The organism is Rhizobium sp. SRDI943, from assembly GCF_057653695.1.
In genome coordinates, this window is the sequence record NZ_CM172787.1 from 450,321 (window position 1) to 507,991 (window position 57,671).

The following is a 57,671-nucleotide window of genomic DNA, read 5'->3' on the forward strand; positions in this document are numbered from 1 at the left end:
CGACGGTAAGGACCTTCGCGACATCTCCGCCCGCCAGCGCCGCAGGATCGTCGGCAAGGATATGGCGATGATCTTCCAGGAGCCGATGTCGAGCCTCAATCCGTGCTTCACGGTCGGCTTCCAGCTCGGCGAGACCCTGCGCTTCCATATGGGTCTCAACCGCAAGGAGCGCCGCCAACGCTCGATCGAGCTCTTGAACCTCGTCGGCATTCCGGCGCCGGAAGAGCGGCTGTCGAACTTCCCGCATCAGATGTCGGGCGGCATGAGCCAGCGCGTCATGATCGCCATGGCGCTCGCCTGCAATCCGAAGCTCCTGATCGCCGACGAGCCGACCACCGCGCTCGACGTGACGATCCAGGCACAGATCCTCGATCTGCTCGTTCGCTTGCAGAAGGAGCAGGGCATGGCGCTGGTGCTGATCACCCACGATATGGGTGTCGTCGCCGAAACCGCTGAACGCGTGCAGGTGCAATATGCCGGCCAGAAGGTCGAGGAACAGCCGGTGAGGGCACTGTTCCGCGATCCGCATCATCCCTATACCGCAGCTCTGCTCGCAGCCCTCCCCGAACGCGCCAAAGTCGGCCAGCGTCTTCCCTCGATCGCCGGTGTCGTTCCCGGCCAGCATGGTCGCCCGACAGGCTGTCTTTTCGCGCCGCGCTGCGGCTTCGCCACGGTCGAATGCGATCGCGGTGTCGTCCGCCAGGGACCGGAGCTCGGACTGGCGCTCTGCAACTATCCTTTGAAGGACGGCAAGCCGCTCGGACATCCCGGCATCATGGCCGTTGAAACTGCAGGAGATCTCGTATGACGGGCGCCGTTCTGGAGGGCAGGGATCTCGCCCGCTTCTACACCGTCAATCGCGGGCTCTTCAAAGCCGATGCCACCGTCAAGGCGCTGAACGGCGTCAGCTTCAGCCTGCATTCCGGCAAGACGCTCGCCGTCGTCGGCGAATCCGGCTGTGGCAAGTCGACGCTCGCCCGCCTGGTCACGATGATCGAGAACCCGACATCGGGGCAATTGCTGATCGACGGCAAGCCCGCCCATGTCGGCGATCGCAGCCTGCGCAGCCAGGTGCAGATCGTCTTCCAGAACCCTTATGGCTCGCTCAACCCGCGCCAGAAGGTCGGCTCGATCCTCGAAGAGCCGCTGAAGATCAACACCAATCTCGACGCCGCCGCCCGCCGCCGCAAGGTGGAGGAGATGATGGCGCGCGTCGGCCTGCGTCCGGAGCATTATGGCCGTTACCCCCATATGTTCTCCGGCGGCCAGCGCCAGCGCATCGCCATTGCCCGCGCCCTGATGCTGCGGCCGAAGGTGCTGGTGCTCGACGAACCGGTCTCGGCGCTTGATCTCTCGATCCAGGCGCAGGTGCTGAACCTGTTGATGGACCTGCAGAAGGAGATGGGGCTTGCCTATCTCTTCATCTCGCACGGCCTGTCCGTCGTCCATCACATCGCCGACGAGGTGATGGTGATGTATCTCGGCCGTCCCGTGGAAACCGGTCCCGCCGCCGAGGTCTTCGCCAGGCCGCGCCACCCCTATACGGCAGCCTTGCTGTCGGCGACGCCGATCGCCGATCCCGATCGCGAAAAGACCCGCATCCGCCTGCAGGGCGAACTGCCTTCGCCGCTGAAGCCGCCGTCGGGCTGCCACTTCAATCCGCGCTGCTGGAAGGCGCAGGACCATTGTCGCCAGGTTTCTCCCGAACTAACTGGGGAAGGCGCACATCAATATGCCTGTCATTTCCCGCTCGATTGAGCGGGAACGCAGGTTTGAGGAGGAAATCATGTCGGAGCAGATGAACAGACCTCATGCGATCATTGTCATGGGGGTCAGCGGCTGCGGCAAATCCTCTGTCGGCGAGAAACTCACTGAGGCCCTGCACTTGGCCTTCGTCGAAGGTGATGCGCTTCATCCGGCCGCCAATGTCGAGAAGATGTCGAAGGGCATTCCGCTGACCGATGAGGACCGGATGCCCTGGCTCGACCGCATCGGCGAAGACATCAAGGCCTCGCTGGAGAAGAGCAAGGGCATCATCGTTTCCTGCTCGGCGCTGAAGCGCCTCTATCGTGACAGGCTGAGGGCCGCTGCCGGCGGCAAACTGTTCTTCGTCTATCTCGAAGGTTCCAGGGCGCTGCTGATGAAGCGTATGGGCGAGCGCAAGGGACATTTCATGCCGGCCTCGCTGCTCGACAGCCAGCTGGCGACACTTGAGGTACCCACAGGCGAGCCGGGCGTCGTCACCGTCGATATCGACGATACGATCGATGGCATCGCGGCGACTGCTCTCAAAGGTCTCGCTTCTCTCGGCATCACGGGTTGAAACGCTGCGGCGAATAGGCCGCAATATCGATGAACGGCGTCTCGCCGGTGATGAGTTCGGCAAGCACGCGGCCGGTCACCGGCCCGAGCGTCAGCCCGTGATGGGCATGGCCGAAGGCAAACCACAGGCCCTGATGGCGCGGCGCCTTGCCGATAACAGGCATCATATCCGGCGTGCAGGGGCGCGCCCCCATCCAGGGTTCGGGATCGAGCCTGCCTCCGAGCGGGAAGATGGTACGCGCCACGGCTTCGGCGCGGTCGAGCTGGACCGGCGTCTTCGGCGCGTCGAGCGTTGCAAACTCCGCCCCTGTCGTCAGGCGGATGCCTCGGCGCATCGGCGCAAGGAGATAGCCGCGTTCGGCATCCAATGTCCAGTTGTTGAGCACGGCACTGCCCTCGGCGGCATAGTGCATGTGATAGCCGCGCTTGACGCCGAGCGGGAAGGAGTAGCCGAGCCGGCGCGTCGCAACGGCCGCCCAGGGGCCGAGCGCCATTACAGCATCGTCGGCTTCGAGCGGACCTTCCGCAGTCATGATTTTCCACCCGGAGCCGAACGGACCGAGCGAGGCGGCGTCACTCGTCAGGAAGCGGCCGCCGATACTTTCAAAATAGCGGCGATAGGCCGATGTCAGCGCATGCGGGTCGAGCACCGACCAGGGATCGCGCCAGCGGATACCGCCGGCGAAATCGCCGGTCATATGAGGTTCCATGCGGGCGATATCGGCCGGAGTCAGGCTGTCATACTCCACGCCGAATTCATTCTGCCAAAGTGCTGCCTCCGCAAAAGCCCCGTCGCGCTTGGCTTCAGTGCGGAAAATTTTTATCCAGCCGTCCTTGCGGATCAGCCCTTCGGCCTGCGACGCCTCGATCAGATCCTTGTGTTCGACAACCGAATTTTCGATCAGCGGTGCATAGGCCCGGGTGATGAGCGCGTGGCGACGCGCATTGGAATTCCTCCAGTAGCGAGCGAGAAAGGCGATCTGGCTCGGCAGTGTGCGCAGATGATAATGCGCGTCGATGCGATTATTCAGAGCATAACGCAGTAAAAGCCCGAGCTGCTGGGGAAAGCCGTAGGGTGCCACACCTTCGCGCTGGATCAGGCCGGCATTGCCGAACGAGGTTTCGTTGCCTGGATCCTTGCGGTCGATCAGCGTCACCTGCCGGCCGCGCCGCTGAAGATGGATGGCCGTGGAAACCCCGACGATGCCGGCGCCGAGCACGATTGCGTTCTTCGTCATTTCCGCTTGCATTCCGCTTTGTTTATCGGCGTGAAAATGCCCGTGCCGATACCGCGACGCAAACGGAAAATCGCATTCATTTCAAAATCATTGCGCTTTTCAGTGCGGCATTTTCAGCCTTTACGCGGACATAGAGGATAAGCGCGTTGAGAAGGGAAAAGACGATCGCGTAAAGCGGCAGGCCGAAGGCGAGGGGAAGGGCGGCGATCTCGCCGACGACGATCGCATAGTTCGGATGCCGGAGGAAGCGATAGGGCCCGGATCTGACGAGCGGCGCACCGGGCAGGATGATGATGCGCGTCGTCCAGCGGTCTTTCAGCGTCACCAGCACCCAGAGCCGCAGCGCCTGCAGCCCCATGAACACCAGAAACCAGAAGAGCGCGACCGGCCTGCCTGGTGCAGTGAGCCAGAGGCCGATGATCCAGCTCGCATGCAGCGCCACCATGACGGGATAATGCTCGGGTGCCACCTCCCTGGCACCTCTGGCAAGAAGTGCTGCCGTATTGCGCCGGGCGAGCACGAGCTCTCCCAGCCGCTGCAGCGTCACGAAGGCAAGGAGCGCGATCGACGGCCACATCACGCGACCCTCCTGAGCGTCACGCAGCTCGCCGAAAAGCCCGGCCCCATGGCGATCATCGCGGCGCGCGCCGGCAATCCGGCACGGATCGCCCGCTCCAGCACGAACAGGATGGTCGGCGAGGACATGTTGCCGTATTCGGCAAGCACGGCGCGTTCGTGATCCAGCGTGCCCGGCGCCATCGAAAGCGCACTCTCCATCGCGGTCAGCACCTTCATGCCGCCGGGATGGCAGATGAAGCGGTCGATATCCTGCACCCTCAGCCCGTTTCGGGCCAGAATGGCCGTTACCGCCGGGCCGAGTTCCCTTTCGGCAAAGGGCGGCAGCGATTGCGCCAGCACGATGCCGAAGCCGCCGTCATCGATCTTCCAGCCCATGATATCGAGCGTGTCGGGAAAAAGATGTTCACCGGTCGATTCCACTTCCGCCAGCCCGTTCTCGCCTGATCGCAGCACGCAGGCGGCCGCGCCGTCGCCGAAAAGCGCCGTCGCAATGATGTTCGGCCGCGTCAGTTCGTCCAGCCGGAAGGCGAGCGTGCAAAGCTCGATCGAGACGAAAAGCACAACAGCGCCCGGCCGGCTCCGCGCCAGCCTTGAGGCGATCGCAAAGCCCGACACGCCGGCGGCACAGCCGAGCCCGAAGACCGGCACGCGCTCGATATCGGATCTGAAACCCATCCGGCCGGCAAGCTGTGCATCGAGGCTCGGTGTCGTAAAACCGGTGGAGGAGACCGTCACGACACAGTCGACATCGCCGGCCTCAAGCCCTGCCTGGCGAAGGGCCGAGCTGGCAGCCTCGACGAAAAGCCCGCCTGCCACCTCTGCAAAGGCCTGCATCCGGTCCCGCCAGCCATGCGGCTCGTCGAACCAGGCAAGCGGCCGCGCCGCATGGCGCTTGTCGATGCCGGCGCTATCGAAGACGCGGGCAAGATGGCGGAAATCCTCGAAGCGGTCGGCAAATAGCCGGGCCGAGGCTTCGACCGCCTGCTTTTGGAAAATGACATGTTCGGGCGTGGCAACGGCGAGGCTGACGAGTTTGACGGTATCGGTCACAGAATTCTCCTTGTCCCTCCGGCGGAACGAAGGAAAACACGCGGACGCCCAAATTATTCAGCTTTGAAGCTTCACGAAAGGGTGAAGAAAGAAATGCAAGCAGCAGCCGAATAAAGCTGGATGCAGCGGTGTTCTCTCCCCGCAACGTCACTTTCGAGGAGTTTCCCCATGACGATCATGACAGCCCGCATCGCTTCCATCATTCTCGGCGGCTGCCTTGCCGCTTCTGTTGTCTCCGGCCCGGTTTTTGCGATCGGCGATGATAGCAGCACGACACCGGTCTGCAAAAAGGGCGAGATCTACGACCAGAAGACCAAGAAATGCGTCAAGCAGCAGAGCGCCAACGTCTCCGACGAGAACCGCGCCGACTATGCCTATTCGCTGGCCAAGGCCGGCCGCTATGAGGAGGCGCTTGCCGTGCTCGACACGGTCAAGGACCAGAACACCGCCGAAGTGCTGAATTATCGCGGTTATGCCACCCGCAAGCTCGGCCGTACCGACGAGGGCATCTCCTATTATCTGCAGTCGGTGAAAATGGACCCGCAATACGCCAAGGTCCGCGAATACCTCGGCGAAGCCTATGTCATCAAGGGTCAGCTCGATCTCGCCAAGGACCAGCTGAAGTCAATCAAGGCGATCTGCGGTACGGCTTGCGAGGAATATCAGGATCTGAACGCTGCAATCCTCGATCCCTCGAAGATCTGATCAGCAGGCCACGGGGCGGGAAAACGGAAGCACGAAAGGGATGTAAGAATGTCGGTCGCGCGCACCCATTTTCCTGCCTATAGTCGCGCGAGAATGGAATCGCCGGTTCATCCGGCGGTTTCGAGGGATGCAGGATTGGCGGAGGCGGCCATCGCGAGCGAAGCGGATATCAGGAGCGGCCTGACGGAAAATCTGCCAAGGCTCTGGCGTTATGGTCTCGTTCTCTCGCATCAGCGCGATGTCGCCGACGACCTGGTGCAGGCGACCTGCCTTCGCGCGCTCGAGCGCGCCGATCAGTTCATCCCCGGCACCCGGCTCGACCGCTGGCTGTTTTCGATCCTGCACTCGATCTGGCTGAACGAGATCCGCTCGCGCCGGGTGCGCCAGGGCCAGGGTTTCGTCGATGCCGGGGAGACGCTGACCTTCGACGGCGCGCACGACACCGAAACCCATGTGATGGCGGGTCAGGTGCTGAAACAGGTGAACGCGCTGCCCGAGGCGCAAAGGACGGTGGTTTTCCTCGCCTATGTGGAAGGACTTTCCTATCGCGAGGTTGCAGGCATATTGGATATCCCGATCGGAACTGTGATGAGCCGGCTGGCTGCGGCCCGCGCCAAGCTCTCCGACGCCGGACCGGAAGGGGGACGGCCATGACGACGAAACACACCATTCCCTCCGACGAGGACCTGACCGCCTTCATCGACGGCGAGCTGACGGCTGAAGAGGCTGCGCGCATTGAAGCCATTGTGAACGAAGACGAGAGCACCGCCGAGCGGCTGGAATTCCTGGCGCGCGCCAGCCTGCCCTTCAAGCAAGCCTTCGCCCCGCTCCTATCGGAAGCGCCGCGCGAGAAGCTGCAGGCGATGCTCGCCGCCATCCCGGCGCAGCAGAGCGCAAAATCCGGCCTCGCGCCCGCATTCGCCAGCCGCCGCCGCTTCCTCGGCGCGCTCGCCGCCTCGCTGGTCGCCGGCATCGCCATCGATCGCGCCGTCATCGGCATCGGAGCACGCTTTTCGGCAAAGGACGAAAACAGCGAATGGCGCGCCGTGGTCGCCGACTATATTTCGCTCTATACCGCCGAAACCCTGGCCGGCCCCGCCCCCGGCAGGGAGGACCAGGCCGCCCAGCTCGGCCCGCTCGACGAAAAACTCGGCCTGTCGCTCTCCCCCGAAGCCGTGTCGCTCCCGGGCATCGAATTCAAACGCGCGCTGCTGCTGCAATATGACGGTAAGGCGCTCGCCCAGATCGCCTATCTCGACCCCCAGACCGGGCCGATGGCGCTTTGCATCGTCAAGTCTGACAAGGGGTCGACGGCGCCGGACCTCGAAAGCCGCAAAGGTATGAATGTCGTCTATTGGTCGAACGCGACGCACGCTTTCATGCTGATCGGCCGCATCCCCGTAGATCGGGTGCAGGAATTGGCGGAGAACGCCCGGAGCAGGCTTTCAAGCTGACCAGCTCAGCGGGACTTCAGCTTCGCCGGTTTTTCTTGGGAGCGCGTTTGAGCTCCAAATTGATTCTTTGAACAAGGACATCGGCTTCATCACGGTCGGACAGACGCTGTCGTCAAGCTCGAAGCCTTTCCCTTCACTCGCTATGGAACGATCACAGCCGACGTCACCGAATTGCAGCAGGTGCGATCTTGAACCCGACGCGGCACGCCGTGAGGGCGAACCCCACGGCACAACAGGCGGAGACAACGTTCGGCAGCGCCGAAACAATGCGGATCTCTCGCTTTCCCGATATCATCGAGCCTGAGACTTATTAAATTTCAGCAGATGACCGTAACGTCAATTTAAGTGCCGCCGTGGCAGCAATTGCGATGGTTCGGACGGGCGAGCACAGAATCCTGGAATATGTCTTCTGGCCTTCGATAGAGGTTGCGGAGAAAGCGCTTCAGGAGCGTTAGTTACTTAGGGTCAAAAAACTTTCCTGAAGCGAAATAAAGCTTTTAGTTGAATTTTCCCCTGATTTGCGGCAGAGGGAAACTGGCATTAGGCGCGGCCGACTGGAATAGGCAAACGGGTATTTTATGACGAATCTTATTACTTCGACGAAGGACGTCAGCTTAACTGGGGATCAGAAAGTTGACGGGCTCTTCAGCGGCACTGCCTGGGACGGAACGATAACCTATGCGTTTCCCACCACCGCGACATCTTATGCTTATAGCGGCGAGAAAGACTATGCTTTCTCTTCAATTTCGTCGCAGCAGCAGTCTCTCGCCTTGTTCTTTATGGAGGAGTCCTATGGGAATGCGGCAAATGACGGCTTCTCCGTCGAGGGGTTCACGAACGCCAACTTTGTGGCCGGAAGCGCGGGTACCGCAACGGTGCGGTTCGCTCAATCGTCCCTACCTCCGACGGCATGGGCCTATACCCCAATTATCGGCGGCCACGGCGGCGATGTCTGGTTCGGAACGGAATATGCTGGCACCGAAGATGATCTTCGCTTTCCGAGGTTCGGCAACTATGCAAGCCATACCTTGGCGCATGAGCTGGGTCACGCTCTCGGACTGAAACATGCTCAGGAAGGGTATAATCTCAATCTGACAGTCGTTCCGGGTGCCTACGACTCGCTCGAATATACCATCATGACCTACCGCACATTTGTCGGAGATAACTTATATGGCTATAAGTATGAGCATGATGGCGCGCCACAAACCTTCATGATGCTCGACATCGCCGCCCTGCAGGAAATGTATGGTGCGGACTACACGACGAACAGCGGCGATACCGTCTACAAGTGGAATCCGAACCAGGGCATCACTTATGTCAACGGCGTTGCGGCCATCACGCCCGCTGCCAACCGCATCTTCGCGACAATCTGGGACGGCGGCGGTATCGATACCTATGATTTGAGCGCTTATACCACCGCCCTCAAGATCGACTTGCGAGCAGGGGGCTACTCGGTCTTTTCCCAGAGCCAGTTGGCCGACCTGGGCGGAGGTCCGAATAATGGCTATGCCCGCGGTAACATTTTCAACGCCCTTCTTTATCATGACAATGTCGCGTCGTTGATCGAGAACGTTCGGGCCGGCTCCGGCAACGATACGCTTGTCGGCAACGAGGCGGACAATGCGCTCTGGGGCAATGCCGGAAACGATACCCTTACTGGCGATTCCGGCAATGACACACTCGATGGCGGTGCCGGAATCGACAAGATGTCGGGCGGGATGGGTAACGACGTCTACATCGTCGACGATGCCAACGATGCTGTAATTGAGAATGTCGATGAGGGGACGGACACGGTCCGGACGACGGGTTCTTATACACTCAGCACCAACGTAGAAAACCTGGTCTACATTGGCACCTTTGGGTTCTCCGGTACTGGCAATACGGCGGCCAATGTGATCACTGGCGGGACAGGTATTGATTGGCTTGATGGGAAGGCCGGCGCCGACACGCTGATCGGCGGTGCGGGCAACGATACCTATATTGTCGATGATCTCGGCGATGTCGTGGTCGAGGCGGCCGACAGCGGCGCTGACACGATCCGGACCGATCTTGCGGCTTATTCGCTGGCGGACAATGCTAATGTCGAGGACCTATACTTCACAGGTAGTGGCAATTCTACCGGTGTCGGGAATAGCCTCGACAATATAATCACTGGCGGGACAGGCGACGATACTCTCTCTGGTGGGGCAGGAAACGATACCCTGAGTGGTGGCTGGGGAGATGACTCGCTCGCTGGGGGGGGCGGCTACGATATTTACGTCGTTTACGGTGACGGCGACACCGTTATTGAAAACGCCGACGAGGGCATAGATACGGTGAAGACGTACCTGGCGAGCTACACATTGAGCGCCAACGTCGAGAACCTCATTAACTTCGGACGGATTGCCTTTATCGGCACTGGCAACAACCTCAACAATACGATCACCGGTGGCGCGGTCATCGATATTTTGTCGGGCGGTGCCGGTGATGACACGCTGGACGGCGGGGCTGGCGCCGACAGGCTGATCGGCGGGACGGGTAATGACACATACATCGTCGACAACGCTTCCGACGTCGTCACCGAAAACGCCAATGAGGGGATCGATACGGTTCGCACGACACTGGCAAGCTATATGCTTGGTAGCAATGTCGAGAACCTCACCTACATGGGCGCAGTTGCCTTTACCGGGACAGGCAATGACCTTGCCAACACGATCCGGGGTGCGGCAAGTGCCGACACGCTGGACGGAAAGGCTGGAGCAGACATACTGATCGGCGGAGCGGGCGATGACACTTATATTGTCGATAACCTTGCCGACGTCGTCACTGAGAGGCCGAATGAAGGAGCCGATCTGGTCAAGACGACGCTTTCTTCCTATGCTTTGACCAATAATGTTGAAAAGCTGACCTTCATCGGCACCGGCGATTTCGCTGGAACTGGAAATGGTCTCGCGAATACGATCAACGGCGGCGCTGGCAACGACACGCTTGACGGCGGCGCCGGCAATGACGCGCTTGACGGCGGTGCCGGCAACGACATCTATGTGCTCGACAGTGCGAGCGACGTGATCAAGGACAGCGCCGGCACCGACGAAATCCGCACGGTGCTTGCAGCCTTCTCGATCGCCGCATTGGTCAATGTCGAGAACCTGACCTACACCCGGTCCGCCAACTTCACCGGCACCGGCAATGCGTTCGCCAACACGATCACTGGTGGCGCCGGCAATGACACGCTGGATGGCGGAGCCGGTGCGGATAGCTTGATCGGCGGTGAGGGCGACGACACCTATATCGTCGACAATATCGGCGACCTCGTCACCGAAGCTGCCGACGCCGGGACCGACACGGTTCGCACGACATTGGCAAGCTATACGCTTGGCAGCGATCTCGAGAACCTCGCCTATATCGGAACAGCAGCCTTCGCCGGGACGGGCAATAGCCTCGACAACACGATCAGGGGCGCGGCAGTTGCCGATATCCTGGACGGGGGGGCCGGTGCGGACAGCTTGATCGGTGGTGCGGGCAACGACACCTATATCGTCGACAATGCCGGCGACCTCGTCACCGAAGCGGCCGAGGTGGGTATTGACACGGTTCGCACGACGCTGGCCGCCTACACACTGGGGGCGAATGTCGAGAACCTGCTCTATACGGGATCGGCCAACTTCACCGGCACCGGCAATGCGCTTGCCAACACGATCACCGGCGGCGTCGGCAATGACACGCTGGATGGCGGCACCGGCAATGACACGCTGATCGGCGGCGCCGGCAACGACACATTGATCGGCGGGGGCGGTTCCGACACGATGTCGGGCGGGACGGGCGACGACATCTATGTGGTCGACAGTGCGACCGACGTAATCAACGAGGCAGTCAGCGCCGGCACCGACGAAATCCGCACGGCGCTCGCAGCCTACTCGATCGCCGCACTGATCAATGTCGAGAACCTGACCTACACGGGATCCGCCAGCTTCATCGGCACGGGCAATGCGCTGGCCAACATCATCACCGGCGGTATCGGCAACGACACGCTGAATGGCGGGGGCGGTGCGGATACCTTGATCGGTGGTGCTGGCGACGACACCTATATAGTCGACAATATCGGCGACCTCGTCACCGAAGCTGCCGACGCCGGGACCGACACGGTTCGCACGACATTGGCAAGCTATACGCTTGGCAGCGATGTCGAGAACCTCACCAATATCGGCACGGCAGCCTTTACCGGAACAGGCAATGATCTTGACAACGTGATCACCGGTGGCGCTGCGATCGATACGCTGTCCGGCGGTGTCGGCAACGATACGCTGAATGGCGGGGCAGGGGCCGATCGTTTGATCGGCGGTGAGGGCAATGACATCTATATCGTCGACAATGCCGGCGACGTCGTCACTGAGGCCGCCAATGAAGGGATCGACACGGTTCGGACGAACCTGAGTGCCCACACATTGGCGGCCAATGTCGAGAACCTCACCTACATCGGAACGGCAGCCTTTACCGGGGCGGGCAATCTGCTCGACAACATTATCATAGGTGGTGTTGCTGCCGACAAGCTCATGGGGGCTGCGGGCAACGACACTTTGATCGGCGGGGCTGGTGCCGACACGATGTTGGGTGGGACGGGTGACGACATCTATGTGGTCGATATTGCGACTGACATCGTGTTTGAGAACGCGAACGAAGGGACGGACACGGTCCGGACGGCGCTTGTCAGCTATACGCTCGGCAACAATGTCGAGAACCTGACCTATACGGGATCCGCCAGCTTCACTGGCGCCGGCAATGCGCTCGCCAACACGATCACCGGCGGCGCCGGCAATGATGTGCTGAATGGCGGGACAGGCGCGGATAGCTTGATCGGCGGTGCGGGCAACGACACTTATATCGTCGACAATGCCGGCGACATCGTCACCGAAGTTGCGAATGAGGGGACCGACACGGTTCGCGCGAACCTGGCGAGCTATACGCTTGCCGCCAATGTCGAGAACCTGAGCTTTGCCGGCACAGGAACTTTCGCTGGTACCGGTAACAATCTCGACAACACGATCACGGGTGGCGCTGCCGCCGATGCGCTTTCCGGTGGCGCCGGCAATGACACGCTGGATGGCGGAGCCGGTGCGGATAGCTTGATCGGCGGTGAGGGCGACGACACCTATATCGTCGACAATATCGGCGACCTCGTCACCGAAGCTGCCGACGCCGGGACCGACACGGTTCGCACGACATTGGCAAGCTATACGCTTGGCAGCGATCTCGAGAACCTCGCCTATATCGGAACAGCAGCCTTCGCCGGGACGGGCAATAGCCTCGACAACACGATCAGGGGCGCGGCAGTTGCCGATATCCTGGACGGGGGGGCCGGTGCGGACAGCTTGATCGGTGGTGCGGGCAACGACACCTATATCGTCGACAATGCCGGCGACCTCGTCACCGAAGCGGCCGAGGTGGGTATTGACACGGTTCGCACGACGCTGGCCGCCTACACACTGGGGGCGAATGTCGAGAACCTGCTCTATACGGGATCGGCCAACTTCACCGGCACCGGCAATGCGCTTGCCAACACGATCACCGGCGGCGTCGGCAATGACACGCTGGATGGCGGCACCGGCAATGACACGCTGATCGGCGGCGCCGGCAACGACACATTGATCGGCGGGGGCGGTTCCGACACGATGTCGGGCGGGACGGGCGACGACATCTATGTGGTCGACAGTGCGACCGACGTAATCAACGAGGCAGTCAGCGCCGGCACCGACGAAATCCGCACGGCGCTCGCAGCCTACTCGATCGCCGCACTGATCAATGTCGAGAACCTGACCTACACGGGATCCGCCAGCTTCATCGGCACGGGCAATGCGCTGGCCAACATCATCACCGGCGGTATCGGCAACGACACGCTGAATGGCGGGGGCGGTGCGGATACCTTGATCGGTGGTGCTGGCGACGACACCTATATAGTCGACAATATCGGCGACCTCGTCACCGAAGCTGCCGACGCCGGGACCGACACGGTTCGCACGACATTGGCAAGCTATACGCTTGGCAGCGATGTCGAGAACCTCACCAATATCGGCACGGCAGCCTTTACCGGAACAGGCAATGATCTTGACAACGTGATCACCGGTGGCGCTGCGATCGATACGCTGTCCGGCGGTGTCGGCAACGATACGCTGAATGGCGGGGCAGGGGCCGATCGTTTGATCGGCGGTGAGGGCAATGACATCTATATCGTCGACAATGCCGGCGACGTCGTCACTGAGGCCGCCAATGAAGGGATCGACACGGTTCGGACGAACCTGAGTGCCCACACATTGGCGGCCAATGTCGAGAACCTCACCTACATCGGAACGGCAGCCTTTACCGGGGCGGGCAATCTGCTCGACAACATTATCATAGGTGGTGTTGCTGCCGACAAGCTCATGGGGGCTGCGGGCAACGACACTTTGATCGGCGGGGCTGGTGCCGACACGATGTTGGGTGGGACGGGTGACGACATCTATGTGGTCGATATTGCGACTGACATCGTGTTTGAGAACGCGAACGAAGGGACGGACACGGTCCGGACGGCGCTTGTCAGCTATACGCTCGGCAACAATGTCGAGAACCTGACCTATACGGGATCCGCCAGCTTCACTGGCGCCGGCAATGCGCTCGCCAACACGATCACCGGCGGCGCCGGCAATGATGTGCTGAATGGCGGGACAGGCGCGGATAGCTTGATCGGCGGTGCGGGCAACGACACTTATATCGTCGACAATGCCGGCGACATCGTCACCGAAGTTGCGAATGAGGGGACCGACACGGTTCGCGCGAACCTGGCGAGCTATACGCTTGCCGCCAATGTCGAGAACCTCACCTATATCGGAACTGGGCCGTTTGCCGGAGAAGGGAATGCGCTTAACAACGTGATCGTCGGCGGCAGTGGTTTTAATGCGCTGACGGGTGGCGCCGGCAACGATACCCTCACTGGTGGAGCGGCAGCCGACGTCTTCATTTATTCGCTGAACTGGGGCCACGATACGATCACAAACTTCGTGGCAACCGGCTCCGCACATGACACGATCAGGATCGACCACAGCATTTTCGCCGACTGGGAATCGCTTTTTGCCGCATCCAGTCAGTATGGCAACGATACAGTCGTTACAGCCGATATCGACAACACCATAGTGTTGAGGAACGTAGCCTTGACGAGCCTAGACTCGGGGGATTTCTTTTTTGCGTGAACCCAATCGGACCTCCTGGTAAACCCTGCGGGGGAGATCGAGCATGCTTCGGCGGAGCGGATGACGGCGATTTGTGGAGGAGATGAGGGAAGGGGATTGAACGACACCATTTTTTCCGGCAATTGAGGTCATCAGAATTTAGCTCGGCTCTTCGTCGCCGTGGGGATTTAGGCCGGTGATGAAACTCAAAGTGGCTGATCCACAGAAACAACCATTAACACAAGAGCGTCGCATTGGTCCGCCCCGTTGTTGGCGGCCTTGAAGTTGTGACGATCGGCGATTGTGCGAATGAAGGTACTTGTGCGGTCATAAACGCCTGCTCTCCACGAGTGGTTCTGGATGAAATCATGAATTTAAACGTCAACCGGCTTTTGTTTTTCCGCGTATTTCCGCTGGTCGTTCTTTGTCTTATTCTCGGGTGGATTTATAGCGGGGCACCGGGGTTCCCGGCACCGAGTCTGAAGCTGATAGCCGTCGCTGGTTGGCAACCGCGCGATTCGGCTGGAGAATTCGTGTATCATGACAAGCTTTGGCTTCTGGGCGGCTGGAAATGTCTGGAACTCGACGGATGGCATCAAGTGGGATCTAGTCCAGTCGGAGCTACCTTTCCATTATACCGACCTGCCGATGACGATCGTGTTCAAAAGGACCGAATGTGGGTACTCGGTGGACCACACTTTCGGACCCGGAGCATCCTGCCACCAATGCCGTGTGGAACTCCGATGACGGAATTCGCTGGAACAAGGTCCAAGTAGCGGCTTCCTGGAGCCCAAGAACAGCCACGCCGATTGTGATGCTAAATGGTAAGCTGTGGATTCTCGGGGGGCTTGAGTGGGTTGATGGCAAGCAGACACTTAAGAACGACGTGTGGAGCTCCAGCGATGGCATCAATTGGACCAAGGTGACAGAACACGCGGCATGGCAGCCGCGTGCATATCACACGGCCGTCGCTTATCACGGAAAACTATGGGTTCTTGGCGGCGGGTCATATCACCCAGACTACATTGCCTTGAACGACGTCTGGAACTCTGAAGATGGTATCAATTAGAAAAAAGTTTCCAACGCACCGTGGAGCGGACGGATCTGGTTCTCGGGCGCAGAATATCGAGATCGCATGTGGGTGATTGGTGGCTGGAGTAAAGAAGCCCTTAACGTCGGCGGAATTTGGTTCACGGACGATGGCATTGATTGGACGCGATTGCGTTTATCTGACAGCTGGCGACCAAGACATGAACAATCGATTTATGTTGTGGGCGATAGAATAATCATCGCTGGCGGGCATGCCGATCCAATCACCAATGAGTGTGGGAGCTGAAAGTTCCTCGGCTATGGCTAGAATTCGATCGCCTCTGACCTGCCACTGAACTTTTCATCCGGCGACGATTAGAGCCTCGGCACAACAACCTTGGAAATTCAGCGGATGGCAGCTTGCGTATCCAGCCTCTATAAGGAACAGCCGCTCGTTCGCGGAATTTTGGGCTGAGGTTAGGCGCGGATGACAAACTACGCCGCCCATCCTTCCAGCGCGTCAGCCAGAACTGCCGCAACGCGGTTCTGCTGCTCGAACGTCAGGCCTACCCACAAGGGCAAGCGTATCAGACGCTCTGACTGCGAAGTCGTTACCGGCAACTCGCCTGACATCCGCGCATATCGTCTTCCTGCGGGCGAGGAATGAAGAGGGACGTAATGGAAGACTGACGAAATGCCGTTGCTTTTCAGCTCACCTAGTACCTTTTGACGGTCTCTCTCTTCCGGCAGCAGTACATAGTACATGTGGGCATTATGCTGGCAATCATCAGGCACGATAGGGCGACGGAGCAGCCCCTCCGTTTCGAGCGGCTCAAGGATCGCGTGATAATAATGCCAGATCGCCAGACGGTCTTTTGTAATGCGCTCTGACTCTTCGAGTTGCGCCCACAAGAAGGCCGCGATCAACTCCCCCGGCAGGAAGGACGAGCCCACTTCCTGCCAAGTGTACTTGTCAACTTCACCCCGGAAGAAACGACTGCGATCAGTGCCTTTTTCACGGATGACTTCGGCCCGCAGAGCCAGCGCAGGATCATTGACCAATAGCGCTCCGCCTTCGCCAGAAATGACATTCTTGGTCTCGTGAAAACTGTATGCCGCGAGATCGCCGATGCTGCCGATCGGGCGCCCCTTATATGCGGCCATCACGCCCTGTGCCGCGTCCTCTACGACCTTGAGACCGTGTTGTCTGGCGATGCGCATAATGGTGTCCATTTCGCATGCAACGCCCGCGTAGTGAACTGGGACTATAGCGCGAGTGCGCGGGGTGATCGCCGCTTCAATCAAGCTTTCATCTAGATTCAGAGTGTCTTCACGGATGTCGACGAATACCGGGACTCCGCCGCGCAGGACGAAGGCGTTTGCAGTCGAGACGAAAGTGTATGATGGCATTATGATCTCGTCACCCGGCTGAATGTCGAGAAGCAGAGCCGCCATTTCGAGCGCCGCAGTGCATGAGTGAGTTAGTAGCGACTTGTTGCAGCCGCTTGTTTGCTCAAGCCACTCATGACATCTTTTGGTAAATGGGCCGTCTCCGGCAAGCATGTTTCCAAACTTTGCTTCAGCAATGTAATAGAGTTCCTTCCCTGTCATGAAAGGACGGTTGAATTCTATTTTATTGCTCACTGCTTCCCCCTTGAAGTCTGTGCCATTCCTCGGAGACACTGTGCAGGTATTCGCTGTATTCGCATTTTGGCATGCGAGTTATCAGGCCTTCGAATTGCTCAATACTGAGGAAGCCTCTTACGAGGGCAGCCTCTTCCGGGCAACCAATTTTTACGCCCTGTCTTCGTTCGATCGCTTCGATATAGCTAGACGCCTCGTGCAGCGCAGTACTGGTACCGGCGTCAAGCCAGGCAAAGCCGCGGCTCAAGCGCCGCACCTGCAGCTTGCCCAGCCTCAGGTATTCCAGATTGATGTCCGTGATTTCCAGTTCCCCCCGGATGGACGGCTTCACTGCCTTTGCAATGCCCAACACGCTGTTGTCGTAGACATACACCCCAGGCACGGCGTAGTTGCTTTTGGGGTGCTGGGGCTTTTCTTCAATGGAGATTGCCTTTCCTTTCCGGTCGAACTCCACCACGCCATAGCGCTCTGGGTCCTTGACATGGTAAGCGAAAATTGTTGCGCCACCCGTAAAGCTGGAGACTGCCCGGGGGAAATCGTCCCCACCGGAAAAGATATTGTCGCCCAGCATCAGGATCACGTCATCGGAGCCAACAAAATCCGCCGCAATCAAAAATGCCTGTGCAATCCCTTCGGGTCTCGGCTGCTCGCGATACTGGATTGCCACTCCCCATTGATTGCCATCCCCAAGCAAATTCTGATACCGAGGCAAGTCATGCGGCGTCGCAATGAGGCAGAATTCTCTGACCCCTGACGCAATCAGAACGGTCAGAGGGTAATAGATCATAGGTTTGTCGAAAACAGCCTGGAGCTGCTTACTGGAGACTTGCGTCAGAGGATACAGTCGCGACCCCGCGCCGCCAGCAAGAACAATCGCTTTCATTCATGTCTCCCCACACGATATCGTCGCCGCGATCGGTGTCCGTTAGATGAATGCCCTTCCACTCGACAAAATGAAAAGGGACAACATCAGCCTCACATCTTTCTGGCGACGAGCAGTCGCGAACCACCCAAAGGGAAATCGAAACCAGTTCCGATGAGAGCGCTTTCCGCACGCAATATCCATCTGAAAGCGTTATTGAGCAGGCTTGGAAGTTGCATCTCGGTTCGAACGTCGATCTCGTCAACCGATTTATTTCGGCTTAGCAAACGCGAAGCTAGCATCGCCGGCAGCAGGAACGAGACGAAGGAGGTGTTGCGAAGGATGGTGAAGCCCGCGGCAGTAACTTTCCTGCTCAATTCGTTGGCCGTGTACCGACGGCAATGGTGAGCGTAATCGTCAAGGGGACTCCACAGCCATGGATGTTGCGGAACAGTCACCAGCAGCGTACCTTTAGGCTTCAGCGCGGCGTGCATTTGCTGCAGGACGGTTTCATCTTCCTCGATGTGCTCAAGAACATCAAATGCGCCGATGGCTTCAAATTCCTCCGCGAATGGAATTGCCCGGGCATCCATTTGCATGAGCCGTGCATTAGGCAATCTCTGAGAAGCGAATCGCAGACCCTCGATAAATATCTCGCTTCCGAAAATCTCAGCTTCAGGATATTTTCCGGTGACGCCGGAAAGAACAAAACCCGTTCCACAGCCAATTTCCAGAAAAGAGCGGAATTTGGGATGGTACTTGCGTAAAGCCCATAGGATAAGATCGTTTCGGGACCGGAACCAGAAATTTGTGGCCTCTAATTCCGACAGAACTTTGAAATAGGAAGCCTCAAATCCACCTCCTTGGTTAGCAAACTGTGGAGCGTAAGCTGCTATTCCGCCTATTTCTTCAGGCTCCCAGCGGCAAGCGGGGCAACGAGGCCTGCCGGCTTCGCTGTCGAATTTAGTTCCACAACCCAAACAACGGGAGCTCACGGGTTTTGTTTTCTCTTGCTAGTGGACGGGAAGGCATAAATGTTGGACGCCAGATATACGAATGCGGCCACAGCAACTATACCAAATGCTTGCACATAGAAGTGCGCATAATGGAGCCTATCCACAAACACGTAGAGGATGCTGTAGTTCAGCGCGTAACCAATGCCATAGATGATTCCATATCGGACTAGGGCCCCCTGCTGCTCCGCAGCCTGAATAAAAACCCAGCGCCGATTGGCGGCAAAGCTCATCAAAACTCCGACCAAATAAAGTATAGTCATCGCCAACTTTGGCGGAACCCCAGAAAAGGTGACAATGAGGTAAAGGATATATCCGAAGCCGTTGGTCAATAAGCCGATAAATCCAAAACGGGCCAGCTGCAACATACTATTTCTAGACAGAATCAGATCTCTCCACCTTATTGTCGTCCAGAACAGCCAAGCCAAAACCCGTTTTACCGTAGCCATCGCCATTGTATAGCATATAGGTATTGTCCTCGTGCCGAAACACGTAAGGGTACTCGATCATCGCGCTATCCCAGCCGTTTTCGGAAACGTCTATACCCACCTGGTCCAATTTCAAGATCCACGCGATTCCGTCCCGGCTTTCAGAATACCCGATCCGATAGGCTTCGCCCTGACCGCTGCGATAAGAAAACCACATCCGGTAACCACACGCCGCATCAATGAGAACCGTGGGCCTGGAGAAGGCTTGCGCCCTACCAATTTCATAGGGAATTGCCACACCTTCCTTGTGCCATATATGGCCATCCCTTGAACTTGCGGACTTGATAACATGGAGCATTTCACCGTTGCCCGCGTCCCAGGTTACGGTGGACCCATACCACATCCTGAACGTTTCACTATCCGTCTTTTCAACCCATGGATAGGAAAGACTGACTGAATCTTCCTCATCCGAAGCCATGAACGCTACGTCGGCGTCCAGCTCAAGCGTCAGATCGGGTCGAACCTTTATACGGCCTATATCGCCACGCCAGTGCCCTCCCGGAGGCCTCTGCCATCCCATGAATAGCATATAGCGCTGCACTCCCGCATAATAGCAGTTACCGATGCTGATACCCGCTTCAAAGAAACTGCCGCCAGCACCGTGTACCAGAAAGGGCTGCTTGTGTTCGTGAACGACTTCTCGCGTCAAGAGATTAATATCAACGGCGCCCACAGAGGAACGATTCTCGCTGTCGCGCCCGCTAAAAAACACCCTGTATGTGTCACCTTCAAGGTGGAGTGCGAGCGGGTTGGCAGCGTGACTCCTCAGCTTCGGGTGCAAACCGGACGGTTTGAAGAGCAGGTCGGTTTTAACCCATGTGCCGGTCATATCTTGCGCAGTTTTGAGCTGGGAACACGCGAGCGTTCAGAGGCGCTAGCTACGTAAACTCCATCAGCCTCGGCATCGGACAGTATGAGTGCTGCGGCACCGATAACGCACTTTGCCCCGATACTAACGTGATCACGAAGCGTGGCATTGACCCCTATGAAACATTGCTCGCCGATCCTGACACCACCGGACACCACAACATGGGAGGATATGAACGTGTGACTTCCGATATCCGAATGATGACCTATGTGGTTACCGCTCCACAACGTGACATTATCGCCGATATGCGAAAATGGTTGGATCGTATTGTCTTCAAGAATAAAACAATTACGCCCGAAGGAATGCCCGTTGAGGACTGTTGCGCTAGAACTGATATAGCTTGCAAGATCGTAACCGAGAGCCAGCCCGGCCTCGAATTTCTCCTTGCGGATTTGGTTCAGCTTGGAGTAGCTGAGTGCGACGAAAAGGGCATGGTCGGCCGGTGGATAGAGATCAGCGACGTTTTCGAAGGCAACGACCGGCAGGCCACAAAACTCTCGATTAGTTAAATAGGCTTCGTCCACAGTGAACGCGACCACATCATAATCGCTGTCATTTTGGAAATAGTAATGCGCGAGTTGGGCGATATCGCCGGCCCCAAAAATGATGAGCTTCCGCGTCATAGCTACTTCCTCACGATCATCGTAAACTCGTATAGCTCATAGTCATGCAACAAAGCTACCCGCCGTGAATAGCGCCGTTTGCAAAGATCGAATAAGTCCAGCGGGTTGGCGTAGAAAAGATCACCCCGCATCCGGTCTGCATCAGAATAGGATGTTAGACAATTGAAAGAAAAACCTGTCCGACTGGATATGTTCATCATGTCCAGTGTTTCCACCAGATACGCAAGCCACTCCTCGTCCGTCCGACCAAGCCGCACATTGAAAATTCCCGACGCTACGGAATAATCGACGATCTCACCTGGCGAGTTAGCCAACCTAAAAGTCACGTCCGGCGACGCGGCGATACGCGAACGGGCGGCTTCAATCATCGGCAGAGCAATGTCGACACCTATATACCGAGTGGCGTGTCCCAACTGCGAGAGGTGGTCAAGCAACGCCCCATATCCGCATCCTATATCGGCGATAGAATATGGTTGCGAAGAATCAACCACCTTGAGAAGTTGATTGAAGCGCATGATTTGGCCAGCTTGGCTGTTCCAGTCAACACCTGCTGCAGTTTGGCCATGTTCAGCGATTCGTCCCGAATAATAGTTCGCCACATCCTTCAGGATGTCATCACTCGATTCAACCATGAATGTCCCACCACGTGTAAGGGCGCTGATGTTTTAGCGGCGTAGCCATTCCAGCAATATCTACTCCAACACCCGCGACAGCATATACCGCACGGCTGACGACGTTGGAAAGGCCCCTCCAACTTTTGTAAAGCGCGTGAGTATTTTTCGGAATAGATCGGCTAACTCTCTGAGGAATTCCTTTTAGAATAGATATCTTGAATGATTGAGCGGGGTCTATCCTTCACCTCCTCCAGGATCTGTTTGACATAAAGGCCCATCAGCCCGGTAAAAACAGCATTCAAGCTGAAGAAAAAGACCACGACGGCCATGAGTGACGCCCATCCGTCTTGGACCGGTCCGGTCAGCGCGCGCACCACAACAAACCCGCCGTAGACGATACCTAAGAAAGCCATCATCAAGCTAAAGCACAGCATTAATATCAATGGCTTGGCCGAAAACGTCGTGATAGCAAGGGCAGTCAGAGCAATCCGCCTTCCTAGCGAGTAGGTCGTATCCGAGGAGCTGGCTTTGACAAAAGGGAACGACGCCTGGGGATAGCCAACAAGAATGCTTAGTGGAACGAAGACTGGGTTTTTGTCGCGAAATTTAAGTAGAGCGGATACATAGCGACGGGTCATCAATCGCATCGTTGATACGTTCTGGGGTATGCGTACCTCGCTTAACGCGGAGAAAAGCCAATAAAAAAGGTGCCCCGATATCCGCTCCATCCGGCCGCCTTTCCGACGTTCCTGCAGCCCGTAGAGACAATCAACAGCTTTTCCCCGCAAAACCTGCGCCATTTCCGAAAGCAACTCGGGAGGCTCCTCGAGATCGCTGTCAATCAGGAATATTAGGTCGCCTTGAGCATGCTCCAAACCCGCGAGCATCGCTTTATGATGCCCGAAATTTCTGCTCAAGCATAATAGCGAGATCCGAGCGTCGCGCTCAACCCAATTTCGCACGATGTTCACCGAACCGTCCGGACTGCCATCATCGACAATCACGATTTCAATATCATCCGACACCGCCTCTCCCGCGGCCAAGGCACGTTGGATGAACTCATCGATTGTGTCCATTGACCTGTATAGGGTTGTAACAATGGATAACTTGCGTGTCATGGAACTCATTTGACTTTCGGCAACCGAGACTTGAACCAGTCGCCAACTGAACGAAATTCTTCCAGGCCATAGCCCAGTATTTTCTTTTGCTGGTCTGTAAAATCTGGAGCTTCACCTAGCACAGAAGGAATATGGAACTGCTGACGCAGCATGGGAATCGTGAAGACGTGATTGATGGCGCGACGATTTTTATCGGTCTTATTGGTGCCGCCGGCGTGGTAAACCATGCAGTCCAAGACAATGAACGTCCCCCGTTTGACGGTGACGTGGGTCTCCAAACGCCGAACAACTTCGTCAGGTGGAAACGCTTCACGATGATGGGTTCCAGGGATCACGCGCGTGGAGCCATTTTCGATAGTGAAGTCGTCTAGTGCAAAGAGTGCATTGATAGCGAGCGGCCGAGAGCTAGTGAAATGCTGATACGGAAGATCTCTGTGATACTGGGCTTGGTGGTATTTGCTTTGGTGGCCGCGGTTTATCAGGCCGTTCACCTGGTTCAGGATGAAGTAACCGCCGAGGAGCCGCGACAATAACGCATGAAGTGGCCCATTGAAAACGACCTCCCAGAAATTGGGGCACAGCATCGGAAGGAGGCGAATCGTATCACGCTCATTAATCTTGCTAAGATCATAACCTCGGTCTGTTGCCTCGGTATCGTATTCTAACTCCGCTCTATTGAAAAACTGCGAGAGTTCATCGAGCTGAGCCCCGGCCAATCCGGAATCTAGCGTAGTGTATCCCAGTAGCCTGACCTCCTCCGCGAGGATGTCGTAAATGTCGTTTGCTTCGGTTGTCGCAATAACGCCGTAGCGAGAAATTTCCGTCATAGGATGGCATCCTGCCTTGCAATTTCAAGAGAATGAAAGATCGGAACATCCTCCGATCCAAAACGATCTCGGATAAGCGACCAGCTTCGCTCATGCACAGCCGCGATCAGGGGCATTCTTGGAAAGCTCAAGAAGTCTTTGACCGATACAACAGGTTTACCATAGAAATCCGCCTCTACCGGTTGATCCCTAACAAAAAACTCTGCGTTTTCGATCACGGACGGGCTATAGGCGTGAAGAAGATCCGAATACTCACCCGTGCCGAAGATGCCATACTTCCGGCCCTTAAGCACCCGGTTGGTCGCGTCTCGTATCTTGCTCCAGGTGTTCACATACTCTGCGCGCTCCTGAGAAAGAAAGGCGAAGCCGCGGGTCTGATTGTCGAGGTCAGCGTCGCCGAACTGCAACAGGTAAATCCTAAATCCCTGCAGGCTGCCCGTTAAGGGGGAGTTCGCAACCATCCGCAGGTTTGCACCCGCTACAATCATTGCCAAGGATGCGGACGTAAAGTTGGATATATGATCGTAAAAGAGCAACTCCGACCCCACGATTTCTCCATCCGGACAAATGACGACAATATTCCCTGTTTTATCAATGACGCGTCGGCATGCTTGCAGAAAACCGAGGGGATTACGTGTGTGCTCGATCACGTTAACGGACAGGCAAAGATTGTAGCCGGGGCGGGAGGCCTCGAACTGCTCAGCAAAACCCTCGTGGATGGAAATTCGACCTCCCACGTTTGAACGCGCATTCGCGGCTATCCGGGAACTAGGCTCCACTCCGGTTGAAATTTGAGCGCCAAGCCTATTGGTCAGATGACCGAGCAACGTACCGCTGCCGCATCCAAACTCTATGATCTTGGAAAAATTGGCTTCATTCCCCAGATGATGCGTCAAGAAAGCTTCTATCTGTCGGCTATATTCGGCCGAGCGCGCAGCCTCCGCCACCGCGTCTCGCAGGCCGATCGAGTAGTCGGCGCTATAAATCTCTTTTATTTGCTCTTCTGAAAAATTCTGGGTGTGGAAGCCATGGCCGCAGTTGTTACAAGAACAGCGCTTAAGAGGATTCGATACCACCTTGCCGTCGCTAACCATCGAGCGGGCTGCATGCGGAATAGGTAGATTTCTACAATCTGCTGATCCACATGCGGGACACGTAGAAATATGTTCCGTCAAGCGAAGTCCCCCGCATTGCTTGCTAGCGGACCGCAATAACGCAATTTTGTTACCACGCGCAAGCCTTAAAAATGTGGCGAATTGGCGCCAGTATCCGGTACGCTTTCTTCTTTCTGCACACGCGCACCAATGCTCCAAAGGGTGGTGCGGCACCGGAGACCCACGCCAAAGGTTCAAGTGTTAGTCAACTCATGATGCCTCTCCCAAGGATCAAAACTGCCCCACGCTATTTACATTGCAACCCCCGGGCTTCAGAGAGAGCGCCGATCATCCACCCTTCGTTCCTTGTTCCCGGGAGTTGGCAAGAGTGTCGAAACACCGAAACACCTCCAGCGGTGCCCAATCATTTCCGCCACTCTCACAAGCGCAATTCACTAGCGGACCAGAAATTTGGCGCTGTAAAAGTTTCATTTCAGGTATCTCATGTGATTTCGCGAGTCCCTACCACAATTAAAGAGAAGATCGAGGATCGTCACTCCATGAACGAATTCACCCCAGAGCTGGGGGTATTTAGGATAGCCGGCATAGTCGAACCAGGTAAGCCTAATTCCTCGTTCTTTAAAGACTTCTTCATCTACATAGTCTTTTGCCGCGGGGCCAGATACGTACTCTGTGCCACCCGCTTGAGCACAAAGCGCAGCCAGACGCTCTGTCTTTCCTTCCACTAACGTGTAGTCCCATGAATGGGAAATTACAGTTTCGATTGAGAGATAATTGCAGATTGCTGCAATGAATCGGCGATTGAGCGGCGAAAGGTGACTTGGCGGTTCATTCAGGTAAAGGGGCTCCAGCCACACAGCGATTTCCTCAAAGTGTGCAGCACGACGATAGTTCTGGATCAGGCTCTTCCAATGGGCGCTCGCCCATTCGGTGCCTTCTATCTCAGTTTCTCGGATTTTCTGGTGGTACTTTCCCTTTACCTGAACGGGGACTGTGAGCCATTGAATCCCCTGAGGCGTCTTGATCTGATTGCGATTGCGCCAATCACGTCGCGTATATTGCATGTCGTCGTAGAGGATAAACTCATCCACGGCAGCGATCATATCGAAATAACCCTTCCACGGGATATAGTTTGACTGGACGATAGCCACCTTCTTCACTTCATTTCCTTCGCTCGAATGGCTCGGCAGGCGTTCAAAGCCTCACTCGCTGCCGTCGGTTTGTAAAGCTCTTGAGTGCGGCTGGCATCATAGCCGCCTGCGCCTGCGGCTGCACATCATTGTTTGTTGGGAGATCGTCAACACGCCGGATCGGGGCATCCTGGAATGAGAGGCTGAAAGAAGTCATCAGCGCCTTTCAGTGGGTTCGCCGTGTCTGGTCATAGTATGTGGTGAAAGTTCAAGAAGATTGGCAGCGCCTGCTGATCGTCCATGGGCTGACCAGAGTCTCGGAACAATCAGATGGTATGGTTCGCGTCTTGATGAGCCCCGCGATGATAGGAGGCCGATACGGCGGCGTGCTCCGAAGGAGCTCTGGGTTGAACTGAACCAGTCTCGTCACAGGACAGCAGCTCGACGGTTCGCAGGAGCCGCCGACGAAGGACGATAATCCTCTTGACCACGAGGGTTTTAACAAGAAGCCGGAGCAGATAAAGTCCTTTTGGTCATCGCAGCAAAAACGGTTCAGGATTAGCGAACTCGCCTCCCCAGTCCTGATGAAAGATGATTGTATATGGACAGCCGCCCCTCAAACGTTGACAGTTCCGCTAAAATGTCACTTCGCAAACCAGTCGTCTCTCGCTCGCCATATATTGGCCCCGCAGCAGCAAATCCACGCTGGGTAGCGGCTCCACGTACTGACGATAAATGAGGGTCTCACCGTTTGAATGTTCGTTTTCGCCAAGGTAGCTGACCTGCTGGCGAAACGCTTCAAATTGGCAGCCCTCCTTCCCGATTACGCCGCGCCTGAACGCCACAGTGTTCCCAAAATAGACCCGGTCCGATCTGTGAGCAGCTAGACGTTTCCCGTCCTCGGAGAATATTGGAAGAAGCTGTTCGAAGCCGTCCTTGGTCTTCTTGCTGAGGGTAAACCAGTTCTCAGCCATCCGAAGATCGGTAGAATTAAACACGTCAATTGGACCGACCCCGTAGATACCAGCTGCGTTCGTCGGCGCCGCAACGGATCTCTGGATTTTCCGCAGGACCGTCGGAGGATTCTTCACCAGGTACGGCAGAGGAAGCGAGATAGCAAAGCATGCCAGCAAAATCATTACATGACAAAAGACGGTGGAGATCGGATCACCCGGGACGATGTCCTTGTGGACCATCTGGCCCGTTGGCAACAGCGTATACTCTGGCTTTGGCGTAGGGATTTGACAGACGCCGAACATCCTCGTCCGACGCTCGGCAACGAACCTGTACACTGCCGGTCCGCCCAAATATCGACCGACTATGAGCAACGGATGAAGCGGCAGCAAAAGGAACACGTGCTTCGATAAAAGCACATAGAACTCGTAACCCTTGACGGCATTCCCGCTGCTGACGTCGACAGCGTAAAGGTCCTTTCGTGCATCATCTGGATCGATGCCGACTTCGATAAGCCAAGGAATGTTCTTGGACAACGGCTTAAGGTGGACTCGCCTGAAGAGATCGACGGCCTTTACGAACGTCACCGTTCTATCGCACAGATTGCAGCGGTCATCGTACGCCACCTGCAGCCTGTTTGCGCCACTGATGAATGTCTTGGTCCAAAACAAGGCGGCCAAGAACAGGAACTCGAATTGGGCTAGCCACCCGAGCTGGAGGATGAATAGGCTCAGCCCGAAGAACAGCAAGCCCCATATGATTACATATTTGCGAAACACTCCGCCGAGAAGCACAAACGGAAGCAGCAGAAGATACCACGGCAACATCGCCCAGAGTGATACGCGCGCCAGGAAAACCGGGATCGGGCCTTGCGAAAGCAGCCAGCTAAACTCACTCGAATATCTGGACATGAAGTTATTGGTGAGCAGCAGTGGGCCAGCCGAACCTGACATCCAGGCAGGCTCGGCCAAATGGATCGAAAGCGAGTACAGGCACACGCACCAGTAACAGGCGAGCGTCATCAACTTTGCGAGCTGCAGCCCGGATTCACTTGGCAAACCGTTGTCATAGTAGAACGCTGAGATGACTTTGCACGCGAACGTGCCTCTTTTCATAAGCAGCCGGTCCAGCGAAAAATTCGCTCCGGCGTTTGCGAAAATCAGAAGCACTGAAAGCATCGCTGCGATCCAGTTTCCCAATGTGGATGTGCGGAGTAGTATGTCTCCCATCTGCCACTGAAAAACGATCAGATACACGAGAGTGTACTGCGTCAGCAGACCCGCTGTCACCAAGACGCCGCAGAGCAATCCCATCATGGCAGTCAACCAAATCGATGGCTGCCCCCAATCCGAAGGCTCAAGATAGGAGATCACCCAGAAGGCGCGCTCGATCATGAAGAGCCCAAATACTATTCGGATCAGCGCGAATTTCGGTGCTTCCTCCTCTGGATTTGATACGAAGGCCCCGCGTCTAGCGAGCCAATCCGCAAGACCACTGAGGACGACTGCGGCCTTCACTCTAACTACGGGGTGGATGCCGAGTACGAACAAACCGATCAGCAGCGGGAAAAAGCCGAAAAAGCGATTCGCGAACCAGTCCCAAGTTCCGGTAAGAGCGACCAGGGAAAGAGCAATGATGAATATCAGGCTGGTTACGAGGATCCCTTTGCTGCGGCGCACGTTTGAAAGGGACTCCACGCCCGCTGATATATCCGTCGCATCAACCATGCCCAACCGTCGCCTTCGATTTCTTCGCTAAGTCTCATTAGGGGCGTACCGTTCAGCGGCCTGGAGCTTAGCGCCTCCTGCTTCCATGACCTCTATTCAAGCGAACGCTTACTTTAGAATCGAGCGAAGCTCAAGGCACGACTTCCAAGGGATGTAATTTGACTGGACTATCGCAACTTTCTTCATTCCGCATCCTTATCTCGCAGTGCCTTGCACGCTTTCAGAGTGTCCGCGGGGTTTATCGGCCGATAAAGCTCCTGAACCCGGCTTGCGATGTAACCGCCCGCACCATCAGCGGTGCTCCACGTTCCCGCATGCTTGTAGTTTTGCGGAAACATTGCTCCCATGTCGGCCATGAGTTCTGTCGGAATGCTGCGAGGGCCTGTTGCCTCCACCAGAACCCAAGCTCCGGCGAGTTTTTCACACGACACACGGCCCATCACTGCGGTCGCATATTTCAGGCTGCCGGTGTAGCCGCCAATCATCCAAGCGGCTCCGATGCTTTCGGCGCCCATGGCGTACAGGAGCGTTGGAGATTGACCAGATAGATCGATGACGGGATCGCCTGGTTTGAAACCGCTGTTTTTAGCAGCCATAACCGCATCCGAAATATAGGAAGCATACGCCTTCGATAGTATCAATTCAGATCGATGAGGCCCAAGGTTTATGGGGGAATCGTTGAGCTTGAGCGATTGAGGTTGGCGAAACGGTTGCTCTAGTGCGGTCTGAAGGAGGGTCGCCGTCACCGCTTGGGCGGCAAGGACGAGGGGTAACAAAAACGACCAATTTGATCGTTCACGAGCAATTGGGCTAAGTAGTACAATGCCGGCCAGCAGCCAAAAAAAACCCGCTTGTATCCCACTTTCCCAATAATTAACGTTTGTCCCAAAGGCATACATATGCGGGGTTATCAAAAAGAGACACGCGATGCTCCAGTGCGCCACCGATAAGCCCTTGAATGGTCTCGGCCTGCCAAAGGCTAGGCCTGCGAGCGCTGCAGCATAGACGACGCCGAAAAATGACAACCCTTGAAACTGCCCCAGCTCTGCAACCTTAGGGATCTGGCCAAATACGAGGAGCGCCGTCACGAGGAAGAGGCTGACCGCAGCGATCAAGGATACAATCACGCTCACGGATCGTCGCGACAAGAAACCCCAGACGGCAATAAACGTTGCTAGGAATACGAGTTGGGTAAGTAGTTTATCTTTGCCGTTCAGCCAGAAACTATCGATGCGCAAAAGTTCGGTGAATGTGTGGCCGCCACCGAGATATTGTCCAAACTCAAGTCCTAGCTGTAGCCGTTCCACAAACTTCCGAAGGGAGCCATCGATTACGAATGCGCTGAGCAGAAGTGGGACGACCGCACTGGTGATGGCAAGTAAGAGCAGACGCAGCTGGAACTTTTTGGAAACGATCAGGTAGACCAGGGTGCCCACAGCCAGTGCGCCTGCAGTGCTTGGCTTGGCCATGAAGGCCAGCCAGCCACCTGCGCCGATCAACATCGAGCCTGCAACGCTCCGCCAGTTCCATGCTGGTTCAAACATGAGCATACCGATGCTCGTCACCAGCAAAGACTGAAGTGCCAAGCTATAATAGCTGGGCGTTAGAAGCCACGAGTCGAACAGGGCAAAAACACTAGTTGCCAGTCCAGCCGCGGCAGCGCACAGGACGACATCATTCGCTCTTGATTCGGGTGCGACTGCCACGAGAAGTGTATGTGCCAGCCCCCCAGCCAAAGCGAATGTGACGAGTATGTTGGCCTGCCTTAATGCCGCAATGTCCCCGCCGAGCAAAACATACAGAGGATGATACACAAATCCGAACTGCGTGATCGAAAAATCATAGATGAACGGGTTAGATATCGACACCAGATGAAAGCCTTCATCGGTGAACTCGATCCCGTAGGAGCTATATTTGAGCACCCAGCCGAGGATCAACATTGTTGCTGCTAGCGTCAGGCCAGTCATCGCGTGACTGGAGCCTGCGACAGGGGCGCTTTTATAATTCTCACTCAGCGCCATATTGGACTGCTCGCTGCTTATTTCTGGATCGCCTTCGATTAAGCGACCCTGTCACGGTTGTGGTTAAAGTCGTCTTAGATCACTTTTCACGTGATATAAAACCGCTTTTTCATGCTGAGGTCCAAGCTAGCTTTTTTCACCTCTCCAATTTCAATCCGACCGTTGATGTAAGCTGCAAATTGGGAACCAACTGATTCAGCCCACGCGTCTCGCTCCCCACGGGTCGCCGTGCTTGCTCTGATCATCGACGGTGTTGTGGACGAATAGGCAAGTGCCGGGTTCCCGGTTCGCTCTGTCCCGGTGAACAACTTCTACAACGCCACGACGGATTGCGATGAGGACGGCATCCACCCGCACACGATCGGGCATCTGAACTATGCGTGCGCCTATATATCGGAAATCCACATCCTCTAGGCGGAGCAGAGAGCCCCGGCCATATACACCATGTTCCGCGCAGCAGTCTTCGGAGCCAATTTCAGGAAATTCTGCCGGATCTGATACTTCAGCCACCCCTTTGCCTTACCGGCAAGGTGCTGCTCGTATTCAATGTCATGTGGGAACACCATGAGGCGCTCCACCTTAAAACCGCATGTCTTCAGCAGGTTTTCGAAAGAGCCGGGGGTGTAGAAGTTGATATGCCCATAAGGGCCGGATTCGCGGATCGACTTGTCTAGGTTCCGCGTCAGCTCCAAGGGCACCTCGATATAGAGCTTCCGGCTCACCCGTCTGGCCTCGTAGAGGAACATACGCTCATGCTCGACATGCTCAAGGACATGGATGGCAAGCGCGAGATCAAAGGCTTTGCCCGGGTGGGGGATCTTGTAGCCATCGAACTGATCAACTGAAGCCAAGTTCTTGATGCGCCGGTTGCTTATCGCGTCCAGCCCTGATTTCGAGATTTCCACGGCTGCGAACTGCTTTGCAAAGGCAGAATTGCTCAACTCGGAAAGAACCGCACCTTCGCCGGCGCCGATGTCGACAACCGAGTTGAACGTCTGGCCTTCCGTGATTTTGCGTATGTGCCCGACAGACTGCCGCGCAGCTATGGCTCGTTTCTCCGAGACTGAGCCGTCTGCGTAATACCCCTCGTACATCTCGAGTATTTCGGTGCTGCTGTTCATCTCGTCCTCCGGAGCAGTGAGAGGGCATCGATACACCACAAAGTGAAATCCCACAATCTGGAGCTCCCATGCTCGTCAGCAACTGGCGCGCGGTGGTCAAGCATGCCTGGTCAATCAGGTTCATGGTCCTGGCCCTGCTCTGCATCATCATCGAGCCGATCTACACCTTCTTCGCCGCCACATGGGTCTTGAAGAACATCTACATCCAACTTGGGATGTCGGCGGTCACCGGCCTCTTGGCCGTCGCCGCTATCATCGCCCGCATCTTCGTTCAACAGAAAGTCTCTGGAGACCTCGCCAATGGCAAGCCGCCTCAAGAAGGGTAGCGCGATTGCTGCTGCCTGCATCGCCGTCGTCAGCACCTTCGAAGGGCTGCGAACTGTCGCCTATCGAGATCCGAGGGAAGACCTTGATTTCCGATTATTTCAGTTGCGCTCGTTGCAGAAAATGACAAGAAGGTGGTTGTCTGATTGATCCGCGAGACGCTGGTAAGCAATGCCCGAAAATACCCCCACTGAGACGCCGCGCTCAGGATGGTTCTTGATGCCGATGCAAGCGCTCGTCGCCCCTCTGCTGGCGATGCCGCGGGTTGCCAAACGCGCTCTGGCCTTGCTGCTGGATTCCAGCTTTTGTGTTCTGACGATCTGGCTCGCCTATTGCTTCCGCCTCAACGAATGGACGGTGCTGACCGGTGTGCAGTGGCTGCCGGTCTTCGTTTCACTGTGCATGGCCCTTCCCATCTTCATCGTCATGGGCATGTATCGGGCGATCTTCCGTTATGCCAATATGGCTGCTTTCATAACTGTTCTGAAGGCGATTGCGATCTACGGCGTCGCCTTTATGACGATATTTACAGCCCTCAGCGTCCCCGGTGTTCCCAGAACCGTCGGTATCCTCCAGCCCTTCCTGCTGTTGATTGCGATCGGGCTGTCGAGGTTGAGTATCCGCTACTGGCTCGGGGATGCCTACCAGCGCATCCTTCACAAGAATATGCTCGCCAAGGTGCTGATCTATGGGGCAGGGACGGCCGGGCGGCAATTGGCCGGCGCCTTGATCAACAGTGCCGAACTCAATGTCGTCGGCTATCTGGATGATGACCCGCGTCTCAAGGGCGGCGTCATGGGTGGTTTGCCGATCTACGACCCCTCGGATCTTCCGGTGCTTGCCGAATCTCTCGGCGTGCACAACGTGCTTCTTGCTCTTCCCTCCGCATCGCGGCAGCGTCGCAACGAAATCCTGGAACACATCCGTAAAGCCAGGGTCAATGTTCGCACGTTGCCGGATCTCACTGCCCTGGCTCAGGGACGCATCGCCGTCTCCGACATCCGAGAGCTGGAGATCGAAGATCTGCTGGGGAGGGAAGCGGTCGCGCCACGGCAGGAGTTGCTCGACAAGGCGATGCGCAACAAGGTGGTTATGGTCACCGGTGCTGGTGGCTCGATCGGCGGCGAGTTATGCCGCCAGATTCTGCGCAACGAGCCTTCGAGCCTGGTCCTCATCGATCAGAACGAGTTTGCGCTTTATAATATTCATGCCGAATTGCAGAAGCTGGCCGAACTGTACAAACACGCAAATACGCAGATCGTCCCGATTCTCTGTTCTGTCCGCGATCAGGATCGCATGGAACATGTCATGCAGAGCTGGCGACCTCAGACGCTCTATCATGCGGCCGCTTACAAGCATGTTCCCCTTGTCGAACATAATGCCGTGGAAGGCATCAAGAACAATGTGATGGGTACGCTGGTCGCGGCACGCGCGGCGAATAAATGCGGCGTCTCGAATTTCGTGCTGATCAGTACAGACAAGGCCGTGCGTCCGACAAATGTGATGGGCGCCAGCAAGAGGTTGGCAGAGATGGTTCTGCAGGCGCTCGCAGCAGAATCGGCGACTGACAGAATGCGAACGAATTTTTGCATGGTCCGCTTCGGAAACGTCCTCGGCTCCTCCGGATCCGTCGTGCCGCTTTTCAGGCAGCAGATCAAGGAAGGCGGCCCTGTTACGCTGACACATCCTGACATAACCCGCTATTTCATGACCATTTCGGAAGCCTCGCAGCTCGTCATACAGGCCGGCGCGATGGCCGACGGCGGCGACGTTTTCTTGCTCGACATGGGGGAACCCGTTCGCATCGCCGATCTCGCCCGTAAGATGGTTGAGCTTTCCGGGCTGGCCGTCCGCGACGAGAACAATCCCGAAGGCGATATCGAGCTGTCCGTAACCGGTCTTCGGCCCGGCGAGAAGCTCTACGAAGAACTTTTGATCGGCGACAACCCAGAAACAACCGAACATCCTCGCATTATGAAGGCGCGCGAGGATTTCCTCTTCTGGTCGGAGCTTTTGAAAAAGCTCAACGCGCTCAATGCGGTATTGGATCGGAACGATATGATCGCTGCACGTGCGATACTAGCGAAGCTTGTTTCCGGCTATTCGTCAACCGGCGAGGTCTCGGATCTGGCTTTCACCGGCACCTTAAAACCAACAACGCGGCTTAAGACACCCAAGGTCGGCGAGCCCACGTCGACGAATGTTGCTGCGAGTGACAAAGCGCGGTGGGTGCAGCAGCCGTAAAAGATCAGCACGACGAGTTAGGCGGAGATAGGTTCCAGAGCTGTTTGATCAAACATGATAAGCTCCCGCTATGATGTTGCTGACGGCGAGAAGCGGAGCGAGCATAATCGCTAGCTCAAGGACCGATTCAGGTATTTTTTCCAGGCCTCGTCACGGCCTAAGGAAGCATGGCATCGCGATATGCGCTGGATGTGATTTTTTCATGATTGACATTGCAGGGCCAATAAGATTGAAGCGACATTTAGGCCTGCTGTTGTGAAATTTTTTGCTAATTTTGAGCCTACGGTGGATTCTGAAAGCTGAGATGATGGAACAGAGATCATTTGACGAGGAAATTAATCTCTTTTCTGTTGTTTCCTTCCTACGAAGGGGCATCGGCACCATTGCTTTGTGCTGTTCCATCGGAGCTATATTAGCAGGCATTTTCCTGTGGCGTAGCCAACCCTTTTATCAAGCCTCAGCACAACTCGTGCTTGCGGCTTCGTCCAATCCAACGCAACTAGACCCTGATGCAGTCGCTCTTGTGGAGCCTCGTGAGCATGTTACTTTTCGTCTACGATCTCCATCAGCTTTCGATCAGCAGACCGTCTCCGCGTGCTCCGACGGCGGCCCGGTAACCGCCGAACAGATTTCGCAAAATGTGAGGGTGACGGCACCATCAGTTCCCAGTGACGTCATCGAGATTTCCTTTACCGCCCCAGCCGCTGAATTGGCACGGCAGTGCGTCGCCGCGATCGTGCGGGGGATTCAAGAACAGCAGACGTTGGTTGCGTCCATCAGCTTGGAACATCTGAAATCTCAAATCAGTTCACTGCAGGATCAACTCGTGGAAAATTCGAAGCTCCTGAAGGAGGCGCAGGATTCCGGATGGCAGCAGGCAATATATCTCGCGACACGCGACGATGCGATCGCATTACGTAAGGACATTGCCGACTTGACGGGTAAACTAGAATTAAGCAAGCCTGCAACTCTGCTTTCCCCAATTTACGCTCCATCAAATGCCGCCTCTCCGACCAAGATAACTATTCTGACTGCAGGTCTCTTTGTCGGGTTCGTTATCGGCGTTCTAGTCAACCTTCTTAAAAGCGCATACCTCAGGCATCGAAATCGCCGTAGCCGGTCGAACGGCTAATGCGTTAGCGCACCTTAAGCAAGGCCGCACGAAGTACCTGCATGCCCCGCGATATAAGCTTCCTAGAGAAGAAATGTATTGGGCTGGCTCTCAACCCGTGAGTTTCAAGCGCACGTAGAATTTCCTTGTTTTGCCGCAGGATATTCTTCCAGCTGCGATTTGTAGTGCCGCCCATTCGCATCTTCACCATTATGCCGGGCAGGTATTTCGACTTGATACAGTGGCGTTCTAGAAAGCGCATCATTAATTCTACGTCAGCAGCAATCCTATAACTAAGGTCAAATGACCCAAGGCGCTCGTAGACCTCGCGCCGAACAAAGAAGGTTGGATGAGGCGGGCACCAGCCTTCTTCGAAAGCCTTAGGTACAAAAGGCGAAGAGCGCCAGTCGCGCACTATCGTTGAGGTATCATTTTGCCGAACATAGCAGAGATCCCCGTAACATGCTTCCAAGGCCGGATCCCGGAACGCCTCCGCGACCTTTGCCAGAGCGCCCGGCATGTAGAAGTCATCCCCATTGATGAAGCCGATAACTTCGCCGGTCGCAAGACTTATTCCTTTATTCATGGCATCATAGATGCCGAAGTCCTCTTCGGAAACCAGGCGCGTAATAACATCGCGGCGTTCGTTGATCCGATCAAGCGTGCGGTCCTTTGAGAGTCCGTCGACGACGATATACTCCATATTTGGGTAGTTTTGAGCGCGAACGGATTCGATCGTATCAGCAATCGTGGCTTCGTTGTTGAAGACAACGGTGATGATTGAAATTTTCGGTTCGCGCATTCACACTTACTTTCGTAGCTGGTGGGTAGAGGCGAGGTCCCCGGGCCTTCTTCGGTGGTTTGCTACCGGCGTTTGGCGGCAGCCTGTTGAACAAGCGCATGGAAATCAGTGATGAAACGGTTGACGCGTTCATTAGCGAAGGCCTGTGCCTTCGCCGCCCGTTCGAACAGAATATCCGGCGAAGACAGATTTGCCGGAGCAAGTGCGTCTGCAAGCGCCTGCGCGTCATGGCGATCGAAAAATACGGCGGCTTCGCCCGCTTGTTCCCTGTTGACGTCCAAATCAGACAAAATCAACGGCACGCCCCACGACAGGGCCTCTTCGACTGTCGTGCTCCACCCTTCGAAGAGAGATGGATTCAGCAAGGCCATACTAGCGGTTGCGAGTGGAGCAAGATCGCCATATGGGATAAGACCGAGAAGAATGAAGTTCGAGGAGAGACCGGAACTGTCGATAGCAGCCTTCACACGCGGAAAATAAGAGGGGTCGCGCGGATCAGACTGACTGCCACATGCTACGACAGTAACGTCTTGACCGCGGCGACGGAGGATCGTCAATGCCTCCACGACAAGAAGATGGTTCTTGTGCTGCCAGAACTGGTTGGGAAGGAAGATATACCGCTCAGGCAGTCCATATTTGTCGGCAAGAGCACGAGCAGCCGCAGGAACAATTACTCCCTTGGGCGGCACCGCAAACCTGACGACGTGTGTGCGCCCCCGGGAGGACGGATAGAAAACTTCGCACGAGACGCGCGAGTCTTCACTGCTCAACATGATCTCGCGTTTTCCCAGGACCTGAATTCTAAACCCTATATCGCGTTTCCAGTAGCCAAGCTTACTGAAGAGATGGGGGAGGAAGCGGTGCTGGAAATCTGGGATCCAGGCAATAGCGGGGATGCCGAGATTGAAACCAAAAAATTGAGCCACCTCAAATACGACATCTATCCGGTGAGTTCTAAACAGCTTACGCACACGCCAGTCGGCGCCGGTGACAAGACCGGTGAGCAGAGATCTGAAGCTCCTGGATCTGTTAAAGAGCGGGCTACGGACCACCTCAACGCAATTGAGAGCCGCAAATGGAGTTATATCTTCTTCATCGACGTCGGTTCCAAAGAACATAACGGGCGTAAGAGCTCTGCTCTGATCAGCGGACAGCAGCCTAGCGAGATTTATCAGATAGTTATAACCGCCGGTCCAGTTTTTTCCGCCGATCATCGTAAAGGCAATACGGGTCATGATCTCACACCGGATTCCGATCGAAACCACCTGACATAGCCTGAGAGGCCTTCCATCAAATCCTTTTGCCACTCGAACCCGAGGGCTGCGAGCTGCTCGGATTGGGCTATCAGGCTTTGAGGGTCGCCAGCTCTTGCTTTACCCGAAAATTCAATCCTGGCTTCCAAATTAGCATCGACCGCCCATGCTTGGGCAATGCCTTCAACGATCGCACGAACATTGGTGCCGCGGCCGGTGCCGATATTGATAACTTTTGGCGAGGGGTTCGCCTCGGTGTGGATAAGCGACAGCGCGCGCACGACGTCGGTCACCGCCGTCCAGTCTCTAAGCTCGTTGCCACTGCCGCCGAGAAGGAGTCGCTCAGGATGAACCTCGAGCTGGGAGCAAACGTCCCAGAGCAATTGCTTGCGTAATCCCTCCCCATAAACTGAAAACAGACGACCGATCACGACCTTTAACTCGTAGCTCTCGCAATAGGAGATGCAGAGAGATTCCATTATATGCTTGTGATGACCGTATGGAGAGAAGGGGTTGGGTTTCGCCGTCTCAGCTATCTGACCTATGTGGCCTGCCCCGTAAACAGCAGCGCTAGAAACCGCCACTAAGCTGCTTTTAGGGGCCTCCAGTCTCAGCCATTCAAGCAGTTCAATGGTCGAGCTGACCGTGCGGTGGAAATCTTCGCGAGGATTTGCGATTGCTGCTCCGACCGACGAGCCCCCCGCAAGATGGTACACAATGTCCACCGTCCCAAACTGCTGTTGAATCAACCGAAGATTGGGGATATCGACCCCACCGTTATGCCAAGAAACCAGCCCCCAGCGTTGGGCATGAAGCGGTGACCAGGTACCGTGCCCAAGGCCGAATACGGAGTTCCCGGCAAGTGCAAGCGACTTTGCCAGATATCTTCCGATAAATCCGTGAGCGCCTGTGATTAATATACGAGCCATTCTTTTTCTTTATTGGGGCCGCGTGGCGACGAACGAATACAGCCGGCCCGGCCGCCGATCGAATTTTGCTGCGATATGCGAGAAGATCGTCCAGACTGACCGAGAACTCAAAAGCGCTGGAGCGGCTCTTGCGAAGAGCGGCAATCGCATGGCAATCTGCGCCTTCAACTCCGCCGGAGTGTAGGGGGCGAAGTTGATCTCGCTCTCCAGCGGCATAAGGAGCTTGTCCATCTTGAAACCGGCCGAAACTATAGAGTTCTGATACTCCTTCAGAAGAAAGGCGTTTTCCCCTCCATAGAGTTTGTGCAGGGGATGGCGATCCAGAAAGATCGGCAAATCGCGTTCGCTCGATATCACATGTTCGCGAACTGCGATGAAGCGCCCGCCGGGCTTGAGCACTCGAAAGAATTCACGACACGCGGCCGACAGATCGGAGGTGTGATGCAGAACGGCTCTGGCAAAGACCACATCGAAGGCATTGTCGGAGAATGGGAGCCTTTCGGAAAACTCCTCGGCGATCGAAATGGGAAGATGAACTTCATTGAAGAGGGCACGAATTGCACCAGCACCCACGAGGTCGCTCGCGTCGGGCTCCAGTGCCGTTACTTCAAAACCTTCCTTGGCCAGAGCATAGCTGGCAATACCACGACCGGCGCCGATATCGACCGCAGTTCCTGGCGCCTGCGGGAGAAATTCGCGGATGGCACCCCACTCGCCGCTCCGCCAATACCGCTCGGCCGCCTGCAGAATCGGATCGTCGTAGTAGGCATCGAGCACCAGCTTTTGCAGGTCAGGCTGTTGCCGAAGCCACTGGACGGCTGCTTCCCACGTGTCCAATTTTGTTGCCGTCATGGTTGACCTTCTGTCTCTTTTTGCGTCGGCTTGAGATTCCGAATTATGCGAGCGGGGTTACCGGCGACGACGGTGTAAGGGGGGACATCGCGCGTGACAACAGCATGGGCTCCAATAACTGCCCCGTCGCCGACTGTCACCCCCTTCAGGATACTCACGCCAAAACCAATCCACACCTTGTTTTGAATAAACACTGGCTTGATGGAAACCCCGGTCCAATCCTTCTTTCCTAAGCCCCAATCGGTCACATCGTTCTTGCGCAATTCCCAGTCGAGAGAATGAGAATCATGATCCACGATTGTCACTCCCCATGAGATGATGACATCGTTTCCAATCGTAATTCCGGAATGGCATACCAGGTGACTGGCACCAATATAGCAGCGATCGCCAATGCTGATGCGGCCGCGGGGATCATCGAAGCTGATATTGCAATTGATGATACAGTTCTCGCCGATCTTCACATTGCCTCCGCGAACGGATCGCAATACCAGCCAACGGACATTGCTACCACTCCCAACGACAAATTTGCTCCGCTTGCGAGCCAACCATCCCGCCGCCATGTTTGCGATCGTGGTCAGGCTAAGCTTCATGCGCTTGCAGCCAGCCGTTGGAAGTTAAGCCATTGGGCACGCTTGTTGTACACGGTTCGTACAGTACGGGTTCCTTCGTTGGCTAACGCCTGGAGGCGCTCCGGTTCCCGAAGCAGATTTACAATTGTCCGCGCCGCGGATTCTGCATCTTCATATGTTACCATGCTGATATTATTGACCATCCCCTCAGGATAAACACCGGAGTCCGAGACCATTAGCGCACCGCATCCTAGCGCCTCCCAGCATCGCATATTTCCCCTGTCCGTTCCCGCCATATCCACGGCGCCATTTAGAACAATTTTCGCCTGCGAAATCGCTTCATAAAGCTCACGTCCGAAGAGTGGGGTACGGGACACTGCACGAATATTCTTCGGACGTCTGTGCTTCCCAAGCGGCAGAAGCCAACCAATCGGGCTCTCAGCAAGCCTAGTCAATCGCGATCGATCAAGGTGGTAGTAAACTTTAAAATCCCTTCGAATAGCCGAAACGGCTTGCAGTATCTCTGCACGCCGACGATGGTGACGGCTATAGCCGCCGACAAAAAGCACATCGATTGGCCGGTCTCGATTTTCGGCATAGCTATCCATTGCCGGATCATGGGCTGGTGCAAAATATTCCGCGCGCCAGCCAAGCTTCCGATAACCATCCAATATGACAGGAAAGTTGCAGACGATCAAATCGTAGGCGCCGAAGTCGGTATTGCCGGAAGGCGCCGCTCGCCACATGATTGACTTCCGAACGCAGCCAGGAAGTTTGCGGACGAAGTCGTTCCCGTATCGCATCGGATCCGAATTATAAAATATCTCGGTGCGGTGATGTTCGATCTGGCTCAGCAAGATCTGCTCCATGTCGGAGGTGGCGGGCAAACCATTTTCTACCGCCCAGTATCGTTGAAGTATCTCGTCATCGCCGTTCGTAAAGAAGATGTCTGGAGAGGTCTCCATTACCGGTTGCAGTATATGGCAAGCGCCATAGCGATCATCCAGAAAAAGAGCCAATCTGTCTGAAAAACTTCTCGCATCAACTGCAAGCATATCAAGCCGCCGCATATAAGCAGCATATACCCCGGAATTTTGAAAAACGCGCATATTGGGTTCTATACCGATCCGAGGTGGACAAGATGCTCTTGTCCACCGTCGTTCTTTTCTGGCACCCACTTCATGGCGCTGGATAGCGCTAGCACTAATGGAACAACCAAAACCAAACCGCCGGTCATCATCGCGGTTTGAAGTGCGGTCGAAAGCATGACGAATATTCCATAGTGGCCGAGAGCCAGCCCCGCAATCGTTGCGACGGTCTTCCCTCGTTTCACTATCAGCTGGATATCTAGCAAGCGGATAAAAAATCCGGCGAATAGCGAAAATAGAAGGACACCCATCCAAGAGAAGTCGGCCCAGGCATCGGCGATAAACATCGCTGTCGAGGTGGAACCTTCCACGCCACGATGGACGGCGCCGACCAGTAGATAGGTTGGTTGGCTGGGTTGACCGGTCAGAGAGCCGACCAGCCAACTGAACTTACTACCCCAACCATAGGGGAGAACACTTGGAATTGCAGTATAATACTCAAGCAAGCTCTCATTCGGGATCATGAATATCCGGTAAAAGAGAAAGTCGAGTGCGTCACCGACACCGTGTAATTCACGAATGGCAATAAGTACCATCGCTCCGAACAGAAGTACGCCAAAAAGAATAAATCTGATCGCCATCCCCAACGGCAAATCTAAAGATTTTCTAAGATGTTCAACGACTAGCAACTGCAGCATAAATATCGCCAGTGGTGCCTTGCTTAGAGTTGAGGCCTTGGCCAACATAACGGCGATTATAAAAGCCCAAGCGATCGCTCTCAGTTTCATTGACCGCTGTCTTATCGCTATAAAGCAGCAAAAGGCACAGAACGGAAGCACATTGGAGACCAGGAGATTGAAAAGATAGAAGCGGCTTCCACCCGACTCTCGTCGCATCGCAATTTTCGCGACCTCACTTACATCTGAAATAAAGTAGACGATAGTTTTGGGTATGTTGTTTTCTAACACAACAACCGCCAAAATGATAAGGAGTCCGATTGTTGAAATAAGCTCGACGCGTTGAGCGACGCCTTCAGATATGCGGACAGGCCGAGTACGCCAGGAATGCAGAGCAGCGTGGATCTGCTGATGACTAATGCCAAACGCGAAATCTGCCAACCCTATACCGAGAGTAATGCAGACAATTGAAATGGCAAGTGAGAGATCCAGTGCGCCTATGGCATCATTATAGGGGGCAGCAGACATGATTGTCTCGAAGAACTTGGTCTGAGGACCCCATACTCGAGTGTAATATAGATACATAGGGCCATGAAGCGTGAGCATGAGGCCTAAAAATACTGACGAAAGCGTCAGATTGATACCCACCTTCCAAATGTAGAAGCCCACCGACAGTGTGACAGCCATTGCGAAGACGAGGCTAGTCGACATCAGCTGCCTCTACGGTTGCGCTACGTGACGGCAGCAAAATTCGAGTCACCTTACGCAGGCGCAAAAGCGCTTTATGAAGCCACATGCCGTTCGGAAAATTACTGTGCGGTACTGGCGGTGCCTCGATATACCATTGGAGCTCCTCCGGCTTCAATCCCAGTTTTTTGGCCACGAACTTTGTTTCCCTGCGGGCATCCTGAACGGAGATGATGGGCGTTGAAATTTCGCGCAGCGCCTCCTCCCGTGTCATTTGTCCGGCAACAATCAAACTTGAAAGATGAAGCCGTCTTTTGTCAAAGTTAAATTTTCTCGGAAGATAGATATCCTGGTAGAATTTGGTGAATCTGGATTCACTGTGTTTGCCACCGTAGTCACGCCACCCATATTCGCGCTGAAGCTCAGTGCGCGCCTCTTCTTTATTGTAGTCGATGTAGTTGAGCGGACGGTGAATGGTGAGTTGCCGGCGGACGCGGGTAAGCCAAATATACTCAAGAGGGCTCATGAAGGGATAGGTCGTGAGCTTCAAGGAGCCGAAGCGTTTTTGAATCGCGCTCGCATGCGTTCCGTCAATCGACGGATAGCCAAAGCCGCGGGGTATCACCGATTCTGACGCGAAGTTTACGCCGCTGAGGAAGTGACGAATGCCGAATTTAGCTGCTGTCCTATAGAGGGTGGAAAAGAATGCATGATCTTGCGGGATGTCCTGATTGAGGACAGAAGCCTTCATAAACGCAATCTGCAGATCGCGCATCTCCTGCCACTCGATTACATACGTGTGAAGGTCGAGATCGAGTTTTCGGACAAGAATTTCAATATTGTGGACGGCGGGCTCGGAATTCCAACCGCCGTCGACATGGACCGCCAGAAGACGAAGACCATGCTTTCGGGCGGCGAGATGCGCAAGAAACGCGCTGTCAATTCCACCGCTAAGCCCGACCATTGCGTCGTATGGCTTACCTGCGCCTTCTTCCTTCAATGTGGCGATCAATCGCCGCATTCGTATGTCGCCTTCGGGGCCGGTCCACCACTCGTGCGGCTTGCGATTCAGCGCATCACGACAGCAGTTACATTGGCCGTTTGCGTCAAACACGATCGACGGGTTGGAATTGTCCATGACGCAAAATGAGCAAACTCGCGACGCGTTATCCATGAGCACCTTGCTCCGCTTCCTCCAAAATTTCTGGTGCAGGGTAGCTTATAAGAACTGCCCTTAGCCGACCGATAAAGGTGAAGGCGCTCCCCGAGGCCGCGGCGGAAGCGCCGGCATGAAGGCCTTCCATCAGGTGGGCGACGTCTCCGGCGCCACCCAAGGCAACGACCGGAATGCTCAGCTTTCGGGTAATCGACTGGATCAACTCAAGATCATATCCGTTGCGGGTGCCGTCGAGAGTTTTCGACTGAAGAATTATTTCGCCAACGCCGGCATCCTGCAACCTCAGGCAGAATTCTATCGGCTCTTGCCTCGCACCGCTTGAAGCGTAGCAGCTCGCCGCCGCGCCGCGACCGTCTACGTCGACACAGGCAACCAGAGCCTGGCTGCCCATATCGGCAGCGATCGCTCCCACCAGTTGCGAATTGCGCGCGCCTTGACCGAGTACAAACTTCTCGACGCCGGAGCGGTTAAGTTCCTCGCACTGCTTAAGCTCGGTGATGCCGCCGCCATATGCCAAAGGCATGAAACATTCGGTTGCGAGTTCGCGAACGAAGCCGAGGTCAGGACCTCGCCCCGTACGCGTGGCGTCGATATCGAGAATGCAGATCTCGTCGACTTCCTTTTCGTTGAACAGGCGAACAACATTGAAGGGATCGCCGACGTAGGTGCGCTCGCCAAACTCTATCGTTTTCACCAGCCGACGCTTCTGATCGACTAGCAGGACGGGTATAAGCCTTTTTCTCATCAAAGCTTTCCGAATGCTTCAAGAACCCGCATCCCGAAGCGGTGGCTTTTTTCAGGATGAAATTGCACGCCGCTGACATTGTTCGAACTCACTGCGCAACATAGCTCCTCGCCGTAGTCGATGACGGCGGTAACGTCATTCGGATCATCGCAATCGACAAAATAGCTGTGGTCGAAATAGAAGCGCTCCCGCCGGTTGGACCTGTCGAACAGAGCGCTTTCTCGGCGCGGCTTTATCTCAAGCCAACCGATATGAGGAACCTTAAGGGATGATGTTGCCGGCAGCCTGATGCGCTTCACATCCGCATTTATCCAGCCTAGTCCAGTTTCCGAGCCTTCCTCGCTGGATCGCGCCAACAGCTGCATACCGAGACATATGCCGAGAACAGGAACCCTCCGTTCGCGCACCGCGTGATTCAGTGGATCGACTAATTTTCTGTTTCTCAACGTGGCCATTGCTTTGTCAAACGCACCGACCCCTGGAAGAACGAGCTTCGCGGCACTTTCGATCTCCTTGGGATCACCGCTTGGCCGAGCATCGATCCCCAGATACTCCGCCATATTTGTAATTGCGCCGATATTCCCGACGCCATAGTCTACCACAGTGATCACTCAAAACCCTCTCTTGCGTTTCACAAGATGGTTATTCCATCCAATCAGGCGTCTCGCGGACAAAGCCGTTCTAACGGACCCATAGATACGGGACAAGATAATGCTCCCGGTTTTCGTCGTCATCGCCACGGCTGCGATCGCGGCGGAGACAACGCAGACAGAACAGACATACGCGAAAGCGAGGGACAGCCAGCCATTGATCCAGGTGAAATTCAGGCCTAAAGATCCGACAACTATGCAGATGCCAACCAAGATAGGAGCAACTGTACAGGCAAACATTTGCTCCGCGCTGAAAGTGCGAAAGAAGCAATTGCGAGTCACCAAAAGCGCGAGAGGTACTCTTACAAGGCTGGCAGCAAGCAAGCCTGCTCCAGCAGCGTATGGACCGAAACACCAAATGGAAACGAAAGAAAAAACAACCGTCATCACCGAATACGCAAGCGAAGTATATGCAGCCGGTGCGTTTCTGCCCATTCCCATGGCGTAATACTGGAATACATTCGAACCGCACCCGACGATGCCGCCGAGAATGAGTATCTGGAGAAGATGTGTGCCGCCTGCAGCGGTTTCTTCGCCGATCCAAACCGTTAACAGCGGCCTAGAGAGAACCGCGATTGGCGAGAGTACGATGGCTCCGAAAGCCGAATTGCCCCATGAGGCGAGCATAAAGAAATCATGCCGCTCCTCTTCGCGGCTGTTCGACATGTTGCCAAATCGAGGAAACAGGACTTCACAGATACGTATGACAGCGATGTAGGCGGCCTCCTGGACGCGATTGCACACGTTATATTGGCCGACAACGGCAGATGGCGCGAGCGAAGCCAGAACGTAGCGGTCAATCTGGTTGCCAAAGATTCCCGCAAGCTGAGAGAGGCTTTGCCATTTTCCAAAATGAAGCAATGATTTCAGGTCGTCGGGAGACGATGAGATCAATCTGCCGCTCTCACGGAATTCCGAGGATGTAATCCATATCCATCCTACAGTCGACAATACGAGACTTCCAGAAAATCCGAGCAAATAGCCGTTCAGCACTGGAAAGGACCAAGTGCATCCCAAGGTCATGATGATGGTTGCGAATGAACTCCAGGCTGATGCTTGGGCCACCAATCGAAAACTTTGCTTTCCCACGCAAATACCTTGCAGGACAAACGAGAACTGCTGCGCCATTGTGCCGGTTGCGACAATGAGGAAGGAGACGGTGAGATTCTGTGACGGAAGAGACGCACCGGCGATGCCGGTCATGATCCATGGACCGGCAAGCACGATCCCTAGCCACGCCGCCGCCGAAGCGATCAGGCAGATTTTTATTCCGACGATAGCAATACGGGCGGCGGCATGCTCCTCGCCACGTCCAATCCGCGCGGAAATTTCCCTGACAACGGCCTGCCCGAGCACGGTGCCGATCAGCGTCACGGGAGCTGCGATAGCGATCACTATGCCTGCGCTTCCCAGCGCCTGCAGTCCAATCCAGCGTACGACGAACGGCACCGTGGCAAGGTTAGCAACCAGCGTAAAAAGGAAACCCGCAAAATTCCAGCCTGAGTTTCCAAGAAGATTGCTGCGCCTTCCATGGCTCTCCGGGCGTTCATCACTCACTCGGCGAATCCCCTGATCGTATCTACGACGTACAGGAGTTGAGCTTCTGTCATTTCAGGGAAAATCGGAATTGAAAGAATCTTGGATTGATTTCCAAACGCGTTGGGAAAATCTTCCGGCCGATGGCCAAGGCGTTCGTAAGCCGGTAGGAACGGCAGCGATATTGGATAGTTGACCACAGTTTGGATGCCGGCATGATTGAGGTGGGCGGCCAGGGCATCGCGCCGCTCGTGCTTGATCACAAACAGGTGATAGACGTGATTTCGTCCGGCTGCCGTTTCAGGCAGTTCCAGCTGACCAATATCCTCGAGGGCGCGCGCATATCGCCTCGCCCATTCCTGCCGCTTTGCAGTCCATTCAGGCAGACGCGGCAGCTTCACCGACAGAATCGCGGCCTGCAGTCCGTCGAGGCGGCTATTTATGCCTTCGATCTGGTGGTCGCCCTTTGAAAGCCCGCCATGCCGCGCAAACATTGCCATCCGATCGGCAAGTGATTTGTCCTTGCAGGTAATGGCGCCTGCGTCGCCCATCGCGCCAAGGTTCTTTCCCGGGTAGAAAGAATAGGAAGCGACATCCCCGAAGCTCCCGACGACCTGCCCATCAATCTCAGCAAGATGGGATTGAGCACAATCCTCTATGACCCAGAGACCGTGCTTCCGGGCGATCGCCATGATAGCAGTCATATCGGCCGGTTGGCCATAGAGATGAACCGGGATGATGCCAACCGTTCGAGGCGTGATCCTCGCTTCGATTTGAACAGGATCGATTGTGTATGTCGAAGCGTCGGTGTCGCAGAAGACAACATTGCCGCCGGCCTGTGAAATGGTCTCGGTAGTTGAAATCCACGAATGGGCAGTCGTAATAACTTCATCCCCAAGTCTGACGCCTAGCGCGCGCATGGCGATGAAGAGTGAGTCCGTTCCATTAGCACATGAGATGCAATAAGGGGCGCCGACGGCGGCGGCAAATTCGTCCTCGAACTTCTGAACGAATGGCCCCCTGATAAACGAGGAAGACCGGATGACTGAAGCAATTGCAGCATCGATCTCCTCCTTTAGCGAGAGATATTGGAGATGAAGATCAGCGAAAGGAACTTTCATTAAACCTGCTCTTGGTAAATTTTCATGATTTCCGCGGCAGCGCCGCCACTGCAACAAGTCAAATAACATTCGGCCATGCATTGGCTCAACACTGAAACAACTTTTTCCCAAGGGGCGAGGCCAACGACCTCCCATGGGCGACCTTGCGGCGAGAAGCTCACAAAGCCAAAGGTCCCGGGTTGTCTACCAACGACGACATTTCCGCACAAACTAAGTTTCGTTGCTAGCCGAGCGAGGTAACGGCCGAGCGGGGTTGCCGGCATAGGTGCCGGAAATGGTGATATCCCGGGTTACAACGGCGCCTGCGCCGATGACAACGTCGTCGCATATCTGAACCGGAAGGACCGTAGCGTTCGAGCCGATCGAAACCCGATTGCCGATTCGGGTTTCCTTCCAGAGCTCGCGATTTCCCCGCGCAGGCCCACCTCCCGAAAAAAGGTCGTTCACAAAAACAACCCCATGTCCAATGAAACAATCCTCCCCAATCTCCACAAGTTCGCATATGAAACTGTGGGACTGTATTTTTGTGCGCGGCCCGATCTTCACGCCCTTCTGGATCTCTACGAATGGGCCAACAAAACAATCATCTGCGAGTTCGCATTCGTAGACATTGGCAGGCTCGACGATTTTTACGCGAGCGCCGCAAACGACGTCTCTGACCTGCACCTTCCAAAGCATGGGGGAGCCGTCGGTCACTGGGAAGATCGTCCCAGTTTCGAATGTTTCACTTCCAAAGGCAATTTCACTTCCTGATTGGAAGCGATTGATTCGTAAAGTGCCGAGATCAGCTCAAGACTCTGGCGGCCCTCATGACCATCCACGAGGGCTTTTGTATCATTCACGAGGCAATCGACGACGTGTTCGTAATAAGCCTGATGACCAAAACCATAAACGTTTGGAGGATTAACAGAGTACTTCTCCATAACTTGCTCATCGCCTAAGTCATGGTCGCCGAACTGCCAGGTGCGGATCTTGTTCACCGCAAAGCCCGCAATCTCAACAGAGCCCCCAGCTCCAAGTATCGAAATCGATCCTTCAATGTCCTTGGGTCGCGTTGCTGCGGTGGCTTCTATAATGCCGAGAGCACCGTTGCGGAACTTCAGTGTGGCTACGGCAGTGTCTTCCGCCTCGATATCCACCAACGCTGTCGCCGCCCGCGCGTGAACACTTTCGACATCGCCCATGAACCAAGTTAACATGTCGATATGATGACTTGCCTGATTGGCAAGGACACCGCCGTCATATTGCCAGGTACCGCGCCAGTTATCCTGATCATAGTAACTCTGATCGCGGCACCATCGTACCCTAACCGTCCCGAGCACGAGCTTACCGAAGCGGCCCGCATCAAGAGCTTCGCGCGCCTTCACGACCGGGACATTGAAACGGTTTTGTTTGACGACGAACAATCGAATATTATTCTCGTCGCAAGCCTTGATCATCGCTTCAGCATCGGCCAGAGTCAGAGCCATTGGCTTTTCGACAACGATATGTCGTTTATATTTTGCTGCCGTAATGACGTGTTCTGCATGCATGCCGCTTGGCGTCAATATCGATACGACATCCACCTCAGTGTTCTGAAGCATCTCATCGATCGACCGATAGTAGGGAACGCCGAATCGCTCACCGAACTCCCTCGCTCTTTCCTCTGCAATATCGCAAACCGCAGCGAGCGTCGCACCTTTTATCTGTGACAGGCCCAACAGTTCGGAATGTCTTTTGGCAATGCGCCCGCAGCCAACAATAGCGAATTTTATCAAGAGTTCTTTCCCCATGCGATCGTATCCGCCCGCAATCACTCGGCACTTACGTTAACATCGAAGCCATGCTGCTTAAGCAAGGCATGTCTCTGTGCATGCCCCAAATCATGCATCACCATTTCCCGGCACATTTCTCTCGCAGAAATTTCCGGAACCCAGCCGAGCAGTTCGCGGGCCTTCGTAGGATCTCCGAGAAGTGTTTCGACTTCGGCCGGACGAAAATAGCGAGGATCGATCTGTACGACTACGGAGCCGGGTTTCACGCCATGGGCCTTGTCGCCTGTGACGGTCTCAACGATCCCTCGCTCATTCAAGCCTTCTCCCTCGAAGCGAAGGGTAATTCCGAGATCCTCTGCAGCCCATTGGATGAACTGACGTACGCTGTATTGTTTGCCGCTCGCGATTACGAAATCCCGCGGCTGATCCTGCTGAAGCATCATCCATTGCATGCGAACGTAGTCTTTGGCGTGACCCCAATCACGCAACGCATCGAGATTGCCCATGTACAGGCAATCTTCAAGACCTTGCGCGATATTGGAAAGACCACGCGTGATTTTTCTCGTCACAAACGTTTCGCCACGACGAGGGCTCTCATGATTGAATAGGATTCCATTGCACGCGTATAAGCCATAGGATTCGCGATAGTTGATGGTGATCCAGTAAGCATAGAGCTTCGCAACCGCGTAGGGACTACGCGGATAGAATGGCGTAGTTTCCTTCTGAGGGGTTTCTTGTACAAGTCCGTAGAGTTCGCTCGTACTCGCCTGATAAAATCGCGTTTTCTTTTCAAATCCCAGTATGCGTATGGCTTCCAGCAGGCGGAGTGTTCCGAGTGCGTCGGTATCGCCTGTATATTCCGGGCTCTCGAAGCTTACGGCAACATGGCTCTGGGCGCCGAGATTATAGACCTCGTCCGGCTGCGTCTCTTGCATGATGCGGATGAGATTGCTTGTATCCGTCAGATCCCCGTAATGCAGCTTGAACAACATATTCTTGCTGTGTGGATCCTGGTAAATATGATCGACGCGTTGCGTGTTGAACGAACTCATGCGTCGCTTGATTCCATGAACGGTGTATCCCTTTTCGAGAAGAAATTCCGCTAGATAGGAACCGTCCTGACCGGTAACGCCGGTTATGAGAGCGACTTTAGACATTATGCGACGTTCTCCCGAGACAGGAAATCTTCGTAAGCAAATTTGAGACCTTCCTTCAGATCGGTTACCGGTGACCATCCGAGCTCTCTTGCCACCCCGCTGTCCATGAGCTTTCGAGGTGTTCCGTCTGGTTTGGAGGTATCGAATTCTATCTTCCCTCGGAAGCCAACAAGGTCGCTGATAGTCGTCGCAAGCTCGCGAATAGTCACGTCGCTTCCAGATCCTACGTTGATATGGGTCTGGCCTTTTGGCTTCAGGGCGTTGTAGCGCTCTGCCGGCAAATTCATGATATGCACGCTGGCGGCGGCCATGTCGTCAACATAAAGAAATTCTCGCAGCGGCATCCCACTGCCCCAGATCAGCACGCTGGGCGCACTCCTGGTTTTCGCTTCGTGAAAGCGCCGCAGGAGCGCCGGAATGACATGCGAATTCTGGGGATGATATGTATCTCCGACACCATATAAATTGCTGGGCATCACAGCACGGTAGTCTACAAGGTGAGTATTGCCATATTGGCGATTGTAGCTCTCGCAAAGTTTGATGCCGGCAATCTTGGCAATTGCATAAGGTTCATTGGTCGGCTCAAGCGGACCTGTAAGAAGCGCATCTTCCTTGATCGGCTGGTCGGAAAGCTTCGGGTAAATACAACTTGATCCGAGCAGAAGAACCTTCCGAACGCCGTTCCGGAAAGCAGCCTCCATGACATTCAGTTCAATCATCAGGTTGTCGTAGATAAAGTCAACCGGATAGGTGTTGTTTGCGTATATGCCGCCCACCTTCGCCGCTGCAAGGTAGACCTGATCAGGTCGCTCCTTTTCGAAAAACCGACGAACGTCCAACTGCTCTATCAAATCAAGGTCTTGATGCCTTGCGGTGATGACGGAATCGGGCGGATGCCCTTCGGCGACCAAGCGCCGTACGATCGCCGAGCCGACCATACCAGTATGACCGGCTACGAATATTTTTGGAAAACTGCCCATATTTGCTCGCGCACCCGTGGCATGACCGGAAGCTTCCCGGCTTCTTTATCTACGACCGCACAGTTGCCATGTCGGACTCGCGCGGAAAGGATTAGTTACGCCTCATTGGGTGTTCTCGCCACAAAAGTCAATCTTCATCAATCGGAGCATACTGATCATACCGGTGGTTTTTTCGCGAATCTTACGCACACCTCCTGAGTGGTGGCAGCTTGCTATTTCCCGTCTGGAATTGGCACTTGGCCTCAGTGATCACGGTAGCCTCGACACAGATGATGGCCGCAACGCTGACGCGCGCGGAATTCAAAGCGCTATCTGACCTAAGATGAGATATTTGAGCCGCTCTTTTGATGAACTCTCAAAAGTCGCGACCATGCAATAACGTGAGTTGCCCCAATCGACGTAACGAAAAAGTACAACGGAAACAATGGTACTGCATAGCGCGGATTCCCAACCGGAAACGCATACGCGACAGCGAAGGCTGGTGCTAGTGCACAGTACGCATCCGAGTTGGGCCGCATTGTGGAGTGAGTGAGAGTGTGGATGCTCTGTCTATATAGACGGCAATATAGACGGTGCTTCACACATGGACTTGATGAATGATCTCACCGGGCATTTCAGCCGGATGGAGATTGTCGATAGCGGGCGTCGCCGGCGTTTCACGGATGAAGCGAAGCTGGCGATTGTGGCTGAGAGTTATAACGGCCCGCGGCAGGTGACGGCCACGGCGCAGCGTCATGGGATCACGCGCTGGCAGTTGAATGCCTGGCGCAGGGCCGCCCGGGAAGGACGGCTTGTCCACCGCTCGACAAACGGGTTTGTTCTAGCGATCGTTGTTGCCGAGCCGGTTGTTGCGAACACGCCACCTGCGGCGACTGTCGCTGTGCCTCCGCCTGTCAGCGACCACGGTCGCATGGAGGTGGTGAGTGCGAAAGACCGGCGTGTGATCGTCGGTCGGGATGTCGACGTGGACGTGCTGCTGCGGATTATGCGGGGTCTGGAGACGTTGCGATGAACCCGTTTCCGATGGGAACCGCATGGATACAAATAATGAGAGCGTACGTGAATACCTCTATCCGCGACAATCGATCCACTTTAATGATCAGGTAAGAACTGCACGTTTTCTACCTGCGGTAGACGCGATGTCGATCGCGGTTATGCAAAGGTTTTGGTGCATCAAACCCGTCGGACAATGCCTTCATAACCCCGGAAAATTCCAGCTTCTGCTGGCCCAAAATCGGGGGGCACTTCAATGGCGATAAGCGGCGGCGTTGATGCGACCCTTCGTGAGGAGATCAAGAGCCTGACGAAAACCGTCGAGAAGAACCACGAAGCGGTCGCCCCCACTCTTGCGGAGTGGAAAAAAATGAAAACCCTGGGCTACGGGATCTCAGGGCTGATCGCCTTCGCCGGCCTCACCATCGGCGGGGTTGTCGCTTACATGAGCGACGGGGCTGTCTCAGCGTTGAGGCATTGGCTCAAGATCAACTGACTGATATTGCGTTTACTTCCGCGGCGCCCGATCCAAAAAAAGCCCCGCCGAAACAGGGCAAGTTCATGGATCGCACAGGAGGAACACCCGTGCTTTCCTGCTGATATAACAAAACGGGGACCGGTTAGGTCCCGTCATCGCTCGCCGAGGATCAAAAAGGAGCCCCGCTGAACGGGGCAGTTTTGGAAAGACGGATCGCACAGGAACGAAGAGTTGGCGTACGGCCCCGTCATAAAGGGGCACCTCTGCGATCCTTCTGGTCTAACGATAGATAAGCGGAAAAGTTCCTGCACGGTTCCGTACCAATCGTTGAATTAGATCTCTAGTGGCCAAATATTCGCTGCTTAGTGGAGTTGCGGCGTCTCAGTGGCGTATCGCCGGTATGGCCGGTTCAGTCGCACAAGTCGTTCCTCCGTTTCGGGCTCCACGACCGTGCGAAGCCCTCCCGAAGCAGCTTCTTGCCGATCTCTTCCCCATTCGTTCGATAGATGTTGACGAGTGGCCGGTGCGACGGCGTCTTGTCGACTGCGCCGCTCGTCACGACACGCAATCCTTTTTCCGCCAAAAGCTCTTTCAGCCGTCCCTTGGCGATCGGCGCCAGCTTCCGTTCTTTGACGCACTTTGCGTGCGAACCGATCTCCGGCGTATCGATGCCCGAGACGAACGGAACACCTTCGCCCAGCAGCCGCATGTTCTGCCCATCGCATTTCACCGTGTCGCCGTCAACGACGGTCAACGATGCGCAGTAATCAATCCAGCAATCAATTCTCATTCCTTTTCTTGCGCTCCAAGATCACCTCGACACATAGCCAATGACGATGCTGGCGCCGCGGTGACCGCATTTGCATTACAGTCGCGGGCCTATTGCCGAAATCTTCGTATCCTTGCCGAGCCGTTTTTGCAGTGCCCATCGATCAAGCGGCCGTTTCCGTTTGCAGTCCACGTTCCTGCAAAAGGCCACTAGACCCTCCCACTCGGCCAGATCGCCGAGGGCACGATCCCTCTTCTGCGCGTCCTCAGGCTTCACATAGCCATCTCGTCGTGCCCATTCTTCGGGACCGTGGTGATAGGTAAGCTTGCACCGCTGGTAGTATCTGTTTTCGGTGCGCTGGCATCCGAGATTTTCCTTTGCGAGCGTTGGGAGGAGCGAAGGCATAGAAGCATTGCCATGCTTTGCAATGAGCTCGTCCCCGTCGAAGAATTTCAAAATCTCGCATTCCTCGCAGATCACGCCCACCCGCTTACCCGCATATGACTTTAGCCCCGTGCCGGCGTCGGACGAATTCCAATCATCGACGGTCATAGTCCGGCCGCCATCCGCGGGTCATGCCTCGGCTCATGGCACCTTCTGCCAATGCCAACTGCCGGCGAAGGTGCCGGATATCGTCGAGTAGCGTGCCGATCGCTGCGCGGACATTGTCGTCATGCCAAGCAAGAACTGCTTCAATTTCCCGCTCGGTCTCAACGTCATCCCGAATGGGGACAACACCACGTTTTGCTTGGGTCTCAGGCATGTCAGCGGCCGTGTGATGTCGTGCCTTGGTCAACAGGCTCCTCGGGACGCTTCCCCTGAAAATGCCAGTCGAAAAAGCCTGACTTAATCAAGCGGTTGTAAACTTCGCTGAATATTTCGTCAGTGTCCTTCAGTTTGCTGGAGAACCATTCCGGCTTCGTCGCATAGTCGTTGTGGTCGCGATAAGCTCTGTAAACACCGCACGCTTCAAGCGTAGCCATGTCGATTGCTACATCAAAGAAGCCAGCCGGGAAGGCCGAAGGTATTTCAAAAGCGCTGGCACTGAAGAGCTTGACTTGATCCGGTCGCCTTCCGGCAATCGCGTCCAACAAGTTCTTGTGCGCGTCCTCCCGCTGCATTTGGCCCGGTGGCGTCCAATAGAGACCGGAAAGGTCCATCTCATCTTCATCATGCATGGCTTCGCTGTCGGCCGATTGCTCTAGCATCGTCGTTTCTCCTTCGAGACAGACTTTCAGATTGGCGGCCGCCTCGCCGATGTTCTTATTATGTTCTCATCTGGATGCGAGTCAATAATCAATCTAGGCGAATTGCTTTTTAAGGCGTTGTTGATGAACTGCCAGCATGACCAAGCCGCCTCGCAAGCCTTCTAAGCCGCTGCTCGGTGACGCCGACGCGCTGCTACACAGTCGCCCACATCGGCGCCGAGATCCTAACCAGCCCAATCTCCCCTTAGATCCGATGCCTGATCGCATCGAGCCCTGCCTAGCGTTGCTCAAAGCCAGACCGCCGAAGGGCGACGATTGGGTGTATGAAATCAAATGGGATGGCTATCGCCTGTCGGTGCATATCGATCCGACGGGCATTCGCATCCTGACGCGCGACGGCCATGATTTGGTGCCGGCAGGCGGCCAAAGGGATATCCGGCTTTCCGAGGAGATCGAGACCGACGGTGATCAGCTGCTGGCGAGCGCCTGCGAACATGGGTTGGAAGGCATCATCGCCAAGCGCCGGGACTCGCCCTATCGGTCGGGACGTCTCGGCGACTGGGTGAAGATCAAACGCGTCCTGAGCGACAGCTTTGTCATCGTCGGTTGTAAGCGATCCACAGTCGCGCGCGCCGGCATCGGTCGGCTTCTGCTCGCCGCGCGCAAGGGTATGAAGCTGGTTTACGTCGGCGGGGTAGGGACCGGCTTCAATGAGCGGAATGCTTATGAGCTTCGTCAGAAGCTAGACCGCCTTATCACATCTACGCCGGCTGCGGTCGTCGATCGCAAGGGAGCAATTTTCGTGAAGCCGAAGCTCATTGCCGAGATCGAGTATAGGGGGTGGGCCGATGACGGCAAGCTGCGGCACGCATCTCACAAGGGGCTGCGGGAGGAGCAGGATAATGCCGGGGTTTCTGAGATAGAGTAGGCTCCCGCCGCTCTAGAATTCGAACGTGTCCGACTTGTAAGCCCGGCGAAACTCTGCGTCCCACGGATCGAAAAATTTCTCGCCCTTTGGAAGCGGCGGCTTCGCCGGCCGTTCGTCTTCGTCTCGGTTTTGGTTTTTCGAATCGTTCATAGCCACCTTCTACCGAGGTGACGCGGATGCGTCGACCGTAAGCCGAACACGTTTTGTGGCTATGGATAAAATGTGTGATTGGCGGGATGCCGCCCACTCCGCGGGCGAAGTGGCATGCCGCATCCAACTGAGTGTTGAAACTCCGCAATTGCCAAAGCTTGGATGGGTGTACATCGGATAGTGGAAATGCCCAGCGGGGGGTCGCGACGCCCGCCATTCCCTCAAACTCGCGTCGCGCTACATCGATTTTGTGGAGATAAGGTGGGAGGCCGAGATGGATCAGCGCAGCAGCCTGCGGGCGGTTATGATCGCAATGTTCCTGGTGGCGCTGTTCATCGTCGGAATTTACGCCGGTCAGCACATCGGACTTCTGCCGCGGATGTGATGCGAGGCGGGTCGCAAGGCCCGCCTCCTTTGGCCGTTTAATCCTTACGCCACCTAGGAAACGCGAATTACCTCGTTGGATAAAAGGAGCAGAAAACTGCCATCGTCGAGGCGCTCTGCAACGTCCCCTTCTTCGGTGACGTAGTCGGTCCTTGTATTTACGGACCGCCGAGAAGTCCGCATTTGTTCAATGACAGTATAATTTCGACCTTCAGCGTTTGAACAGCGGAAACGCTTCGTTTCAACGTAATTCATGTCCTTTGCCTCGGAGAATTGCACCTCATAAATATTTGGCGACAAAGGCGTAGAGTCAAGAAGAGTGGTGTCGTGTTTTTCTCCGGCACGAATTCGGCCATGAACAGCGCGGTCCTAGGATGACGGCTTGATCCCCGGAGAAACCGATGGTCATCTACTGGTAATGAGGGCGCCGACGGCAGCACCAAGCGACGCACCGAAGGTAATGCCAATCACAGCGTCGTCAAAAATCATCAGGCCGAAGGCGGCGCCTATTCCAATTCCGATCGTTGCGCCCAGTGCCATGTGATTTCATCTGCAAAAAGACCAGTTGCCGGTCAGATGGCAGCACATTGCCTTAGTGGCATGGCCAAATCAGGGTGCGCCCCCGCTGATCCGTAAGCGCTGTCGCTCTCTCGCACATTGACGCGTTCTTCCGGTTTAGCGCTATCTAACGGATGGTACTCTCGACGGCGTTCTTGCCGATCTCGATGCGACCATCGGCCAGCATGACGAAGCCAACACATGTCGAAATGGCATATGTTTATTACACGTGGCGTCCTTCTTCTTTTTGAGATGCCGCTGCCGCTTAACAAATGCGCTACACGCAAACCAAGCTACGTAGGTCATTAGAATGGCTAGCTGCTGCAACAAGATGGCGACGACGGCTATAAACTGGTCTAAATCGTCATAAGAGTCGTCCACAGTGGTGATATCTGGCGTGAACGTCATTCTGTCGCACACGTATGATGACAGAACGACCCAGATCACCGCCAAAAAATGCAATGTTTTCCGGCAATGTGGCCATCTCCGACCAGCGACCAAAGCCAAGATCGGAGCTGCGAGGTTGCTCGTAAGTATGATGGCGAACGCGAGTTCAGGCTTGATCATTGAAAATTGATCCTCCGCTGAATAGCTCAAGCTGTTGCGCTATCAATCATCGCATTCCATGTCAGCGATATCGTCAGCCAACACCGCAGCGTGCTCCGACAGAACCGCAGCCACATTGTCGAGAAGCATCGCCAATTCGGGATCGCTCACGAAAAGCTGCTCCTGCCTAACTTTCAACTTCCCGATATAGAATTGTGGATATGCAGTGAACCAGTCATCTGCTCGAGGCTTGCCATGCTGATGCTCCATTTAGTGTTCGCGAGTCCACAAGTACGGTGCGGCTCAGGCAATCCCATCAAC

At 55.5% G+C, this 57,671-nt stretch carries 51 protein-coding genes and 1 pseudogene (2 of these 52 cut by a window edge); 13 read left to right on the top strand and 39 right to left on the bottom strand.

All coding sequences use genetic code 11. From position 1 onward, the window contains the following. The 3 genes in view from AC245Y_RS02225 to AC245Y_RS02235 are tightly spaced (at most 28 nt apart) and all read left to right on the top strand, a layout consistent with a single transcriptional unit that may run on beyond the window. Positions 1–808, top strand: the 3' portion of a protein-coding gene (locus AC245Y_RS02225; RefSeq protein WP_003545651.1) for an ABC transporter ATP-binding protein. It extends 209 nt beyond the left edge of the window; 808 of the gene's 1,017 nt are visible here — the last part of the coding sequence; its start codon lies beyond the left edge, outside the window; it ends in the stop codon at positions 806–808. Further along, entirely contained in the window at positions 805–1,758 is a 954-nt protein-coding gene (locus AC245Y_RS02230; protein ID WP_017990325.1) for a peptide ABC transporter ATP-binding protein, read from the top strand. Before AC245Y_RS02225 ends, AC245Y_RS02230 begins: the two co-directional genes overlap by 4 nt. A gap of 28 nt (positions 1,759–1,786) precedes the next feature. After that, entirely contained in the window at positions 1,787–2,323 is a 537-nt protein-coding gene (locus AC245Y_RS02235) for a gluconokinase (protein ID WP_017992989.1), read from the top strand. Here AC245Y_RS02235 and AC245Y_RS02240 read toward each other — a convergent pair. From AC245Y_RS02240 to AC245Y_RS02250, 3 genes are all read right to left on the bottom strand, one after another. After that, a complete protein-coding gene (locus tag AC245Y_RS02240; RefSeq protein WP_017992990.1) occupies positions 2,313–3,560 on the bottom strand; it encodes an NAD(P)/FAD-dependent oxidoreductase in 1,248 nt (415 codons plus the stop codon). The two genes, AC245Y_RS02235 and AC245Y_RS02240, sit on opposite strands and share 11 nt — an antisense overlap. 76 nt (positions 3,561–3,636) lie before the next feature. Further along, the gene (locus tag AC245Y_RS02245) at positions 3,637–4,140 is read right to left on the bottom strand and encodes an isoprenylcysteine carboxyl methyltransferase family protein (RefSeq protein ID WP_017992991.1); all 504 of its coding nucleotides are present in this window, start codon (positions 4,138–4,140) and stop codon (positions 3,637–3,639) included. Beyond that, a complete protein-coding gene (locus AC245Y_RS02250; protein ID WP_017992992.1) occupies positions 4,137–5,189 on the bottom strand; it encodes a type III polyketide synthase in 1,053 nt (350 codons plus the stop codon). The genes AC245Y_RS02245 and AC245Y_RS02250 overlap by 4 nt, the downstream gene beginning before the upstream one ends. A 168-nt stretch (positions 5,190–5,357) precedes the next feature. Between AC245Y_RS02250 and AC245Y_RS02255 the strand changes: the two genes are divergently transcribed. The 4 genes from AC245Y_RS02255 to AC245Y_RS02270 all read left to right on the top strand — a co-directional run bounded on the left by AC245Y_RS02255 (position 5,358) and on the right by AC245Y_RS02270 (position 14,547). Then, positions 5,358–5,894, top strand: a complete 537-nt coding sequence (locus AC245Y_RS02255) for a tetratricopeptide repeat protein (protein ID WP_017992993.1) — start codon at positions 5,358–5,360, stop codon at positions 5,892–5,894. A gap of 48 nt (positions 5,895–5,942) precedes the next feature. After that, positions 5,943–6,548, top strand: coding sequence for an RNA polymerase sigma factor (locus AC245Y_RS02260; protein ID WP_011650536.1), 606 nt, complete (start codon positions 5,943–5,945; stop codon positions 6,546–6,548). Further along, positions 6,545–7,348, top strand: a complete 804-nt coding sequence (locus tag AC245Y_RS02265; RefSeq protein ID WP_017992994.1) for an anti-sigma factor family protein — start codon at positions 6,545–6,547, stop codon at positions 7,346–7,348. The genes AC245Y_RS02260 and AC245Y_RS02265 overlap by 4 nt, the downstream gene beginning before the upstream one ends. Before the next feature lie 578 nt (positions 7,349–7,926). Continuing rightward, the gene (locus AC245Y_RS02270) at positions 7,927–14,547 is read left to right on the top strand and encodes a M10 family metallopeptidase C-terminal domain-containing protein (RefSeq protein ID WP_487762862.1); all 6,621 of its coding nucleotides are present in this window, start codon (positions 7,927–7,929) and stop codon (positions 14,545–14,547) included. A 1,503-nt stretch (positions 14,548–16,050) separates the two neighbouring features. Here the strand turns inward: AC245Y_RS02270 and rffA are convergent. The 14 genes from rffA to AC245Y_RS02340 form a co-directional block, all read right to left on the bottom strand. Beyond that, complete coding sequence (gene rffA, locus AC245Y_RS02275) at positions 16,051–17,166, bottom strand: dTDP-4-amino-4,6-dideoxygalactose transaminase (protein ID WP_017992998.1); 1,116 nt, start codon at positions 17,164–17,166, stop codon at positions 16,051–16,053. A 22-nt stretch (positions 17,167–17,188) separates the two neighbouring features. After that, positions 17,189–18,082 (bottom strand): glucose-1-phosphate thymidylyltransferase RfbA, encoded by an 894-nt coding sequence (gene rfbA, locus AC245Y_RS02280; protein WP_017992999.1) that lies wholly within the window; start codon positions 18,080–18,082, stop codon positions 17,189–17,191. A gap of 92 nt (positions 18,083–18,174) precedes the next feature. Then, positions 18,175–19,056 carry a class I SAM-dependent methyltransferase gene (locus AC245Y_RS02285; RefSeq protein WP_011650543.1) on the bottom strand — a complete coding sequence of 294 codons (882 nt, stop codon included), beginning with the start codon at positions 19,054–19,056 and terminating at the stop codon, positions 18,175–18,177. Further along, positions 19,053–19,442, bottom strand: coding sequence for a GtrA family protein (locus AC245Y_RS02290; RefSeq protein ID WP_011650544.1), 390 nt, complete (start codon positions 19,440–19,442; stop codon positions 19,053–19,055). The genes AC245Y_RS02285 and AC245Y_RS02290 overlap by 4 nt, the downstream gene beginning before the upstream one ends. A gap of 7 nt (positions 19,443–19,449) precedes the next feature. Continuing rightward, positions 19,450–20,391: a glycoside hydrolase family protein gene (locus tag AC245Y_RS02295; RefSeq protein ID WP_017993002.1), complete on the bottom strand. Its 942-nt coding sequence runs from the start codon at positions 20,389–20,391 to the stop codon at positions 19,450–19,452. After that, positions 20,388–21,053 carry an acetyltransferase gene (locus AC245Y_RS02300; protein ID WP_011650546.1) on the bottom strand — a complete coding sequence of 222 codons (666 nt, stop codon included), beginning with the start codon at positions 21,051–21,053 and terminating at the stop codon, positions 20,388–20,390. The genes AC245Y_RS02295 and AC245Y_RS02300 overlap by 4 nt, the downstream gene beginning before the upstream one ends. Before the next feature lie 2 nt (positions 21,054–21,055). Further along, positions 21,056–21,685 (bottom strand): class I SAM-dependent methyltransferase, encoded by a 630-nt coding sequence (locus AC245Y_RS02305; RefSeq protein WP_017993003.1) that lies wholly within the window; start codon positions 21,683–21,685, stop codon positions 21,056–21,058. Positions 21,686–21,846: 161 nt separating this feature from the next. Beyond that, positions 21,847–22,794: a glycosyltransferase family 2 protein gene (locus AC245Y_RS02310; RefSeq protein WP_011650548.1), complete on the bottom strand. Its 948-nt coding sequence runs from the start codon at positions 22,792–22,794 to the stop codon at positions 21,847–21,849. Continuing rightward, positions 22,791–23,612 (bottom strand): phytanoyl-CoA dioxygenase family protein, encoded by an 822-nt coding sequence (locus AC245Y_RS02315; RefSeq protein ID WP_011650549.1) that lies wholly within the window; start codon positions 23,610–23,612, stop codon positions 22,791–22,793. Before AC245Y_RS02315 ends, AC245Y_RS02310 begins: the two co-directional genes overlap by 4 nt. Beyond that, positions 23,609–24,706, bottom strand: a complete 1,098-nt coding sequence (locus AC245Y_RS02320) for a class I SAM-dependent methyltransferase (RefSeq protein ID WP_017993004.1) — start codon at positions 24,704–24,706, stop codon at positions 23,609–23,611. Before AC245Y_RS02320 ends, AC245Y_RS02315 begins: the two co-directional genes overlap by 4 nt. Before the next feature lie 488 nt (positions 24,707–25,194). Next, complete coding sequence (locus AC245Y_RS02325) at positions 25,195–25,887, bottom strand: WbqC family protein (RefSeq protein WP_011650551.1); 693 nt, start codon at positions 25,885–25,887, stop codon at positions 25,195–25,197. 605 nt (positions 25,888–26,492) lie between these two features. Continuing rightward, complete coding sequence (locus AC245Y_RS02330) at positions 26,493–28,538, bottom strand: thiol-disulfide oxidoreductase DCC family protein (protein WP_017993006.1); 2,046 nt, start codon at positions 28,536–28,538, stop codon at positions 26,493–26,495. Between the two features lie 182 nt (positions 28,539–28,720). Continuing rightward, the gene (locus tag AC245Y_RS02335) at positions 28,721–30,559 is read right to left on the bottom strand and encodes a hypothetical protein (RefSeq protein WP_017993007.1); all 1,839 of its coding nucleotides are present in this window, start codon (positions 30,557–30,559) and stop codon (positions 28,721–28,723) included. A 410-nt stretch (positions 30,560–30,969) separates the two neighbouring features. Beyond that, positions 30,970–31,680 (bottom strand): class I SAM-dependent methyltransferase, encoded by a 711-nt coding sequence (locus tag AC245Y_RS02340; protein ID WP_011650555.1) that lies wholly within the window; start codon positions 31,678–31,680, stop codon positions 30,970–30,972. 68 nt (positions 31,681–31,748) lie between these two features. Between AC245Y_RS02340 and AC245Y_RS02345 the strand changes: the two genes are divergently transcribed. The 3 genes from AC245Y_RS02345 to AC245Y_RS02355 all read left to right on the top strand — a co-directional run bounded on the left by AC245Y_RS02345 (position 31,749) and on the right by AC245Y_RS02355 (position 35,380). Further along, the gene (locus tag AC245Y_RS02345; protein WP_017993009.1) at positions 31,749–32,006 is read left to right on the top strand and encodes a DUF7940 domain-containing protein; all 258 of its coding nucleotides are present in this window, start codon (positions 31,749–31,751) and stop codon (positions 32,004–32,006) included. A gap of 169 nt (positions 32,007–32,175) precedes the next feature. Further along, complete coding sequence (locus AC245Y_RS02350) at positions 32,176–34,248, top strand: polysaccharide biosynthesis protein (protein ID WP_017993010.1); 2,073 nt, start codon at positions 32,176–32,178, stop codon at positions 34,246–34,248. Positions 34,249–34,552: 304 nt separating this feature from the next. Continuing rightward, on the top strand, positions 34,553–35,380 hold the full coding sequence (locus tag AC245Y_RS02355) for a Wzz/FepE/Etk N-terminal domain-containing protein (protein ID WP_017993011.1): 828 nt from the start codon (positions 34,553–34,555) through the stop codon (positions 35,378–35,380). 4 nt (positions 35,381–35,384) lie between these two features. On the opposite strand, the gene AC245Y_RS02360 is transcribed toward AC245Y_RS02355, so the two are convergent. The 16 genes from AC245Y_RS02360 to AC245Y_RS02435 all read right to left on the bottom strand — a co-directional run bounded on the left by AC245Y_RS02360 (position 35,385) and on the right by AC245Y_RS02435 (position 51,336). Then, a complete protein-coding gene (locus AC245Y_RS02360; protein ID WP_017993012.1) occupies positions 35,385–36,161 on the bottom strand; it encodes a glycosyltransferase family 2 protein in 777 nt (258 codons plus the stop codon). 62 nt (positions 36,162–36,223) lie between these two features. Beyond that, positions 36,224–37,396, bottom strand: a complete 1,173-nt coding sequence (locus AC245Y_RS02365) for a glycosyltransferase (protein ID WP_011650560.1) — start codon at positions 37,394–37,396, stop codon at positions 36,224–36,226. Further along, entirely contained in the window at positions 37,393–38,343 is a 951-nt protein-coding gene (locus tag AC245Y_RS02370) for an NAD-dependent epimerase/dehydratase family protein (RefSeq protein WP_011650561.1), read from the bottom strand. The genes AC245Y_RS02365 and AC245Y_RS02370 overlap by 4 nt, the downstream gene beginning before the upstream one ends. Positions 38,344–38,352: 9 nt before the next feature. Next, positions 38,353–39,195 carry a class I SAM-dependent methyltransferase gene (locus AC245Y_RS02375; protein ID WP_017993013.1) on the bottom strand — a complete coding sequence of 281 codons (843 nt, stop codon included), beginning with the start codon at positions 39,193–39,195 and terminating at the stop codon, positions 38,353–38,355. After that, positions 39,192–39,785 carry an acyltransferase gene (locus AC245Y_RS02380; RefSeq protein WP_011650563.1) on the bottom strand — a complete coding sequence of 198 codons (594 nt, stop codon included), beginning with the start codon at positions 39,783–39,785 and terminating at the stop codon, positions 39,192–39,194. Before AC245Y_RS02380 ends, AC245Y_RS02375 begins: the two co-directional genes overlap by 4 nt. Further along, a complete protein-coding gene (locus tag AC245Y_RS02385) occupies positions 39,782–40,873 on the bottom strand; it encodes a glycosyltransferase family protein (RefSeq protein ID WP_011650564.1) in 1,092 nt (363 codons plus the stop codon). Before AC245Y_RS02385 ends, AC245Y_RS02380 begins: the two co-directional genes overlap by 4 nt. Positions 40,874–40,881: 8 nt before the next feature. Next, positions 40,882–42,057, bottom strand: coding sequence for an O-antigen polymerase (locus AC245Y_RS02390; RefSeq protein ID WP_245273997.1), 1,176 nt, complete (start codon positions 42,055–42,057; stop codon positions 40,882–40,884). Between the two features lie 172 nt (positions 42,058–42,229). Next, complete coding sequence (locus AC245Y_RS02395; protein ID WP_011650566.1) at positions 42,230–43,390, bottom strand: N-acetyl sugar amidotransferase; 1,161 nt, start codon at positions 43,388–43,390, stop codon at positions 42,230–42,232. Continuing rightward, complete coding sequence (locus AC245Y_RS02400; protein WP_245274037.1) at positions 43,383–44,138, bottom strand: HisA/HisF-related TIM barrel protein; 756 nt, start codon at positions 44,136–44,138, stop codon at positions 43,383–43,385. The genes AC245Y_RS02395 and AC245Y_RS02400 overlap by 8 nt, the downstream gene beginning before the upstream one ends. Beyond that, positions 44,138–44,749, bottom strand: a complete 612-nt coding sequence (gene hisH / locus AC245Y_RS02405) for an imidazole glycerol phosphate synthase subunit HisH (RefSeq protein ID WP_011650568.1) — start codon at positions 44,747–44,749, stop codon at positions 44,138–44,140. Before hisH ends, AC245Y_RS02400 begins: the two co-directional genes overlap by 1 nt. Beyond that, on the bottom strand, positions 44,750–46,345 hold the full coding sequence (locus AC245Y_RS02410) for an oligosaccharide flippase family protein (RefSeq protein WP_017993014.1): 1,596 nt from the start codon (positions 46,343–46,345) through the stop codon (positions 44,750–44,752). After that, positions 46,342–47,514 (bottom strand): DegT/DnrJ/EryC1/StrS family aminotransferase, encoded by a 1,173-nt coding sequence (locus tag AC245Y_RS02415; RefSeq protein WP_245273998.1) that lies wholly within the window; start codon positions 47,512–47,514, stop codon positions 46,342–46,344. The genes AC245Y_RS02410 and AC245Y_RS02415 overlap by 4 nt, the downstream gene beginning before the upstream one ends. 141 nt (positions 47,515–47,655) lie before the next feature. After that, complete coding sequence (locus AC245Y_RS02420) at positions 47,656–48,141, bottom strand: acyltransferase (RefSeq protein WP_011650571.1); 486 nt, start codon at positions 48,139–48,141, stop codon at positions 47,656–47,658. Then, a complete protein-coding gene (locus AC245Y_RS02425; RefSeq protein ID WP_011650572.1) occupies positions 48,138–49,217 on the bottom strand; it encodes a Gfo/Idh/MocA family protein in 1,080 nt (359 codons plus the stop codon). Before AC245Y_RS02425 ends, AC245Y_RS02420 begins: the two co-directional genes overlap by 4 nt. A 20-nt stretch (positions 49,218–49,237) precedes the next feature. Then, a complete protein-coding gene (gene gmd, locus AC245Y_RS02430; RefSeq protein WP_011650573.1) occupies positions 49,238–50,356 on the bottom strand; it encodes a GDP-mannose 4,6-dehydratase in 1,119 nt (372 codons plus the stop codon). Continuing rightward, complete coding sequence (locus tag AC245Y_RS02435) at positions 50,356–51,336, bottom strand: GDP-L-fucose synthase family protein (protein ID WP_011650574.1); 981 nt, start codon at positions 51,334–51,336, stop codon at positions 50,356–50,358. The genes gmd and AC245Y_RS02435 overlap by 1 nt, the downstream gene beginning before the upstream one ends. Positions 51,337–51,919: 583 nt before the next feature. Between AC245Y_RS02435 and tnpA the strand changes: the two genes are divergently transcribed. Further along, positions 51,920–52,348, top strand: coding sequence for an IS66-like element accessory protein TnpA (gene tnpA, locus AC245Y_RS02440; RefSeq protein ID WP_017993016.1), 429 nt, complete (start codon positions 51,920–51,922; stop codon positions 52,346–52,348). A gap of 231 nt (positions 52,349–52,579) precedes the next feature. After that, a pseudogene (locus tag AC245Y_RS02445) lies at positions 52,580–52,825 on the top strand (hypothetical protein); the annotation flags it as partial. A gap of 391 nt (positions 52,826–53,216) precedes the next feature. On the opposite strand, the gene AC245Y_RS02450 reads toward AC245Y_RS02445, so the two are convergent. The 4 genes from AC245Y_RS02450 to AC245Y_RS02465 form a co-directional block, all read right to left on the bottom strand. Continuing rightward, entirely contained in the window at positions 53,217–53,597 is a 381-nt protein-coding gene (locus AC245Y_RS02450) for a thermonuclease family protein (protein ID WP_011650577.1), read from the bottom strand. 75 nt (positions 53,598–53,672) lie between these two features. Continuing rightward, on the bottom strand, positions 53,673–54,128 hold the full coding sequence (locus tag AC245Y_RS02455; protein WP_017993018.1) for a hypothetical protein: 456 nt from the start codon (positions 54,126–54,128) through the stop codon (positions 53,673–53,675). Then, positions 54,115–54,339 (bottom strand): hypothetical protein, encoded by a 225-nt coding sequence (locus AC245Y_RS02460; protein ID WP_017993019.1) that lies wholly within the window; start codon positions 54,337–54,339, stop codon positions 54,115–54,117. Before AC245Y_RS02460 ends, AC245Y_RS02455 begins: the two co-directional genes overlap by 14 nt. 1 nt (position 54,340) lies before the next feature. Next, the gene (locus tag AC245Y_RS02465; protein ID WP_011650579.1) at positions 54,341–54,784 is read right to left on the bottom strand and encodes a hypothetical protein; all 444 of its coding nucleotides are present in this window, start codon (positions 54,782–54,784) and stop codon (positions 54,341–54,343) included. Between the two features lie 136 nt (positions 54,785–54,920). Here AC245Y_RS02465 and AC245Y_RS02470 point away from each other — a divergent pair, with 136 nt between their 5' ends. Next, positions 54,921–55,712, top strand: a complete 792-nt coding sequence (locus AC245Y_RS02470; RefSeq protein WP_017993020.1) for an ATP dependent DNA ligase — start codon at positions 54,921–54,923, stop codon at positions 55,710–55,712. A gap of 939 nt (positions 55,713–56,651) precedes the next feature. Here the strand turns inward: AC245Y_RS02470 and AC245Y_RS02475 are convergent. Next, complete coding sequence (locus AC245Y_RS02475; RefSeq protein ID WP_011650582.1) at positions 56,652–56,786, bottom strand: hypothetical protein; 135 nt, start codon at positions 56,784–56,786, stop codon at positions 56,652–56,654. An 867-nt stretch (positions 56,787–57,653) separates the two neighbouring features. After that, positions 57,654–57,671, bottom strand: partial view of a ribbon-helix-helix protein, CopG family gene (locus AC245Y_RS02480; RefSeq protein WP_011650586.1) — the 3' end only. Its footprint extends 273 nt past the window's final position; only the last 18 of its 291 coding nucleotides appear in the window; its start codon lies beyond the right edge, outside the window; its stop codon occupies positions 57,654–57,656.

Excerpts from the sequence above, each read along its gene's own strand:
- AC245Y_RS02385 (WP_011650564.1), bottom strand. The coding sequence starts at position 40,873 with ATGCGCGTTTTTCAAAATTCCGGGGTATATGCTGCTTATATGCGGCGG.
- AC245Y_RS02350 (WP_017993010.1), top strand. The coding sequence starts at position 32,176 with ATGCCCGAAAATACCCCCACTGAGACGCCGCGCTCAGGATGGTTCTTG.
- AC245Y_RS02310 (WP_011650548.1), bottom strand. The coding sequence starts at position 22,794 with ATGAGTTCCATGACACGCAAGTTATCCATTGTTACAACCCTATACAGG.
- AC245Y_RS02320 (WP_017993004.1), bottom strand. The coding sequence starts at position 24,706 with ATGGTTAGCGACGGCAAGGTGGTATCGAATCCTCTTAAGCGCTGTTCT.
- AC245Y_RS02260 (WP_011650536.1), top strand. The coding sequence starts at position 5,943 with ATGTCGGTCGCGCGCACCCATTTTCCTGCCTATAGTCGCGCGAGAATG.
- AC245Y_RS02255 (WP_017992993.1), top strand. The coding sequence starts at position 5,358 with ATGACGATCATGACAGCCCGCATCGCTTCCATCATTCTCGGCGGCTGC.
- rffA (WP_017992998.1), bottom strand. The coding sequence starts at position 17,166 with ATGACAGGGAAGGAACTCTATTACATTGCTGAAGCAAAGTTTGGAAAC.
- AC245Y_RS02290 (WP_011650544.1), bottom strand. The coding sequence starts at position 19,442 with ATGTTGCAGCTGGCCCGTTTTGGATTTATCGGCTTATTGACCAACGGC.
- AC245Y_RS02450 (WP_011650577.1), bottom strand. The coding sequence starts at position 53,597 with ATGAGAATTGATTGCTGGATTGATTACTGCGCATCGTTGACCGTCGTT.
- AC245Y_RS02380 (WP_011650563.1), bottom strand. The coding sequence starts at position 39,785 with ATGAAGCTTAGCCTGACCACGATCGCAAACATGGCGGCGGGATGGTTG.
- gmd (WP_011650573.1), bottom strand. The coding sequence starts at position 50,356 with ATGTCTAAAGTCGCTCTCATAACCGGCGTTACCGGTCAGGACGGTTCC.
- AC245Y_RS02470 (WP_017993020.1), top strand. The coding sequence starts at position 54,921 with ATGACCAAGCCGCCTCGCAAGCCTTCTAAGCCGCTGCTCGGTGACGCC.
- AC245Y_RS02335 (WP_017993007.1), bottom strand. The coding sequence starts at position 30,559 with ATGGCGCTGAGTGAGAATTATAAAAGCGCCCCTGTCGCAGGCTCCAGT.
- AC245Y_RS02370 (WP_011650561.1), bottom strand. The coding sequence starts at position 38,343 with ATGGCTCGTATATTAATCACAGGCGCTCACGGATTTATCGGAAGATAT.
- AC245Y_RS02465 (WP_011650579.1), bottom strand. The coding sequence starts at position 54,784 with ATGCTAGAGCAATCGGCCGACAGCGAAGCCATGCATGATGAAGATGAG.
- AC245Y_RS02270 (WP_487762862.1), top strand. The coding sequence starts at position 7,927 with ATGACGAATCTTATTACTTCGACGAAGGACGTCAGCTTAACTGGGGAT.
- AC245Y_RS02390 (WP_245273997.1), bottom strand. The coding sequence starts at position 42,057 with ATGTCTGCTGCCCCCTATAATGATGCCATAGGCGCACTGGATCTCTCA.
- AC245Y_RS02435 (WP_011650574.1), bottom strand. The coding sequence starts at position 51,336 with ATGGGCAGTTTTCCAAAAATATTCGTAGCCGGTCATACTGGTATGGTC.
- AC245Y_RS02365 (WP_011650560.1), bottom strand. The coding sequence starts at position 37,396 with ATGACCCGTATTGCCTTTACGATGATCGGCGGAAAAAACTGGACCGGC.
- AC245Y_RS02415 (WP_245273998.1), bottom strand. The coding sequence starts at position 47,514 with ATGTTATTTGACTTGTTGCAGTGGCGGCGCTGCCGCGGAAATCATGAA.
- AC245Y_RS02355 (WP_017993011.1), top strand. The coding sequence starts at position 34,553 with ATGATGGAACAGAGATCATTTGACGAGGAAATTAATCTCTTTTCTGTT.
- rfbA (WP_017992999.1), bottom strand. The coding sequence starts at position 18,082 with ATGAAAGCGATTGTTCTTGCTGGCGGCGCGGGGTCGCGACTGTATCCT.
- AC245Y_RS02240 (WP_017992990.1), bottom strand. The coding sequence starts at position 3,560 with ATGACGAAGAACGCAATCGTGCTCGGCGCCGGCATCGTCGGGGTTTCC.
- AC245Y_RS02230 (WP_017990325.1), top strand. The coding sequence starts at position 805 with ATGACGGGCGCCGTTCTGGAGGGCAGGGATCTCGCCCGCTTCTACACC.
- AC245Y_RS02455 (WP_017993018.1), bottom strand. The coding sequence starts at position 54,128 with ATGACCGTCGATGATTGGAATTCGTCCGACGCCGGCACGGGGCTAAAG.
- AC245Y_RS02265 (WP_017992994.1), top strand. The coding sequence starts at position 6,545 with ATGACGACGAAACACACCATTCCCTCCGACGAGGACCTGACCGCCTTC.
- AC245Y_RS02475 (WP_011650582.1), bottom strand. The coding sequence starts at position 56,786 with ATGGCACTGGGCGCAACGATCGGAATTGGAATAGGCGCCGCCTTCGGC.
- AC245Y_RS02400 (WP_245274037.1), bottom strand. The coding sequence starts at position 44,138 with ATGAGAAAAAGGCTTATACCCGTCCTGCTAGTCGATCAGAAGCGTCGG.
- AC245Y_RS02425 (WP_011650572.1), bottom strand. The coding sequence starts at position 49,217 with ATGGGGAAAGAACTCTTGATAAAATTCGCTATTGTTGGCTGCGGGCGC.
- AC245Y_RS02315 (WP_011650549.1), bottom strand. The coding sequence starts at position 23,612 with ATGACGGAAATTTCTCGCTACGGCGTTATTGCGACAACCGAAGCAAAC.
- AC245Y_RS02295 (WP_017993002.1), bottom strand. The coding sequence starts at position 20,391 with ATGACCGGCACATGGGTTAAAACCGACCTGCTCTTCAAACCGTCCGGT.
- AC245Y_RS02330 (WP_017993006.1), bottom strand. The coding sequence starts at position 28,538 with ATGGTTGATGCGACGGATATATCAGCGGGCGTGGAGTCCCTTTCAAAC.
- AC245Y_RS02360 (WP_017993012.1), bottom strand. The coding sequence starts at position 36,161 with ATGCGCGAACCGAAAATTTCAATCATCACCGTTGTCTTCAACAACGAA.
- AC245Y_RS02235 (WP_017992989.1), top strand. The coding sequence starts at position 1,787 with ATGTCGGAGCAGATGAACAGACCTCATGCGATCATTGTCATGGGGGTC.
- AC245Y_RS02300 (WP_011650546.1), bottom strand. The coding sequence starts at position 21,053 with ATGACGCGGAAGCTCATCATTTTTGGGGCCGGCGATATCGCCCAACTC.
- AC245Y_RS02345 (WP_017993009.1), top strand. The coding sequence starts at position 31,749 with ATGCTCGTCAGCAACTGGCGCGCGGTGGTCAAGCATGCCTGGTCAATC.
- AC245Y_RS02375 (WP_017993013.1), bottom strand. The coding sequence starts at position 39,195 with ATGACGGCAACAAAATTGGACACGTGGGAAGCAGCCGTCCAGTGGCTT.
- AC245Y_RS02305 (WP_017993003.1), bottom strand. The coding sequence starts at position 21,685 with ATGGTTGAATCGAGTGATGACATCCTGAAGGATGTGGCGAACTATTAT.
- AC245Y_RS02395 (WP_011650566.1), bottom strand. The coding sequence starts at position 43,390 with ATGGATAACGCGTCGCGAGTTTGCTCATTTTGCGTCATGGACAATTCC.
- AC245Y_RS02460 (WP_017993019.1), bottom strand. The coding sequence starts at position 54,339 with ATGCCTGAGACCCAAGCAAAACGTGGTGTTGTCCCCATTCGGGATGAC.
- tnpA (WP_017993016.1), top strand. The coding sequence starts at position 51,920 with ATGGACTTGATGAATGATCTCACCGGGCATTTCAGCCGGATGGAGATT.
- AC245Y_RS02340 (WP_011650555.1), bottom strand. The coding sequence starts at position 31,680 with ATGAACAGCAGCACCGAAATACTCGAGATGTACGAGGGGTATTACGCA.